This window comes from Belnapia sp. F-4-1 (assembly GCF_000802185.1).
Lineage (GTDB): Bacteria > Pseudomonadota > Alphaproteobacteria > Acetobacterales > Acetobacteraceae > Belnapia.
This window is the reverse complement of the sequence record NZ_KN676113.1, coordinates 2,372,818-2,429,958: the sequence shown is the minus strand read 5'-3', so window position 1 is coordinate 2,429,958 and position 57,141 is coordinate 2,372,818. Positions and strand designations below refer to the sequence as shown.

Sequence of the window (57,141 nt, the reverse complement as noted above, 5' to 3'; positions counted from 1 at the left end):
ATCCAGCGCGCCACGATCGGTGACATGTAGTGCAGGTCGAAATGGAAACGGTAGAAGAACTCGCCGCCGCGGGTCGCCCGCGCGGTCAGCACCTCGCCGGTCACGGGATGCAGGGCAGCATCGCGGGAGCCGCGGCGGTTCGGTGCCTGCGGGTCGCGCCAGAACACCCGTGCCACCGGGTCCCGCGCCGTCGGCATGCCGATCGTCCAGCTTTGCGAGCTGGGAGCGAGGCGCGCCATCGCCTCCATCAGCCGGGGCGCGATGTCGGGTCCGGGCCGCGTCACCTCGAGCTCCGGCCGCATCCAGAGCGAGATCTCCGGCCGGAGATAGGCGGCCGTTCCGGTCAGGAAGACGGCGAAGAGTACCCAGCCGACCAGCAGGCCGGACCAGGTGTGCAGCCAGGCCATGCTCTGGCGGAAGCCGGGCTTCATGCGGCACCCCCAAATTGCAACAGCCAGAGCAGCCCACCGAGCAACGCCGCCGGCAGCGCCAGCCCGGCCCAGGCCCGCCAGACGCTGCGGACGGCGAAGACATAGACGACGGCGCCGGCCTGCACGGCGAAGGCCAGCATGGCGCCGGTCATCACCGCCTCCGCCCGCGGCAGTGCGAGGCCGAGCGCGCAACAGGCGGCAACCAGCGAGGCGAGCAGGTAGCCGCCGAGGATTGCGGCGACGCTGCGTGACAGAATGCCGGTCCAGGGCGGCAGGCGCATCAGAAGCGGTGCCTCACCGTGGCGATGACGCTGCGGCGGAAGCCGTACCAGCACCAGGCATAGGTGTTGCAGGTCGAGACGTAGTCGGTGTCGAAGAGGTTGGTGATGTTCACCTGCAGGCTGGTATTGCCGAGGGTGGGGGCGATCTTGCCGAGGTCATAGCGCCCGACCAAATCGACCAGCGTGTAGTCCGGCACCTTCAGCGTGTTCGCCGTGTCGCCCCAGCTTGCCCCGACATAGCGGACGCCGGCGCCGAGGCCAGCGCCTTCCAGGCGGTGGCCGGGCTGGAAGGTGTAGTTGGCCCAGACCGAGGCCAGGATGTCCGGCACGCCGACTGGTGTCGTGCCCTTCTCCGCCCGCGTCGCGGTTCGGTTGCCGGCGATGCCGCGGTTCTCGACCACGGTGGTGTTGCTCTGCGTCACCTCGGCATCGAGGTAGGTAAAGGCGCCAGTGATGTCGAGGCCGCTCGCCAGGCTGGCCTTGGCCTCGAGTTCCACGCCGCGCGAGCGGACCTCGCCGGTCTGGACCGAGTAGCGGCTGTCGTTTGGGTCCGTCGTCAGCACGTTCTGCCGCGTCAGGTCGAAGGCGGCGACGGAGACCAGCGCATTGGTGCCGGGCGGCTGGTAGCGCAGGCCGACCTCGTATTGCCGGCCGGTGGTGGGGTCGAAGGGCCGGGCGCCGCGGGCCGGCGCGAAGCTGCCGGATTGCGGCTCGAAGCTCTCGGCATAGGAGAAGTAGGGCGCGAAGCCGCTGTCGAAGAGGTAGACGATGCCGGCGCGGCCGGTGAAGGCGCCGACATCCTGGGTGCTGCGCGTCGCCGAGCGGCTGGCGAAGGTCTCGGTCACCGTGTCGCTGTCGTAGCTGTCGTAGCGGCCGCCGAGCTGGATGGCGACGCGCCCGACGCGGATCTGGTCCTGCGCGTAGACGCCGAGGCTGTTCTGGTCCTGCACCGCCCGCGTCTGGTAGCTGAGTGGGCGAATGGCGACGCCATCATAGATCGGATTGAACAGGTCGTAGGAGGGTGCGACCTGCTCGAAGCCACTGAAGGTCCGACTGCGCACGTTGTAGTAATCGAGGCCCGTCAGCAGCGTATGCGCCACAGGGCCGGTCGCGAAGCGCGACTCCAGATGCGTGTCGAGGGTTATGGTGTCGAAGGACACGTTGGAGCCCGTCGTCGAACGCTGGACTGTGCGGAGATCCGGCAGAATGTTGGCGGTGAAGCCGCCATAGAGCTGGCGGTAGTAGCCGTCCGAATGCGCGTAGCGGAAATTCTGCCGCAGCGTGAAGGTGTCGTTGAAGCGGTGCTCGGCCAAGTAGCCGATCTGGTACTGGGTGCGGTTCAGCCGGTCGAAATTCGGGTTGCCGTCCCACCGCCCGGTCGGGATGCGGCCATTCGGGTTCGGCAGGACCGACCCATAGGCCGGCACCGAGCCGTAGGAGCCGCCCTGCGGGTCGCGCTGGTAGAGGCCGAGCAGGGTGATGGTGGTGTCGCTGGTCGGCTTCAGGGTGAGGGAGGGCGCGATGAAGTAGCGTTCCTCCTCCACCCGGTCGATCTGCGTGTCGGACCGGGTGTAGGAGCCGGTGACCCGCCCGAGAACGGTGCGGTTCTCGTTCAGCGCGCCGCTCAGGTCCAGCCCGCCGCGGAAGGTGCCGTAGCTGCCGCCCTGCAGCAGCAACTCGCGATAAGGGGTGTCGGTCGGGCGCTTGCTGACGAAATTCACCAGCCCGCCCGGGCTCGACTGGCCATAGAGCACCGAGGGCGGCCCGCGCAGCACGTCCACCCGCTCCATCCGGTAGATATCGACGCTGGGGTTGGCGTCGCGTCCGCCGAAGAGGCGCATGCCGTCGAGGAATTGGGGCACGGTGAAGCCGCGGATGAAATACTGGTCGAGCCGCAGCGCCACGGCGCCGCGCGTATCGGTGGCGACGCCTGGAGTGTAGCGGAGAACGCCATTGGCATTCTGTGCCGCCTGCGCCTCGATCTGGTCGCGCGTGACGGTTGAGATGGACTGGGGCGTCTCCAGCACCGGCGTGTCGGTCTTGGTCGCGGTGCTGCTGACGGGCGCGAGGTAACCCTGAACCGGCCCATGCCCCCGGTTCCGGTCGGCGGCGATATTGAGTTCCGGTATCGCAACGAGCTCGCCGGAGGGAGCGGGCGCCGCGGTTTGCGCCCAGGCCGGTTGCGACACGGCCAGCGCGAAAACAAGGGCCGTCCCAACCCCTAGCCTACCAGTGACGGGCGCTGTTGCATCCGGCATCGAAAATCTGGTCCCCAGCTTCAGGCTGGGCGGATTAGCAAACTGTCACGCTTTATGCAAATGATAATCAATCTCATCAAGCCACGGATCTTGGCAGGACGCAGGCGGCACGGCTCCTGGCCCAGTTCGCCAACGGCCGGCGAAACCTCGCGGCATCCTCCAGGCCGACGCATGTCCGGGGATCAAGGCCCTCCATGAAGGCGGCCAATAGAGACCATTACTGAAGCTTCTGTGCCGGCACGCCCGATGCGCTGCGGCGGATGGCATGGCGGGGTTAGGGCTCGACAACCCGACCCTACGGAGGGCCAGCACGATGGCCGCCACCATTACTGTGGCGGCGTCCTGCACCACGTCCGGGGGCAGGGCCCGAACGCCGAGCATCCTCCGCTGCCTGCAAGGATGACCGCGCTCCCCCGGGGACGGACGGGTGCCGGCCATCGCTGTGCTTCTCGGCACCCGGTGGATGTGAACGGTTCAGCGATAGGGTATGGCGTACATCAGCCCGCCGCCACTCCAAAGCCCGTTCAGGCCGCGCTGCAGCTTGAGCGGGCTTTGGGCCCCGACATTGCGTTCGAAGATCTCGCCGTAATTGCCGACCGCTCTGATGGCGTTCAGCATCCAGCGATTGTCGAGTCCCAGGCGAGAGCCGAATTCGCCACTGGTGCCGAGCAGCCGCTGCGCCACCGGATTTGGCCCCCTGGCCTGCTCCTCGACATTGGCCGCAGTCACGCCCTGTTCCTCAGCCTCGACCAAACCGTAATGTACCCAGGCGACGATGTTGGACCACTGGTCATCGCCGTTGCGGGTGAAGGGCCCGAGCGGCTCCTTCGAGATGGTCTCGGACACTACCATGTAGTCGGCCGGGTTGGGCGCGACGCTGACGGCGGCGGCGAGCGCCGAGGCATCCTGCGTCATCGCATCGCAGCGGCCGGCGAAGAAGGCAGCGTACATCGTATCCGGCCGTTCGAAGACCACAGGCTGGAAGCGGATGCCGCGCGCCCGCGCCGTATCCCCGAGCGTCACCTCATGCGTCGTACCCTGGGCAACGCAGACGGTCGCGCCATTAAGATCAGTGACTTTGGCGACGCCGGCATCGCGCCGCACAGCAAATCCTTGGCCATCGTAGAAATTCACCGGCCCGATATGCAGGCCGATCGAGGCATCGCGCAGAAAGGTTTGGGTGGAGTTACGCAGCAGCACGTCGATCTCGCCCGACTGCAAGGCGGTGAAGCGGTTCTGCGCCGTCAGCGGCACGAAGCGCACCTTGGCCGCATCGCCGAGCACGGCGGCAGAGATGGCGCGGCAATAATCCACGTCGAGGCCGCGGTAGTTGCCCTGGCTGTCCGGCGCCGAGAAGCCGGCGAAGCCGGTCGAGACGCCGCAGGAGAGAATGCCGCGTTGCCTTACCGTGTCGAGCGTCGCGGCCTCGGCGGCCAGGGCAAGGGCATGCATGCCAGCCAGGAAGGCGGCAACCAGGAGCAAGCGCTTCGTCACTGGGTAATCCTTCAGGTTCGGGGCTTCAACGCGGCAAGCCGATGATGGCAGCAACTCACGCTCGCCAGCCGCTTCACGCCCGGGTCGGTCTCCGCCGGCGTGACTACGCAGGACGACGCCAGTAACACAGGGGCGCCGCGCTGCCCATCCACCGTCCGCCCGCTGGCCAGCGGCGAGGCCGCGGATGTCGCCCGACACGGCGATCGTTGCTGACAGGTTTGCCCAAAGCGACGGCCTTGGCCGGCAGCCCATTCTCGGAGTTCAGCCGCACCTCGAGCGCAGTGGCACAGGTCGCGGCAAAGGCAATGCAGATATGCCTGTGCCGGAAGCTGGAGCCGCACCCGTTCGCTTCGACGATGCGGCCGGACACCAGCACGGCGCCGCTCGGCGGGTGGCCGTGGGCCCTTGGCGATGGCCGCCTTGGCTCCATGGCGGCCAGCGGTCTGCGAGCGGCATTCATCAGCGATGCGGCCGCCGCGAAAGATGGTCCAACCGTCGGCAGCGCTCCGTCCACGCCGCGCGAGACTGACGCCGGGAGCGGCAGGAGTGCTCGAAAAGCGGCATCGCGGCCTTGCCGCGATGCCTGGGCAGATCATCCGGCCATCGGCGGATCGAAGGCGCGGATGGGCGGCAGGTTGCCGTTGAACCGCTCCACCTCCACCACCGTCAGCTGCCCCGTGCAGCCCTGGGCGAGGGCCGAAGTCCCGGCATCCCGCGTCAGCACGTTCGGGTTGCCGTGCACGCAGAGCGGCCGGTCGTCTTCCGGGTTCTCGGGATCATACCAGGCGCCGGTGGCCAGCTGGATGACGCCGGGGCGGATATCGGCTGTCAGCCGCACCGCGGCCAGGCAGGCACCGCGGCCATTGAACAGGCGGATGATGTCGCCATCCGCGATGCCGCGCTCCACCGCGTCCGCCGGATGCATGGAGGCGACCTCACGGCCGCGGTGCTTGGCTGCAACGCTATGCGCGCCGAAATCGAGCTGGCTGTGCAGCCGCGTCGCAGGCTGGTTGGCGATGAGGTGGAGCCGGGTAGCGTCACCCGGCACCTCCTCGGGAGGAAGCCAGGCGGGATGGCCGGGACAGCTCGCCTCGCCATAGGCGGCGATCGTCTCGGAGGAAATCTCGATCCGGCCGCTGGGCGTTGGCAACGGGTTGGCCTCCGGGTTTTCGCGGAAGGCGCGCCAGGGGCCGCCATCGTCCGGCGCCTGCGGCAGGCGCAGGCTCCCGGCGGCCCAAAAGGCATCGAAGTCCGGCGCTGGCAGGCCGGCTTCCTGCAGCGCCTGCTGCGTGCGCGCATAGAGGTGGCGCAGCCAGTCGCGGCTGCTGCGGCCTTCGGTGAAGGCGTCCTCCACGCCGAGACGCCTGCTGAGGGCGGCGAAGATGTCGTAGTCGTCCCGTGCCTCGCCATGGGGGTCCGCGATGCGATGCATGGCCACCATCAGGGGGTCATGCGAGCTGTAGCCGATATCCTCCCGCTCCAGGGTCATCGTCGCGGGCAGGACGATGTCGGCGTGACGCGCCGTGGCAGTCCAGGCCAGTTCATGCACCACCAGCGTGTCGAGGCGCGCAAAGGCTTCCCGAAGCCGGTTGAGGTCCTGGTGGTGGTGGAAGGGGTTGCCGCCGGCCCAGTAGACCAGCCGGATATCGGGATAGGTCCGCGTTTGGCCCTTGTAGCGGTAGGCCGCGCCGGGGTTCAGCAGCATGTCGGCGATGCGCGCCACCGGGATGAAGTCCCCGTGCCGGTTGCGCCCTTGGGGCAGCGTCGGGCCGGGCACCGCGTTGGCGCGCCGGCCGTAATAGCCGATGGCACCCAGCGCATAGCCGTAGCCACCGCCCGGCAGGCCGATCTGCCCCAGGGCGGCGGCCAGCACGGCGCCCATCCAGACGGGCTGTTCGCCATGCTCCGCCCGTTGCAACGCGTGGGCCACGGTCACCAGCACGCGCCGGCCGTGCAGACGGCGTGCCAGGCTGCGGATCGCTTCCGCCGATACGCCGGTGACGGGCGCTGCCCAATCGGCGTCCTTCGGCTGGCCATCGGCCTCGCCGAGGAGGTAGCGCTCGAAGACCGGCCAGCCGACGGTGTAGCGGTCGAGGAAGGCCTGGTCGTGCAGTCCCTCGGCGACCAGAGTGTGCACCAGCGCGAGCATCAGGGCGGTGTCGGTGCCGGGGATATTGGCGACCCACTCGGCGCCGGCTTCCTCGGGCAGGTCGCTCCGCAGCGGCCCGACGAGGATGAAGTTGCAGCCACGCTCGCGGGCCGCCTGCATGGCGCCGCGTTCGACATGCTCACTGATCCCGCCGCCGGCGACCATGGCATTCTTCAGCGCCATCCCGCCGAAGGCCAGCACCACGTCGCTATGTGCGGCGACCTGATCCCAGGTCACGTTGTGCTTCGTGAGTTCCTCGTAGTTTCCCATGATGTAGGGGATGACGACCGAGGCGGCGCCGGAGCTGTAGCTATTGACCGAGGCGACGTATCCACCGAATGCGCAGTTCAGGAAGCGATGGATCTGGCTCTGTGCATGATGGAAGCGTCCGGCGCTCGACCAGCCGTAGGAGCCGCCGAAGACCCCGGCCGGCCCATGGCTGTCCCGGATGCGGTGAAGCTCCCCGCCCAGCAGGTCCAGCACCGCGTCCCAGGCCATCGGGATGAACTCGTCCCGGCCGCGACGGCGATCCGGGCCTGGGCCACGCTCGAGCCAGCCGCGGCGTACCATGGGTTGCGCGATGCGGGCAGGATGCCGGAGCGCGGAGGGGAAGTTCCGGATGATGTCGTTCGGGTCGGGATCGCCCGGATGCGGGCGGACCAGGAGTTCGCCATCGCGCATCGCCGCCGTGAAGACGCCCCAATGCGAGCTGTGAGGACGGAATTCGGTCGTCGCCTCAACCTTGGCGCTCATGCTGTCCCTCCGGACGTTTCAAGGTGGGTGCGCTGGCCGGTTGCCACAGCGCGCCTCTGATCCGGTTATACGTGTTTCACCAGGCCATGACACCGCCATCGGCATCCAAGATCGTACCCGTGGCCCAGCCCCCACGGTGGAAGGAGGTCACCATGGCCCCGGTGCTGGCCGCCGGGGGCGACAGGTCAAATGCCTGCGGCATATCTTCCGCGAAGCCGAGCCGACAACCCGGTCGGATCTTACAGACCCGGTGGGTGCACCAGGCCGAGTGCGAAGAACGCCGGCCGCAAGGACGGAAGCATAGCCAGCCCCGCGCGGAACGAGTCGGCAACGCGCCGGCGTATGGCCTATCGCATCCGCCGGAAGTACCTCGACCCTGCAAGGGCAGCCGTTGGGCGCATGCGCTCAACCACGCGAGAGAGATTTCGACTGGATCTTCGATCTGACGAACACGCGCCAGACCCGGCATTCCGTTGCCGCCATGGCTCGCATACCGGCGCCCGATATACGACGGACACGTCCACCAGAGCCACGTTGCTTGATTTTCGGGAGACCGACTGGAGCAGCGGTGGGAACTGGGAGCGAACACTCTCTGAACTAGCAGCCTGCGGGCGGGTCGTTAGGCACTCCGATGGCGGTTGAGCGGCCACTGCGGCCTCTGCGTGGGGATGAAGCGGATTGCCGCCTGCAAACCGGCCGGTTCGAAGTGCAGCTCGACGCTGCTGCCGGGTCCGAGGTCCATTGCCAGGCCGCGCTCCAATAGTCGGGTGCCGAAGCCCCGCCGGTCCGGCGGCCCTACCACCGGCGGACCGTCCGCTTCTGCCCAGTGGATCGTCATAGCTCCGTCCGCTCCGACCTCGCATCGGGTCTCGACATGCCCCTCGGAAACGGAGAGCGCACCGTACTTGGTCGCATTGGTGGCGAGTTCGTGGAAGGCGAGTACCAGCGCCTGCGCCTGTCGTGGCGATACCATCACGCCGAGGCAACCGCCCGAGATGTTGAGCTGGATGGCCCGGCCCGTCCCCAGCCACGGCACCAGCGCAACCCGAGCGGTGTCCTCAATGCCGGCCGGCTCCCACCCGCCAGCCGCCAGCATGTCGTGCGCCCTCGCCAAGGTCCGCAGCCGCGCTCCGAAGTGCCGGGCGAAGCGCCGAGGATCACCACCGACTCCCTTCAGCGTCTGCGCGGCAAGTCCCTGCACGGTGGCAAGAATGTTCTTTACGCGGTGGTTCAGCTCGGCCAGTAGCAGGTCCCGATGCCGCTCGCTCTCCTCCAGTTCAGCGTTAGCTCGGCGAAGCTCCGTGTTCAGCGCCTCGGAACTCGCGAGATCAGTGCGCGCGTCGGCGAGCTCGTGCGTTCGCACATCAGCCTTCTTTGCAGCACGGCTCTCAGCGGCGGCAAGCTCGGTCCGCAGGCGTTCGTTCTCCGCTTCCAGCTCTGCCTCGCGCCGGCTTGATCTCGCCGTCATGCCTGCTCTAGGCCCTGGGGGGTGACGTTGGCACGGAACCTCATCCTGGCCCGCTATGAAGGTGCGTTCCCCCAACAGCCGGCACAGACGGGGTGATGCTCTGTGCCGTCGAGCCAGCGCATATGCCAGTGCGACTGGCCCTGTCCGGGATGCGCTCAGTCCAAAGCGGTCCGGTCAACGCGTCTTCCCTCGTCATCAATAACAGGCGCACCATTTTCTTTGCGGAAGGCGCTCTCTTGTGGAGCGGGCAGGATGTTCAAGACCGTCTCCGATGGCCGGCACAGCCGCACGCCAAGGGGACTGACCACGATCGGGCGGTTCATCAGAACGGGGTGCCGCAGCATCAGGTCGATCAGCGCGTCGTCAGCCCACTTGGCGTCATCGAGACCGAACTTCTCGTATGAGGGCACTTCCTGGCGCAGCAGGTCGCGCACGGGGATGTCCATGCGCCGGAGCAAGCCTACGAGCGTCTCACGCGAGGGCGGCGCCTTCAGGTACTCGATAGTCTCCGGCTCCTCGCCACTGTTGCGAATGAGCGCCAGGACATCGCGTGACGTGGCGCATTTCGGGTCATGGTATATTGTGATCGTCACGACGTTCCCCCGATCCGGACTGCATCAGGGCAAGGACCCTGGCCCCACCGCGCGTCATCATCGCGGCCGGTTTCACGTCGCGCTACTCCCATCGGCCACGCGGGTCTGCCTCGGAGCTGTCGGTGCGTCTGGCAGGGCGGTGCGGGCCTCGCCCAGCACTGGGCGGCCGTCGGAACCGGCCAGCGTGGAGGGCCGCCGAGGCTGCGCTTCGGCTGAGCAAGCCTGGCCCGCCGCGACACCATCAAGCCCTTTATTGGGCAGCGCCTCCTCGGCCTCCTTGAACGTCACCATGCGGCCGGCCTCCTCGTCCCACAGCAGGTGGTCGGGCGCCGAGAATGCCTCACGCAGCGTGACCACCCGCGCAGTAGCGAAGGCGGGATGCGCGTCGTGGCAGGCCTCCAGCAGGTAATTCGGAATGCGCGGCGCGAGGTGGTGCACGTGATGGAAGCCGAGACTCGCCGTCAACCACCGCAAAACCGCTGGCAGTTGCAGGTAGGAGCTCCCGGCGAGTGATGCGGCCACCCGATCCCAGGCCGAGTGGCGAGCCCAATGCACCCCGTCAAAGCGGTGCTGCACCGAGAAGAGCCAGACGCCGGCGATGCTGGCCGGCACCATCACCGCGAGGACGCCGGCTGTCACCGGCCAGATGCCGAGCAGCGCCGAGAAGCCGCCGTAAAAGGCGAGCAACGAAAGGTTCGTCAGGTGCACGCTGCGGTGCTCCCGGCTCCAGCCGGCCGGTGCGTCATACGGAACGCGGTAGAGCACGAGGAACACCAGAGGCGGGAATACCAGAAGCATGAGCAGCGGATGACGCAGGATGCGGTAGGCACGGCGGCGTCCGCGACCCATGGCCCGGTACTCGGCAACAGTCTCACAGGTCGAGTAGATGTCGGTGCCGCGGTCGCGGCGGTCGAGGTCATTCCAGACCGCGTGGTGCCCGGCGTGCTGCCGCCGCCAGTGCCCGTAGGGCGTGAAAGTGAACAGCGAGCAGAGCCGTCCAACAAGGTCGTTGGCACGCTGAGTGCGGAACAGCGAGCCGTGCCCGCAATCATGTTGCAGAGCGAAGACGCGCACCGTCAACCCTGCCGCCGGCAGGCCTAGCGCCAGCACCCACCACCAGCCCAAGGCGAGGCCGGCCTGCATCGCCGCGAGCAGCGCTAACAAGGGCAAGAAGGTGGTGGCGAGTTGCCACGCAGCGGTGCGCGGTACCGCTGTCTGGAAGCGCTGGGTGATCGCTCTCAGCTCTCGCATGCCAGAAGCGGGAGGCATGGCCTTTTGTGCGTTGCCCGCCTGGGTGATGGTGCTGGTCATCTGGGACATGGGGTCGGCGACTCTCGATCAGAACAGACACGGCGATTGCGCCGGGCCGGCGCCAAGGGGCGCCACAAGCGAAGGGTGTTGGAGAAGGAGCGGCACCTGCTGGCACCGCTTCCCTCCTATCCGGTCGCAGCCGACCGCGGCGATCAGCGACGCGGCGCGGAGTCCAGGCGACCCGATGATGATGCCGGCGCCGTGGCGTTGCCCTCGGCATCGGTCGCACGGGTGTCGTCCACCTCGACCTCGGTGTGCCGGAGCTTATCGTGCACCGTCTCGACCCGCTCCTCCACGTCCTTCCGCACGACTACCTCCTCGGTGACGCGGGCGTCCTTGGCGATGATCGCTTCCTCGCCGGTTTCGGTCGCCTCGATCACGCGTTCGGCGAACAGTGCCTCATCGGCCGCGGTCGGGGCGCGGTCCATCGGCCGACGCTCGATCTCGACATGCTCCTTGCGCAGGGACACCGATTCCTCGACCGGCGTCTCGACCACGTAGCTGCGCACACGCACCCGGCCGCCGCCGACCGCCCGTTTGTCGATACGCAGGCTTTCCTCGACTAGCTCGATCTTCTCGTCGCCGCTTGGAGAGCGGGATCCCACGAGCGCCGCGGCGGGCGCCGTAGCGGGCACTTGCTGCGGTGCAGCCACCGCAGCGGTAACCACAGTATCGTCAGCGAGGGCCGCCGCGCCGGCGGCCTGCTGGCTGCTCAACCCCTCCGTGCGCCAGGACTGCTGGCGATCATCGAGGTCGACCGCCCCGTGCTCCTCCAGGATGTCCATGGCCTGCTCGGCGCTGCGCTGCTCTACCCGCACGGTCATCAGGAAGCCGCCGCGGCTGACTGCCTCGACATAGGTCCTGCGGTCCTGTTCGGGCTCGAACAGGTTCTTCAGGGAGGCGAGAAAGCCGCCCCTCTCCGCCGCGTCCGGGTCCTGGCCCGCCTCCTGGGCGGTCACCGCGATGTCGGACTGGGCGAGGCCGGCTTCCGTCACCAGCCGCTCGGCCGCGGTGTCGGCATCGCCGCGCCTGTCGTAGAGGGCGGTCAGGGTCGTCTGGGTCATGTTGGGTCTCCGGTACCGCCCTCGGGACGGATTTGAGCTTCGAGGCTGCTTGCAGGGGCAGCGGTAGACAGGCGTTCCACGCTCGCCATCTGGCGGCGCAGAGGGATGGTTTCCTCGACCGTCCTGGTCGTGGCGATGCAGCGGATCCGGAGCTTCTCCTTGAAGACGAGACGGCGCCCCACCATCAGGATTCCCTCCAGCATGGGCACGACGAGGACCGCGCCGTCTTCCTCGTCCTGCGCAGCCGGTGCAGTAGCGACCTCGTGACCGAGGGCGACGCGCTTAACCTCCAAGCGCTCGCCGCGCAGCGTCTCCCGCACCAGCGCGTCCTCGGTGGCGGTCGAAAGATGGACGCGGACACGCCCGATCTCGACCAAGCGCCGCGCGATGGTCAGGTGCTCCTCGACCAACGGGACCACCACCTCGGCATCAGCCTTCACGTCACCCACCACGCTGGGACATCCCCGGTTCCGGCACGGAGCGCGCGACCCAGCCCGAGCCCGGATGGGCTGCTGGTCGGGCATCTACCTCTCAAGGTGGTGGCTGGCCGATGCCGCGGGCAGGCGGCAAAGGCGGTTAGTGCCTATGCGGAAATGCAGCGCCCCGCCCTCGGGCCGGGCAGCGTTGGGTCGCTGAGCGGTTTATCCCTGAAAGGCACACCCATGCCATTCGATATAACCAGCGCGGTCCGAGTCGCAGCTATCCTGCCCGAAGGCGGGCCGGCCCTGCCATCCCGCATCTCCTGGGGCGCCGTCATCGGTGGCAGCCTCATCGCCGCGGTGATCGCGGCGGTGCTCGGCGCCCGCCGCGGCACCCGCGACCGGACTGCCCTGCTGACGCCCGGCCTAGTCCGGCACCCGGCCTGACTCCTGTGCGGCTGTCGCCCCCTTCGCGGGACCATGGCCGATGCAGCCTGCACGTCCCCGAACCGAAGCGAAGAGAGTGACCGATGGACCCCAATAACCAAGACGCAGCCCTGGTCGCGCGCCTGACGCCCCGGCTGCGCACCTTGCACGAGACGAATGGCGGCGACTGGGCGGGCACCTTCCGAGATGCCCTGACCCTGATGCGGGAGACTCACAGGGTCGAGCCGCATGACGGCGCCGGCGCCGGTTATCCCGACACCCCTGACATTCCGCGCGAGGACGACTGAGGCGGCGGCCGAACCCGGCAGCGCTTCCGCTCGTTGCTTTCATGTCCTGCCGATGCCCGGCAGGAAGGGAGGCGTGGGCGAGCCGTTGCTGGACTGGGATGACCTCCGCTTCTTCCTGGCCATCGTCCGGACCGGCAGCCTCTCGGCTGCCGCCCGGGAACTGCGCGTCACCCAGTCGACCGTCGGCCGCCGCCTCGCTTCGCTCGAGCGCGGCCTTAGCGCCCGGCTGCTCCACCGCACGCCGGATGGCTATGTCCCGACGCTGGCGGGCGAGGCGATGCTCGGCCAGGCGGAACGCGTCGAGGCGGAAGCGCTCGCGGTGGAACGGACGGTTGGCGGCCGCGATGCCCTGCTGGTGGGGGTAGTGCGCGTCACGACGGTGGAGACGCTCGCCAGCCACGTCCTAGCGCCCGCCTTCTGCGCGCTGCAGCTCGGCAATCCGGAGATCGGCATCGAGCTGCTGGCCAATGTGCGGCACATGAGCCTCGCCATGCGGGAGGCGGATGTTGCTGTGCGTCTCACGCGCTTCGAGCAGCATGACCTCGTCGCGCGGCGGGTCGGCACTATGGCGCACGGCCTCTACGCCAGCCCTGCCTATCTGGAGCGCCATGGCCCACCGGATTTTGCGGCCGGCTGCCCGGGCCATCGGCTGGTGACCGGACTGGACGGGGCGGAGGTGCCGCAGCTTGCCCACTGGCTCGCCGAGCTCGCCCCCCGCGCGACCTCGGTATTGCGAACCGACAGTCCAGAGGCACAGTTGCAAGCCACGTTGTGCGGTCAGGGCATGGCGTGCCTGCCCCGATTGCGGGGGGATGCATTGCCGGATGGGCTGCAACACCTACGGCCGCCGGTGGCGCAAGCCGCGGTCGAGATCTGGCTCGCCGTGCACAAGGACAACCGCAGGATCCCGCGGATCCGGTTGGTGCTGGACGCAGTGGCCGCAGCCATCCGCGATCGGGCCGGCCAGCTGGACCCGCCGGAACGCCAGCAAACCAGGCAGCCCCGCGCTTAGCGTCCTTGTGCTTCGGCCAGACCAACCTTCAGCTCGGTCCCATCGTGCAGAGTATTGGCGACCGGCGACCGCAAGGTTGCCCGCGTCACCAGCGCCGCCAGTGCCTCCCGCGGGGCATCTGCCTCGATATGAACTGCGACGCGCACTGCCTCGAGACCGAGCGGCGCTGGTTGCACCATGTCCATCGGAGCGGCGGCGATGTCCGCCTCCAGATCGAGCGCGAGGCTCGAGAGCGCGATGCCCCGGGCGATCGCACCGGCCCGAATACCGATAGTGAGATCGGAGCCGAGCGCGGCCAGCAGAACCTCCAGCGGCTCCGGCGCCGGGTCAGGATCGGCAATGCCGCTCGGCTCATCCACGATCAGGACCGGCAGATCGCGGATCTGCGTGAACTGGCGGAAGCGGCTGCCCGCCACGGTCCGGGATCGGAGAGTGCGCAGCGCGTTCATGCCGGCATGCCGCGGGATCTTGGGGTCAGGATGCGCAGTACCGGTCTCCTCGCGCCTGCCGGCCGCTCTGATGAGGCCAGGGCCGACATGTAGCCGCCATATGGCGCGCTCATGGGTCTATGGCAGCCGTGCAAAGCCGCCGAGCGGGTGTGCGCGGATGCGCAAGGGCCGCTACAATGCGAGCGCCTCCGCCTCCCAGCCGCCGCGGACGAAGTCGCTGACCTCGAAAGCGCCGTCATCGGCCCAGAGCACGCTCAGCACCTTCACGCCGGCATGCCACACATCAAGCCCGTAGGGCAGGTCCGGCTCGGTGTGCTGCCGCTGCAGGGCACGGCGGTATCCGGGAGACGAGGCCTCTCCCGGCATGGGGTCGTTGAATGGGGTCCAGTGCTCGATGACCCAGGCGTCGGCCCTGAGCGTAACCCGTCGTACCGAATCGCGTTGAACTTCGAGGGCACCACGCTTTCGGACCAGTGGGATGAGATGGTCGCGGATCGCCAGCGCCGAACCATTACCGGAGGAGACCAGCCGAAGCGCCATGCGATCCTCCTCCGGGCGTAGCGCCGACATCAACGCGGCAGAGGATAGGTCGCTTCCTCGGCGAAGAAAGCGGCGTTCACAACCGATCGACGCATGTCTAGAACAGGCGCCAGCCTGATCCCACGCGAGTTGTGATAGGGGAATGGCATCCCTCGTCGCCATATAGAGTACGTAGACCAGTAGAAAGCCCGGGGTGCGGTTTCGACGCTGCATTCTCGGCTGGAGAGTTGCCGCGGTGCCCGGGGCGGGCCACTCCCCAAGCCGACCTTTCGGCGAGCGATGCCGACCTCGGCGCAGGAGCGCAATCATGCCCACCCGCACGCATACCAGTAGCCTCGTGTTCCGGCGTCCTTTCTCCATCAAGAGCGCCGGGGCCGTACAGCCGGCCGGCACCTACACCGTCGAGACTGAGGAAGAACTGGTCGAGGGCCTCTCCTTCCCGGCCTACCGGCGCGTCTTGACTACGATCACGCGCCAAGCCAACGGCGCCGGAGCGCTCGTCCAGGTGCTTGCCGTCGATCCAGGCGAACTGGAAAAGGCGCAGGCGGCAGACCGCCTCTGAGCCAGAGTTGCAGTTGCCCATACGGGATGGCGACGGACCACCGCCCAGGCTTTTCCCGTCGCACGGGAGGCGCGGATTATGACCGAACCGGCCACCACGCCGATCGCACTGCATCCATAGCGCGACGGTAGGCGCCTGTTGTTCGAGATCGTGGAGAACGGATGCGGCGTCATCTGTGCCATCTCGCTAATGGTTCCGGGCGATCTGAGCGAGCGTTGGTGCTACAAGCCGGCCGATCAGTTCAAGTCCTTCGCCCGGATACGCCGGCAAATCGAGGCTATCGCGCTGATCAAGATCAGAATAACGCTCATGATTGGCCCAACCTGCTGACCACCTGGTCCGACGACGCCAATGACATTTTTTCGAAGTCAGTATGATCCGCTCTGATATGTGCGCAGGAGGATGACTCCGAGGACGGGTGCGCTGGCAACTCACAGTCGGGCAGCACGTCTGCTTGGACTGGCACGGCCGCGAGACCGCCAGCCAAGAGGTCGTTTGTGAAGGAGCCGGATCGACATGGCGGGCCGGATTGCGAAGCTACTGGGCATAATCCGCTATCGGCGGCGCTGGCGCATCCTCGCCGCCGCAGCCGTGACTGCCGCCGACAAGGCGACCACGGAGCTCGATCACCATGTGCGGGACCGTGGCCGCCGGCGCGGCGCCGGCCAGCGGCCCCCGCCCGAGCGGCCATCCGCACCGCACATCCCTTCCTCAGCGGATAGGTGAGACCGACTACCCGCGCAAGGATGGTGGAGCCGTTCATGCGAGACCGGCGCCGCTACGGGGAGCAGCACCGTGACCATAATCGTTTCCGTGAAGATCAACGACGGCGTCGTCATGGCGGCCGACAGCGCCGGCACCATGAGCAGCGGGCAGATTTACGCCCACGCCAACAAGATTACAAACCTTTGCGAGGGCCTTCCGATCGGGGCAATGTCCACTGGGGCAGGCGGAATCGGCAACGAGTCTGTCGAGACCTTGCTCAAGGATTTGCGGCGGCGCTTCGCCGGGCGCGACCCGGGGCATCCTGACTGGCGCCTCGACCCCGAGCGCTACACGATGGAGCAGCTAGCTGGGCGGCTGCGCGCCTTTCTCTTCGAAGAGAAGGCTGCATCCTGCCCGGAGCCAACCAACCTTCAACTCCGGCTCTGCGGCTACTCTGCCGGCCGGCCGCTTGCTGAGGTTTGGGAGGTCAGTATGACCGGACAGGCTTGCCCACCGCCACGGCAGATCATGGACGAGACCAGCTTCGGCGTGATGTGGGATGGCCAGTACGAGGTGCTCAACCGACTCATCCTTGGCCTCGGCTTCGATGTTGGGGATGCGCTGGTGAAGCACGGCATGCCGGCAGAGAAGGCCGGCAGGCTGCAGGAGGAACTGGTCCGGGAGCTTTATGCGACGCTCTCCGTCCCCGCCATGCCGATCCAGGACGCGATCGACTTGGCGCGCTTCTTGGTCGAGACCACGATCGGCTTCGTCCGCTTCGCCGTCTTTCTGCCGAAAAGCGTCGGCGGCACGGTCGAGATCGCCGCCATCACCAAGCACGAGGGCTTCCGCTGGGTGCAGCGGAAGAGCTTCTACCCGCACGGCCTTCGCCAAGAAGGCTGAGGCTTGGCAGCAGCGTAGGCTTGGCGCCGCTGTTCATGAGGAAGGACCGCGCGAGCAACATGCATTCCGACCGAACACGCCTCTGCAGCATTCACGCGCATTGTGGTCGGGTGCCATGTGCGAGCGTGCAGTCAATCGGCGGCGCATCTACATCGCCGGCTGTCGCCCGGCAGGGCCGACGCGGCCATCGCGGAACAGACCTATCCTGAGTTCCACGCGGCGGTCGAAGGTTTGCCAAGGTAAGTAGCTTCCCAAGGTGCCGGCCCGGACGCCGCACGGTTGGAATATCTGGTTTTTGGTTGAAACAGTACCCCGCAGCCCATGGCATATATGCCAACCTCGTTTGGTTCGGCATGCTCTCCATGCTCATGATCAAGCGCCGAGCCTGGTATCCGTCTCCCGCGAAGTTCGATCCGTCCTGCAACCTCGCGAGGCGGCACCTCTTCTCGTGAACGGAACACTGCCATGGCTACCGGCACCGTGAAGTGGTTCAACGCAGCCAAGGGCTAGGGCTTTATTCAGCCCGATGTTGGCTCGCAGGACGTCTTCCTCCACATCTCCGATATCCAGCGCCCAAGCATTTAGGAGCCATGTGAAGGTGACAAGTTCGGGTTTGATCTGCAACGTGGTCAGCAGGGTAAGTGTCTGTCCGCGAACATCTTGAATCCGTTGAGCCACCTGTGATTCGCTTGGGTTGGGGCAGTTGGCGGAGGCGTTGCAGATGTGGACGGCGGAGAACCGGTCTCGGTACGATCGGCGCGGGTTACGCTACCCCAGTGACATGACGGATGCGGAGTGGGCACTGATCGCCGGTCTGATCCCGCCGGCGGAGCGCGGTGGCAACGCGCGGACGGTGGGCCTGCGAGAGGTGGTCAACGGTCTGCTCTACGTGCTTGGCACGGGCTGCCAGTGGCGGGCGATCCCGAAGGACCTGCCGCCGCGCAGCACGCTGTATGGCTACCTCATGCGCTGGGGCTGGGACGGCACGCTCGGGCGGATCCACCACGCGCTCCATGTGCAGTGCCGCGAGCAGGCCGGGCGCGAGGCCAGTCCGACGGCGGCGATCATCGACAGCCAGAGTGTAAAGGCCGCGGAAAAGGGGGGCCTTCGATCGATCCGCACGGCTATGATGGCGGCAAGAAGCGCCACATCCTGGTCGACACGCTTGGCCTGATGCCGCACGCGGTGGCGCATAGCGCTGGCCTTCAGGACCGCGATGGCGGCGTGCTGGTCATGGCATGGCAACGCCCTTCGGGATGTTCCCGTTCCTGCGCAAGCTCTACGCCGATGCCGGCTATCAGGGGCCGAAGTTCCAGGCCGCACTGAAGCGCGTGCTGCGCCAGGTGCAGCTTCAGATCGTCAGGTGCTCCGATACGGCGCAGGGCTTCGAGGTGCTGCCCCGGCGATGGGTCGCCGAACGCACCATCGCATGGCTCAACCGATGCCGCCGTCTCGCCAAGGACTGGGAGAACCTCAGTTGCACCGCACTCGCCTTCCTCCGCCTAGCATCCATTCGCATAATGATGCGAATGCTCTGCCAAACATGAGAATGTTCAAGGACAGACACTAAGGGCAACGTAGACACGCCAGCTCAAGTCTAGCTGCAAGCAGTACGCCCGCATAACTTCGGCGTCGCATCAAGATACATGGCAGCGTTTCGCCATATCAATCGTGTTTCCGCTGCCATACGCACCGCCTCACACCGGCCACAACTCCGCCAACTCATAGATGCTGGTGGACTGCTCCGGCTCGATCTCCACCGCCCGACCGCCATGATGAACGCCACAGCAGCATCGATCTTCTGCTTCGGCCGCGCCTTGTCGGATAGAGGTTGCCCCTGCGATCCGGCTTACCGACAAGGTTGTCGATGCACCACCCCAGCAGCGGGCTGCCGTCATGCTCCAGGCGGCCCGAGCGCATGGCAGCATCAAGCTCGATGACGCCGGCGAGAAGTTGGCCGTTGTCGAGCGGAACTCCACCATCTCGATCTCCTGCGGCCGTAGCCGTTGCGTCCGCTGCCAAGCTGGCAGCGGACGCTCAGGAGCCAAAAGCGGCGGCCGATTTGCAGAAAGCTGACGTTGGGTCAAGGTCCTGCAACGGGATGATGCAGCACTTCAGAGTAGCCCACTCTGGTCACGCTTCAGTTTCCGTGTTGAGAAGGCTCCACAGCTTCAGTGGTGTCGCTGGCATATCCACGTGAAGGATGCCGCACTCTGCGACAGCATCCACAACGGCATTCATGACAGAGGGTAGCGCGCCAGCACACCCCGCCTCACCGCATCCTTTGGCGCCCAAGGCATTGGTACGAGCGGGAACCGGGTGACTGGTAAAGCCGAACGACGGCGCATGCTCCGCGCGCGGCAAGCAGTAATCCATGTAGGATCCGCTGAGCGGCTGCCCCTCCTCGTTATAGGCCGTCAGCTCCGTCAGAGCCTGGCCTATACCCTGCATAATGCCGCCATGCGCCTGACCGGTCACCAGCATCGGGTTCACTAGCACTCCGAAATCATTGGCGGTGACATAACTCACTACTGTCGCCTCCCCCGTATCGGGATCGACCTCAACCTCAGCGACGTGGCAGCCGTTGGGAAAAGCAGAATCCTCGTATTGGTCAGTGTGCGACACATCGAGCGTGCGCGGCAATCTGTCTGGCAGTTGTGTCATCCCACGCAGTTGCGCCGCGAGTTCCAGGATGCCGATCCCCCGGTCCGTGCCCACAATGTTGAACCTTCCCGAGGAGAACTCGATATCGGCGGCTGAGGCTTCCAATACATGAGCCGCAGCCGCCCTTCCTTTCTCGATTACCAGTGCGCTGGCCGACGAGAGCGCAGTGCCAGTCGCCATGATGGAGCGGGAACCACCCGTGCCGCCGCCTGCGATTAGCAAGTCACTGTCACCCTGGCTCAAACGGATGCACTCAAAGGGAATGCCGAGCCGGTCCACCAGCACCTGCGCAAAGGGCGAGGCATGCCCCTGACCATAGTCTAGCGTGCCCGTTAGGATGGTCACGCCACCATCCTCGTCGAACCGAATGCCCCCCATCTCCTTAGAGGGCGGCGCCGTTACCTCGAGATACTGCCCGATCCCGATGCCGCGTAACTTGCCACGCGTGCGGCTTTCGGTCCGCCGGGCGGCGAAATTATCCCAATCGGCAGCGGCTAGCGCTTTGTCCAGAACGGCAGGAAAGTCGCCACTGTCATAAAGCATCCCCGATGGCGCTTTGTATGGAATCTGGTCTGGGCGGATCTGGTTGCGGCGGCGTAGCTCTACCCTGTCGATGCCCATCTCCCGCGCAGCAGTCTCGACCAATCGCTCCATGTAGTAGTTACCTTCGGGTCGTCCCGCGCCACGATAGGCGCCGACCGGCGTGGTATTGGTAAAGACGCAGCGCGTCGACACCTCCACGAGCGGCGTGCGGTAGACCCCGACCACGTTCTTCACGGTGTTGCCTGTAGAAGGCAGCGTGGTCGCATTACTCAAATACGCACCGAGGTTTCCAAAACCCGTCATCCGGACAGCGAGGAAGTGCCCTTGGGCATCCAGCGCCAGCTCCGCCACCATGTCATGGTCGCGTCCATGGCTGTCGGACAGAAAGCTTTCAGTGCGCCCATCCGTCCACTTCACTGGCCGGCCCAGCTGCTTTGCCGCATGCAGAAGCGCAGGATATTCGGGATAGACGCTGGCTTTCATCCCAAATGAGCCACCGACATTTCCCGTCAACACGTGCATTGCCGCAGGCTCTACCCCCATCACCTTGGACAGATTGCCACGCATGCCGAAGACACCCTGGCTGCCCAGTCGCAGGACATATCTCCCACTTTCATAGGTCGCCAGCGCCGAGCGCGGCTCCATCGGCGAGACGACTACGCGGCTGTTCCGGATGTGCAGTCGGGTGACATGTGCAGCCCGCTCGAAAGCGCCAGCCACGGCATCGGCATCGCCGTAGTGGAAGTCCACAACTTGGTTGCCTGGGACATCCTCGTAGAGCAACGGCGCATCAGGGGCGACGGCGGCTTGCGCCTCGGTCACAGCAGGCAGCGGCTCGATGTCCAACACCACAGCCTCCGCTGCGTCGCGTGCCTGCTTCGCAGTCTCTGCCACAACGATGGCTACCGGGTCGCCAACGAAGCGTACCTTGTCGGTCGTCATCACCGGCTGCTTCGGCAGACGGGCGGGGCTGCCGTCGCGGTTCTTCTGTCCCACCGACACCGGCATAGGACCGAGCCCGGCTGCCTCCAGATCGCGGCCTGTATAAATAGCCAACACGCCGGGCATGGTGGCAGCCTCGGTCGTGTCGATCCCGTTCAATATCCCATGCCCATAAGGACTCCGAACCATCACTCCATAGGCTTGCCCAGGCAGGGACAGATCATCCGTGTAGCGTCCCTCTCCCCGCAGCAATACCGGGTCCTCCTTGCGGGAGACGGGCTGGCCGATGCCAAATTTAAGCAGCGATGAATGGAGGGGGGCGTTCATTCAGGCGTCCTCACAAAGCAGGAAATCGCCAGGGCATCCCCCAGCCTCCCTACATAGTTGGTCGGAGGTGCCGCCTCTGCAAAGCCCCTGGCCGCGCAGCATGCCTCCTTAAGTGCACACAACCGGCCTTTGGCCTTACACAGCCATCGACCAACGAGGGCCATATTTTATTCGGAATCGAACCGACTTGACCGCGGCACTTGGACCAAAGTCTTCAAACATCGCGTCACACCTGCCACAACTCCGCCCGCTCGAAGATGCTGGTGAACTGCTTCGGCTCCGTCATCGAGCGTCCAACCGACATAATGAGCGCCACGGCAGCGTCGATCTGCTGCTCCGGCCGGGCTTTGGTTGGGCGGAGGTTACCCCGGCGATCAGGCTTGCCAAGCACATTGCCGATGCACCACTCGAGCACCGGGTTGCTGGCATGCTGGAGCCGGCCAGAGCGCATCGCAGCGTCAAGCTCGATGATCGCCGGCGAAAAGTTCGCGGTGGTCGAGCGGAACTCCACCATCTCGACGTCCTGCGCCCGAAGCCGCTGCGCCAGCTGCGTCGATTGCCAAGGGTCGTAGCCGACGCTCACGATGCGAAAGCGGCGGCTGAACTCCAGGATGTCGTCCTCGATGGCCTGGAAGTCGGTCTCGTTACCAGGCGTCAGTACGAGGTGCTCGGCTGCGGCCCAGCCCGGGTATGCCGCATTCCGTGCCTCCAGCACTGCCTCCTCGTTCAGGTAGCAGCGGGCAAAGGCGGCATAGGTCGTCTTGCCCGTCTCGCGGCAGGTCTGCGGGAAGACCAGCGCCAAGGCCGCCAGGTCGGTGCGGCTGGCGAGATCCAGGCCGAGATGGCACTCCTGTCCCTCGAAGTCCTCCAGTCGGAGGTCGGGGCTGCGGCACCGCAGCGGCTGGCCGGCCTCCGGCCCCTTGATGTTCGGCATCTGGCCAGCGAACAGCAACGCCGCCTCGACTAAATCGGGGCGAAAGGCCCAGGGCCCCCGCCCTGCCTCGGCGGCTATCCTGTCACGCAGGAAGCGCGCACAGGCGAGGCCAGCCAGCCGCCCCACCGGGATGGCGCCAACCCCCACCACCGCCTCGGCATAGGCGACGGCCTCAGCGACACCCTGCGGGGCAGCTACGGCCTGGTCAGCCTGCGCTCTTGCCGCCATGGATCGCCTTCAGCTGGCTCTAGGGGGATTGGTCCTCGGCCGGCTCCTGGGCGCCAGCCGCCAACCTAGGCCGGGCTGCCGGTGAGAAGCCTACCGAACAGTGCACTGGGCGGAGAAACTCGAGCGGGGGCTACCTGGGCAGCCTGCTGCGACTGCCTCTGCTGGCGCCCGACGTGGCCGAGCTGATCCTAAATGGTCCGGTGGCAGATCGCGTCGCGCTTCTCGCGCTGCTGCAGCCGGTGCCTCTGGTTCGAGCACATCAGCAAGAAGACCTGATGTCTGGTAAACCGGTCCAGCGCGCCAAACTCGAGGTCGCCTGCCAAGCCCAAGATTGAGATTCAGCGTCCAGTCCTACCGCTTCGAGAGCCAGCGCTTGGCAATGCGGCAGGCGACCGTGAATGCGGGGTTGAAGACATTGCCGACATCGTAGCGGACGACCTGTCCCATCAGGTGGCTGGCGGCGCGGGCGCCCAAGCCGAAGTCCTCGCCGAGCCAGCGCGACATCTCTGTCGTGGCGTGCTGCAGCGCTTGGTCAAGCGGCCTGGCATTGCCGACAGTGAAAATGTCGTCGGCCGTCTCACCGCGCGGCCAGGTGATCGTCCGCTTCAGGACGCTGAAGGTCACCTCCATCTCGAAGGATGTCTCGATCCCAGTGCCCGTGATCTCCCCGTCACCTTGGCAGGCATGGCCATCGCCGAGATAGAAGAGCGCGCCCGGCACCGACACGGGAAACCAGGCTGTCGTGCCGGGTGCGAACAGGCGGTAGTCCATGTTGCCGCCATTCTGCGCGCTGGTCGCGGTGGACAGCGCCTGCCCACCCGCCGGCGCGACCCCGAAGCAGCCGATCATAGGCTGGATCGGCGGCGCGAAATCCTCTAGCCCCGACACTGTGTCCTGCAACCGCACCGTCCCGGCCACGCGGTCGATGGTCCAGACGGCGCGCTGCTGCGATGGCCGGTCAGGGATCGCCGCCGGATCCAGCACGGTCAGAGCGAGCGGCGAGTAGGTCCATCCGGTCGCACGGCTCGGGGTCAGCCGATCGATCCGTACGGCGAGCGTGTCCCCGGGCTCGGCCCCCTCCACGAAGAATGGACCGGTCATCGGGTTCGGCCGGCTGGCGACGGCCACCTCCCGCGCATCAAATCCGGACGCATCAATCGTGTCGGTGACCACCGTGTCGCCATCCGCGACACGTAGGCAGGGTTCGGCTACGCCGATTGCGTTGAAGTATTGTGTGGGATGGAAGCGGTGCATGGCCATGGGGCTCTCCGGGACATTTCGCTGGCATGGGCCGACCGGTCCGCGCCAAGGCTGATCCAGGCACGCTAGGAATGGGCTCGCGCCGCGGTCAAGGCGCGACGCGTGTCAGGGCTCTGGCGCTGACATCCGCTTCTGTGTGGAGGAGCTGGCCAGCTTCGTCCGAGACCTCTCCCCAGCGTGTCTGGTGCGGGGCGTGAGGCAGCATGAGCGCGGCGACCAGCGTCACGGTCCAAGTGCCGCTTGCCCTTCGGCGACGGTCGGGGCGGAAGACGGTGTTGACGCCAGTGCAGGAGGGTGTGCCGGCTATGGCCACGCGTGCTCATCCGACACTGGTGAGGGCGTTGACCCGGGCGTTCCGATACCAGTGGCGGCTAGACGAAGAACGCTATGCCTCATCGGCGAGGTGGCAGCAGCCGAGCGGATTACGCGCGGCTATCTCGGGTAGATCCTGCAACTGACGCTGCTCGCACCAGACATCGTCGAAGTAATAAAGCTTGGGGGCACTGAGGCAGGCAAGTTTTGCGTGCCTCGCCCCCAGCGGAATGAACCGCTGTTCGTTCGGGTCGCTGCCGCGGAACGCAGCGATGCGGTGATCTCCCGTCGACCGATAGAGTGCATCGTCCAACTCGCGCCGGCCCGCCGGCCGTTTTCCCGGGCGTGGACAACGCGCTCTGCGCTCCGGAACCGGGGCAGAGTTCCGCCGTTGCGGCCGGCAGAGGGCGCTCCAACAGCACTTCCGGGGAGGAAAGAGCAATGGCGGGGCAGAGCGGGCATCCCTTGCTCGGCGGAGGCCAGATCACCCGGCGGGACAAGATCGTCACAGCCGAGGAAGCGGTCCGGCTCGTCCGCGACGGCGCGACCATAGCCACCGGCGGCTTCGTCGGCATCGGCTTCGCCGAAGCCATTGCGGAACAACTAGAACGGCGCTTTCTCGAAGGAGGCCGGCCACGCGACCTGACGTTGGTCTACGCCGCCGGCCAGGGCGACGGAAAGGACCGCGGACTCAATCATCTCGGCCATGAGGGGCTGGTGCAGCGGGTGATCGGCGGGCACTGGGGGCTTTGCCCGAAGCTCCAGCGCCTCGCGCTCGAGAACAAGATCGAGGCCTATAACCTGCCCCAGGGGGTAATCTCTCACCTCTTCCGCGACATCGCTGCCGGCAAACCCGGCACCGTCACGCGCGTGGGCCTCGACACCTTCGTGGACCCGCGTCACGGCGGCGGCAAGATCAACGCCCGCACCACCGAGGACCTGATCGAGCCCATCACGCTGCGCGGCGAGGAATACCTCTTCTACCGCGCCCTGCCGATTGACGTGGCCATTCTGCGCGGTACCACCGCGGACCCGGACGGCAACGTCACCATGGAGCGTGAGGCGCTTGTCCTCGAGGCGCTGGCCATCGCCACGGCGGCGCGCAACTCTGGCGGCGTGGTGATCGTGCAGGTGGAGCGCCTAGCCGAAGCAGGCAGCCTCGACTCCCGCCTAGTGCGGATCCCCGGCGCCCTAGTGGACTGCGTCGTGGTGGCCTCGCAGGAAAACCACTGGCAGACCTTCGCCACGCCCTACAACCCGGCCTTTAGCGGCGAAACGCGGGTGCCCATGCGCTCCCTGCCGCCGATGGGGATGGGGGCGCGCAAGATCATCGCCCGCCGCGCCGCCTTCGAGCTGCGGCCCAACAGCGTCGTCAACCTCGGCATCGGAATGCCCGAGGGCGTGGCCAGCGTCGCCAACGAAGAGCGGATGCTGGAGTACCTGACGCTGACCACCGAGCCCGGCACGATCGGCGGGCTGCCGGCCGGCGGGCTCGACTTCGGCGCCGCGAGCAACATCCAGGCCCTGGTGGACCAGCCCGCACAGTTCGACTTCTACGACGGCGGCGGTCTCGACGCGGCCTTCCTCGGCATGGCGCAAGTCGACAGCGAGGGGAACGTCAACGTCAGTAAGTTCGGGTCTCGGCTGGCGGGTGCGGGCGGCTTCATCAACATCAGCCAAAATGCCAAGAGGGTGGTCTTCCTCGGCACATTTGCGGCGCGCGGTGACCCGAAGTTTGTGGAGCAGGTCGAGCACCGCACCTTCAGCGGCCACTTGGCGTCGCGGCGTGGTCAGCCCGTCCTCTACGTCACAGACCGTTGCGTCTTCCGTTTGGGCCCGGAGGGGCTGGAGCTCGTCGAAGTCGCCCCTGGCCTGGACGTCGAACGCGACATCCTGGCCGAGATGGCCTTCCGGCCGCTGGTCCCGAAAGATCCGGCCCCGATGGACTCTCGCATCTTCGCCGAAGGCCCGATGGGCTACCGCGAGGAATGGCTGAGCCTGCCGCTGGAGGCGCGCCTGACCTACGACCCGGCCGAGGCGGTGTTCTTCATCAACTTCGAGGGCTTCGGCATTCGACGACAGGAGGACATAGACTGCGTCCGACGGGCAGTGGAGGAGCGTTTGGCGCCACTGGGCCGCAAGGTGCCGGCTATCGTGAACTACGACCACTTCACCATCGCGCCCGAGCTGCTGGATGCCTACACCGACATGGTGGGTGGCTTGATGCGGCAGTTCTATTCCGGCGTCACTCGCTACACCACGAGCGCCTTCCTGCACCTGAAGCTCGGCGACGCGCTGCGCCGGCGCGACGTGGCGCCGCACATCTACGAGGCGCGCGAGGAGGCGGAAGGTCATCTGCGCGACCTCGAGCGCGACGGGGGATGCCGACCATGAAACGAACCTCGAAAACGGTGGCGGAGCTCCTCGGCCCACGCCGCGGCACCGTGCTCTCCATCCCCGCCGACGCCACCGTGCACGCAGCGCTCGAACGTTTAGCCAAGCACGACGTGGGCGTGCTGATCGTGCTGGACGACGGCAAGCCGATCGGGATCTTCTCCGAGCGCGACCTCGCGCGGAAAGTGGAGCTGCGCGGCCGGACGGCGAAGGGCACCATGGTGCGGGACGTCATGACCCCGCAGGTGATCTACGTCACGTCGGAGCACACGCTCGACCAGTGCATGGTCCTCATGAGGGCGGATCGCGTCCGCCATCTGGTTGTGGTGGAGGACGGGAGGGTCGCGGGCATGGTGTCGGCCCGCGACATCCTGGTGGACGCGGCCGCAGAGGCCGAGAAGCACATCCGGGGTCTCGAGGCCGACCGACTGGTTATGACGACCAACACCGGCGCCTATTGATCTTGCGGGAGGCTCAGCCTCCGGCGGCCTCGCCGCTCAGAAGCGACATCGCTGCCGGAGATCTTCTCCGGTGGTCTAACCCGACCAGCACTGGAGTGGCGGTATGGACTTCCTGATCGCGGTGGCCGCGCTGGCCTTCCTGATGTTCATCGCCTACCGCGGCTTCAGCGTGATCCTGTTCGCGCCGGTGGCGGCGATGGGCGCCGTGCTGCTCACCGACCCTTCGGCCGTGCCGCCTGTTTTCACCGGCGTCTTCATGGACAAGCTGGTCGGCTTCGTGAAGCTCTACTTCCCCGTATTCCTGCTCGGTGCCGTGTTCGGCAAGGTGATCGAGCTGTCGGGCTTCTCCAAGTCCATCGTCCGGGCGGTGATCGGGCTGGTCGGACGGCAGCGCGCCATGCTGGCCATCGTGCTGGTCTGCGCGGTGCTTACCTACGGTGGTGTGTCGCTGTTCGTTGTAGTATTCGCCGCCTACCCCTTCGCGGCGGAAATGTTCAGGCAGAGCGGCATCCCGAAGCGGCTGATCCCCGGCACCATTGCCCTCGGCGCCTTCACCTTCACCATGGACTCGCTGCCGGGCACCCCGCAAATTCAGAACATCATTCCCACCACCTTTTTCCGCACCGACACCTGGGCCGCGCCCGTTCTCGGCACGATCGGGTCGGCGTTTATCCTGGCCGTCGGCCTCACCTACTTGGAATGGCGCCGCCGGAGCGCCGCCGCGGCGGGCGAGGGCTACGGCGAGGGTCACACGAACGAGCCTGAGCCGGCTGACGAGGAGGCGCTGCCGCACCCTGCCATCGCCATCCTACCCCTGGTCGCGGTGGGCGTGCTGAACAAGCTTTTCACCTCCCTGATCGCCGCCCAGTATGGCGCGCGGCACGAGGTCGCGCTGGCTGGCATGGCGCAGCCATTGGTGACGCAGGTGCCCTCGGTCGCCGCGATCTGGGCGGTGCTGGGCGCGCTGCTCATCGGCATCCTCACCGTGCTCGCCTTCGCCTACGGGCGGGTGGCGCGGCGCTTCGCCGAGGGCTCCAAGGCGGCTGTAGGCGGCGCGCTGCTCGCCTCCATGAACACCGCCGCGGAGTACGGCTTCGGCGCGGTGATCGCGGCGCTGCCGGGCTTTCTGGTGATCCGCGAGGCGCTGCGAGCAGTCCCGAATCCGCTTGTCAACGAGGCGGTCAGCGTCACGGTCCTCGCGGGCATTACCGGCTCCGCCTCGGGGGGCATGAGCATCGCGCTCGCTGCGATGGCGGACCAGTTTATCGCTGGGGCGGAGACCGCCGGCATTCCACTGGAGGTGCTGCACCGCGTGGCCTCCATGGCGAGCGGGGGCATGGACACGCTGCCGCACAATGGCGCGGTGATCACGCTGCTCGCCGTCACCGGGCTTACCCACCGGCAGTCTTACGGCGACATCTTCGCCATCACCCTGACAAAGACCGCGGCGGTCTTCGTCGTCATCGCCGTCTACTACCTCACCGGCATCACCTGAGCCGCGGGGCGTGGCGCCCTCCGCGAAGCCCACGCTGCCGGCTTTCGGACACGTGAACGTCTGGGGCATTCCAGGGTGCCCCAGACGTTTCCCTCGCCACACTTTGGATCCTCGCTGTGGGACCCGCGGTGCCTGCAGGCCACGCTCTACGCGCTGCGCGGCCGCGGCGTTGGCGCCGATCTGGTCCGACACGTCGCTCCGCCCAGATGGAAGCACTCACCCTTGCGGGCGACCACGTCTGGGCCGCAGAGACGCAGCCTGCCGCTGGTGTCCTCAGGCCGGACAAATCCGACTGAGCCACTCAGCGTCTCGGACCATCGACCCAGCCGCATCTGGGCACTTCTCGTCATCAACGGGGTCGATCGGAGACGATGCGTTGGAGGACTTCTGGGCCGGATGAGCCTCGTACTTGATGCGACCAGCTTAGCCTGGTGGGCATCAGCGCGTCGCTTCCACATGCTTGCTGGTGCAGCCCTTCAGCATCTAACTTCCGCCACATCCAGCCAAGGTTGCACTCGGCGATTGGATCTCCAGCCGGTTGCTTAACTTACTCTGGCTTGGCCGCCGGCAGCAGGGAAAGTGCAACTTGATGAAGTCGAGCGGGCCACTCTCGCTGTTGAACAGCTCCGGTCGGTTCCGTCCCTTTACTCCCTTGAACGCCACATCGAGCCAGAAATTGGTGACCAGAAAGGCCATGCTAGGTTCAAGTGACCTGCACCCGGATCGGCGTTGGGTTGTAGCCGTTGCAGGGATTGTTCACCTGCGGACAGTTGGAGATCACGGCGAGCGCATCCACCTCTGCCCGCAGTGCTACCTCGCAACCTGCCGGCGAGACGCCATGCGCAATCGCGGCGCTGCCGGTAGTGTCTACTGGCACACGCATGAAGAAATTCACGTTAGGCACAACGTCCCGTCGTCCCAGGCCGTACCGAGCCAGGGCGTGTAGAAAGTTCTCGCGGCAGCCTGGACAGTCTTCCACCCTATAAAACATGCGGTTGGACGGCCCACTGCAACAGCCGCCAATCGTGTCGTGGCCGCCGAACTGATCCTCAACGATGGTGAAGATCGGGCGTGCGATGTCGGAGTAGAGAACGTGCCCGGTCGTCAGGAAAATCGTGCCCGCTGCTTTCATCGTGTTGGAGGCGTGGTACCGCTCCTCTGGTTCCGCTGCATTGTAGCAGAGGAAGTCGACAGCCTGATGTCCATGCAAATCGGTGATACGTAGAGTGCGACCACGGGACACGATGCCGGACCATGGTGCGCCGGCAGCGACTATCTCGCTTAGCATCGGTTACGCTCCCTCCGGTCCATAACGTTGGCGACCGATTTCAAACTCCAAGCGGTTTTAGTCACCCCTTACGATCGTCCGGCCCAGCCTTACCGTTCGAGTCTTCCTCCACTTGCGCCGCTGCGGCTTCCGTCGCTGCGCGTTCGTCGCCGCCGTAGCCTGCCTTGGGCACCGCATCGCCCGCTTCGCCTGCCGTGCCCGCCTTGTTGGAGGTCGGAGCTCCTTGGCCCTTTTCTTCCTTGGTCCAGCCGGGCTCCCCGATTCTCTTCTGCTTATTGTTCGACATCTTCGGCTCGCTAGGGTCCGTTATGGACCATTGGCTGGGTAACGATCAGGCTGCGGGGCATAACTGCCCGCAGGCCATACCCGTCTGATGTCTCCGATGATGAATGGGCTTTGGTTGCGCCCTACCTAACGGTCGTGCCCCTGGGCGTGGTGTAGGAGGGCGCCGCTGTAAGGGTGGCGGCCATCGTGATGGTCCTGGCTAGGGTTGGGTTGCTGAGACCGACAACTCCTGGACCAGCAACGATGACCGACGAGACGATGGCCCTTCAGGTCCTCTTGGAGAAGTCCGCCGACGCGTCCTTCCTGCTCGAGATGATCGGCTTCGCCGCCGAGCGACTGATGGAACTGGAGGTGGACGAGTTGACCGGCGCCGCCCATGGCGAGCGCAGCCCCGACCGGCTGGTGCAGCGCAACGGCTACCGGGACCGTGACTGGCAGACCCGGGCGGGGACGGTGGAACTGCGGATCCCCCGTCTCCGGCGCGGCTCCTACTTTCCGGCCTTCCTCGAGCCCCGGCGGACCGCCGAGAAGGCGCTCACGGCGGTGATCCAGGAAGCCTATGTCCAGGGCATCTCACACGCTCCGTGGACGACCTGGTGCGAGCCATGGGGATGGAGGGCGTCTCCAAGGGTCAGGTTTCGCGGCTCTGCACTGAGATTGACGAGCGGGTCCGCGGCTTCCTCGCCCGCCCCATCGAGGGCGACTGGCCCTACCTCTGGCTGGACACCACCTACGTGAAGGTCCGCGAGGCCGGGCGGATCGTGCCGGTCGCGGTCACCATTGCGGTCGGCGTCAATGCTGATGGCCGCCGCGAGGTTCCTCGGCATGGCGGTCGGCAGCTCGGAGGCAGAGCCTTTCTGGCTCGACTTCCTCCGCACCCTGGCCCGCCGCGGCCTGCGTGGTGTGAAGCTGGTCGTCTCCGACGCCCACGAGGGTCTGAAGGCAGCGGTAACGAAGGTGCTGCGGGCGACGTGGCAGCGATGCCGCGTCCACTTCGCCCGCAATGCCCTGGCCCATGCTGATAAGGCTCAGCGCCGCATCGTCTCGGCCTGGATTGGAACGGCTTATGCCGAGGCCGATGCCGAAGGCGCCAGGCGGCAGTGGCGCACCGTCGCCGACCAACTCCGCCCCAAGGTCCCCAAGCTCGCCGCGCTGATGGACAGCGCCGAGGAGGACGTGCTCGCCTACATGAGCTTTCCCACCGCGCACCGCGCCAAGCTGCACTCGACAAACTCCATCGAGCGCCTCAACGGCGAGATCAAGCGCAGGACGGATGTCGTCGGCATATTCCCGAACGAGGCGGCCGTCGTCAGGCTTGTCGGTGCCCTCCTCCTCGAACAGTCCGACGAGTGGGCCACCCAGCGCTCGCGCTACATGACCCTGGAGACCGTCGCCGCCCTCAGCGATACTGGCCAGGTCAGGCTCTCAGCCGTGCCAGCCTGACCAGGCGGCCCAACCCGCCAGGAGCCATCGCTCCTACACCATGCGTTGGGACACGACCGCCGAATGCCTACTTCGCTGCCTTCCCTCGAACCGGGGCCCCACTTTTGTGGGGCGCTTGCGAGCGAGGGCGCCGTGCTCGTTTTGTCGGAGCCGACGCGGGCTCTTCAGCGGGCGTCGCCTCGGCACCATTCTCGCGATGGCCACGTTCGGGCGCTGCCTGGTCCGAGGAGTGCTGCGTCGCTTCTCCCGCAGCGCGGAGCACCAGAGTGCCACCGTGTGCCAGTGCGTCGAAGTACTCACCAACAAAGCGCCGCTGCAGCTCTACTGCCGGGCCCGGCTCTGCGCGATCCAATAGCGCTTCGGCAAAGAGCTTGTTGGTCGCCATCACGCCATTGAAAAGCCGCGACGCAGCCTGCTGCGCCTCCCGCACCTGCGCACCGGCTGTGCCGGAACTAGGCGCGGAGGTCATCAGCTGGCGCATATTGGCTGCGGCTTCCTCCACCAGGCCGGCGAGGTCATGCTTGGTCTTATCCATGTTCCACTCTCCGTGTCTAACCGTGGCGCCAGACGTTGTCGTCAAAACATGAGGACAGGCTGGGCCCTCCCGGGCTGAGCGTGCAACGCCGGCGCACCGGGTGGTCGAGGGCAACATGACAACGGCTGGGGCATCCGTGGCGCCCCAGCCGCTCCCTTTTAGGCTCCGGATCCTTGCGAATCCCGCGCCTGTGTTACTCCGCTGCGGTCTGGACCGGCCGCTGGGCCTGGTCAGCCTGGCGGATCTTCTCCTCAAGCGGACGCAGCGTCTCGTCGGCGGTGCGACGCGTTGCACGAACCAGCGTGGCGCTGTTGCGCAGCAGGGTGTCCGTGTACTCGCGCATGAAGCGCTGCTGCAGCTCCATGATCGGTGCCGGGTTGGCGAGGCGGAACAGCTCCTGCGCCGCGCGCAGGTTGGTCTGAACGACGCCCTCGACCAAGCCCGCCATTCCCTGCTGCAGGTCGCGCAGCCCGCCTTCGGCGGCGTTGGGCAGCGCCATCAACTGGCGCACGTTCTCAGTCGTACCCCGGGCTGCCTCGGCCACCTTGCGGCTGACCTCCTCGAAGCGCTGCGCCGCGTCTTGGGCGATCTGGCGCTGGGCGTCGGCCATCGCCTGCGTGCTCCGGCGCGCTGTGTCGTTAGCAAGTTCGGCACCGCGACGGGCAGACTCAGCTCCAGCGTCGGTGCCGTGCCGCGCCACGTCAGCGCCGACCTCAGCATTCTGACGCAGAGCCTCACCCGTGGCGTGGCCGCCTTGCTGGACGGCGTCGGCGACGCGGCGAATTGCCGCATCATTGACGGCGGCTGCGCGTGCATCCTGAGGCTTATTGATGTCGACCATGTGAGTTCTCCACCCAATATATTCGCGGAACATTCAAGAATGCTGCACCGCACAATCGGGTTGTGGGCTAGTAGACGTCTGGACGCAAGAGACAATTTAGAGTCAAGAACGTTGAAACTATTTCAGGGCGCGGCGTCTTATTACGCCAAGCGCTCAGAATTCCTCTCGCGTCGCTGTGTAATTTGGGTTTGGAATGAACTCACAAACTGTCTAGTCCGTAAATGGAGCGGTATTCGTTCCACCTATTTGACTGCCCTGCTGATCGTCGGTGTGCCGCCAACATCGTCATCGATGCCAGTGGTTTCGATGGTTTATCCCGGCCGTCCCGCACCGACGGGCCCTGATGGGCTCGTTGCGGCCAAACATCATAGGAACACAGCATTGAAGCTCGTAGCAGTAGCTAGGACCCTTCTCGAGAGCCGCACGGCGCTTGCCTGCGGAGCGGCTGTCACTGCCCTCGGCGCACTTGCCCTGGTGAACCGCGCCGCCGCGCGCCGGGCGGAGTGCGAACATCCACCCCAGGGTACGTTCCTCAATGTGGACAGCATTCGGCTGCACTATACCGACCGGGGCGTCGGGCAACCGATCGTCCTCATCCACGGCAACGTGGTCTCTGGCGACGACTACGACACCAGCGGCGTCGCCGAGGGCCTGCTTGAAACCAACCGGGTGATCATCTTCGACCGTCCAGGTTTCGGCCACAGCGAGCGGCCACGCGGCCGTGTCTGGACGGCGACGCAGCAGGCGGAGCTGCTCCACAAGGCGCTCAAACAGCTGGGGATCGAGCGCCCAGTTGTGGTGGGCCACTCCTGGGGTGCCATTGTAGCGCTTTCGCTGGCGGTGCGGCACCAAGCCGATGCGGCAGGCCTTGTGCTGCTCTCAGGCTACTACTTCTGGACCCTGCGCCCGGACGTGTTGCTGGTCACGGCGGGGGCGATTCCGGTGGTCGGGGACATCCTGCGCTACACTATTTCACCATGGCTGGGGCGCCTCCTGATGCCCTTGCAGAAGCGCGCCATGTTCTCGCCGGCGTCGGTCACCAAGCGGTTCCAGCGTGAATACTCGGACGCGATGGCGCTGCGGCCGTCCCAGATCCGTGCTACCTCGGTCGACGGCACGCTGATGATCCCGGGCGCGCTGGGCTTGCGCCGGCACTACGCCGACCTCCGGATGCCTGTGCTCATCCTGGCGGGGAGCGGTGACAAGGTCGTCTGGAAACGCAATGCGGAGCGCCTGCACGCCGCCATCCCGGGCAGCACGCTGCGGATCATTGAGGGAGCGGGGCACATGGTTCACCATTCCGACCCAGGGCAAGTCGTCGAAGCTATCCAGTGGATCGCCGGGACGGCCGCCAAGCTGCCCGTGGCGGCGCTCCACGAGTCAGCCGTATCATCCCGAGCGGTTTCTGAAGCTTCAGCCCAAGCAGTGTAGCAACGCCGCCCTCCGGGTTGGAGGCGGAGAGCCCCAGGGCGACTGGCGCCGAGGCAAATGCCGGGGAATGTGGCCCCGTCGCCCTACTTCTCTAGCACGTAGGTGCCCGGCGCATCGGCGATCGGCGGATGTGCGGCGCTGCCCATTGCTGGTGGTTTGTCTCTCTCGCCTGAGCGCGCCGCGAGCCAAGCCGACCAGTCTGTCCACCAACTGCCGTCGTGCTTCGTGGCCGCCTCCCGCCACTCCTCTGGCGTTGCCGCTTGCGCCTCGTTGGTCCAGTAGGCGCCCTTGGCGCCCGGCGGGTTGATGATGCCCGCAATGTGGCCAGAGGAAGCGAGCACGTAGCGCACCTTGCCGCCGAACAGCTGCGTGATGCGCCAAGCCGCGTCCCAGGGAACGATGTGGTCCTTTTCGGCACCAACCGCATAAGCATCCAGTTCGATGCGCCCAAGGTCGATGGGCTCGCCCTTCAGCTCGATCTTACCTGGCACGACGAGGTTGTTCTCCTTGTAGGTATTCCGCAGGTACCAGGCATGTGCGGCGCGGCACATGCGGGTGCCGTCGCTGTTCCAATAAAGCAGGTCGAAGGCCGGCGGCTTCTCGCCCATGAGGTAGTTGTTCACCACGTTCGCCCAGATTAGGTCGTTGGAACGCAGCAGATTGAACATGTTGGACATCTCTCGGCTGTCCAGGTAGCCACGCTCCATCATCTGCTGCTCAACCAAGTCTATGGCCGGCTCATCCATGAAGACTGCGGTGTCGCCCACGCGTGTAAAATCCTGTAGCGAGACCATGAAGGTCGCTGCGTTGAAGCGCTTGTCACCCTTCCGAGCCAGCCAAGCGAGAGTCAGGGCGAGCAGCGTGCCACCGATGCAGTAGCCCATCACGTTGATGGACTTGGCGCCGGTGATCTCGCGCACGACATCGCTCGCCTCCAGCGGGCCGAGGTCCATGTAGTCCTCGAAGCTGATCTCCTCCATGGAGGCGTCGGGATTCTTCCATGACACCATGAACACGGTGAAGCCTTGGGAGACGAGGTGCCGCACCATGCTGTTCCTTGGCTGCATGTCCAGGATGTAGAACTTGTTGATCCAGGGCGGCATGACCAGCAGCGGTGTCCGGTGCGCTGTCTCGGTCGTCGGCTCATACTGGATTAGTTCAAGCAGGCGGTTGCGATGAACCACCTTGCCCGGCGACAGGGCCAAGTTGCGCCCAGGCGCAAAAGCGGTGGCGTCCACCATACTGAGGCGCCCTTCCCTCAGGTCAGCCAGCAGGTTGCGCGCGCCGTTGGCGAGGCTGGCGCCGCCGGTCTCCATCGCGCGGCGCAGCGCCGCCGGGTTCGAAGCGAGCAGCAGCGTCGGGCTCATCGCGTCCACAAACTGCCGGAGATGGAAGTCCAGCCGCCGGCGCTCCGCCTCGTCCATGCTCTCCGCCTGCTCGGCGCCTTGTTTCAGCAGCCAGTTGGAGGCAAGCAAGTAGGCCTCCTTCAACGTACGATATGCCGGGTTGGTATGCCACTCCGGGGCAGCGAACCTTTTGTCACCGCCGGCGGCAAGAGCGCCGCTGCCTGCCGCCTCCCCACCCCACCAGCGCTGACCCGCCTCGTTCCAGGCTTCCACAGCCGAGCGCACCAGATTGGCATTTAGCTCCATGGCCGCTACGGCCACGCCGGGCTGTTTCAAGGAGCGCATCCATAGCGTCCGGAGCGCCCTGACGACCTCCGCCCAATCAACGGGCACGACATCGCGCAGCGGGTTGGCGTTCCACATCTGGTCGACGGACCGTAGGAAGGGATCCTTAGTCAGTATATCGCCGAGCTGCCCCACTCCGCCGGTAATCGCGTTGCCACCGAACTGGTCGGTCATCATCTGCCACCAGGGCTTGGCGTGACCGGTCCGGTCCCAACCCGCCGATTTCGACATCGCCTCCACCCAAGAAACCCAAACGCCGAGCATCGTGTCGGGGCTGGGTGGAGACCCTTTACTGCCCTCGCCCAAATGCTCGTGTGCGCCATTCTCGCCGGTGTTGTGGCCTGCCATGGTATTTTCTCCTATGGCGCTCTCGTCCGCGCCGTTGCAGCGCTCAAGCCGACTTCGTGGCCCGCCATCCTCGGCGCTTCCAATCCGACTGATGGCTCAACCGTCACGTCCTTAGAGACATGCAAACGTCTCAGGGCTGGCCGGGTTGGAGATCGTGAGCAGATGTGCCGCTATAGTCACGCGGGTGCGGAGGGAAAAGCTCCAGCGCCGCCGACTGCGCCCAACCATCGCGTTGAGGTTATTCTCCGCCGGGCAGTAAGATGCCGCGCAATCTCTGCCGCTTCCGACAACGTCGGGGAGGGACGGCGAGCTTGAACCGCCTTGGACATGTTTACGCCATCCACAGCTCCGCCCACTCATAGATGCTGGTGAACTGCTCCGGCTCCGTCATCGAGCGTCCAACCGCCATGATGAGCGCCACGGCTACGTCGATCTTCTGCTCCGGCCGCGCCTTGGTCGGGTAGAGGTTGTCACGTCGGTCGGGCTTGCCGACGACGTTGCCGAGGCACCACTCGGGCACCGGGTTGCCGTCATGCCGGAGCGGCCGGAACGCGTGGCGGCGTCAAGCTCGATGATCGCCGGCGAGAAGTTGGCGGAGATCGATCGGAACTCCACCATCTCGATCTCCTACGCCCGTAGCCTTTGCGCCAGCCCCAACGGTCGTAACCAATACTCAAGTCGAACGCGGGGGCTGAGCTCCAAGAAGTCGCACCCTATGGTCTGAAACCGGAATCCTCTGGACGCACCCACTCCTATGTCCCTGCCCCGCTGCGCGGATGCTGCTATTACGAACCAGCTAAGGGTTTGCTCCGATAGCGGCGGCAGGCACGGCATGGCCGCTGGCGACTGTCGCGTCCGCAATGGTGCTGACTGCAACTCCAACGACACCCCAACCACTTCCGTCAGGACGACGAGCAAGCATCGGAGCTCCGCTCGCGCCGCGGGTGGCAGCACAGTCATGGGCGAGCAGAACGTGCCCCGAAGGCCTTCGCGTGAGGGATCCAAGACGGCACCCGGTATCAGCAGACAGCGTTTCAGGCCGATCTTGCTGGTATCCTCCCAACATCACCGGCGATCCCGGCTGCGGCGTACCACGCAGCAAGGGCAATATATGCCCCGGCGCGCCGATCGGCCGCTCGAGGGTTAGCAGCGCCCAGTCCGCACCGGCTGGTCCCATAGCTGCCACTCCGGGGGTGAAGCCCGGCCCGACCGTATAGGAGACAACTCGCGCATGCCCCGTGTACTGACCAAGATTGTAGCCGAGCAGGAAATGGACCGAACGCGCTTGGACAAACTGGCCCGAGCGCGATGCCACCAGACAGTGCGCGGCGGTAAGTACCGTGCGCGAATCGACCAACGTGCCAGTGCAGCGCCCACCGACCTCCGTTTGCACGCGCCCGAGCGAGCGCCATGGTTCGGCGGTAGGGTCGACCCGTTGCCGCGGGTCGGTGGCCCCAATGCCAGGAAGCAAATTGCCTCGTGGCGCTCTGCGCAACTCGTCCTGACCGCTTTGCGCCGAGGCAGTCCCGGCGGCGACTGCTAATGCAGCGAAAAGTAGTGCTGCTGCCGGGGCAGTGGTAGGTGCGATGCAGCGAGTTCCGCGGTGAAAACAGCTGCGATATGGCCGTGGCTCGGCGCGGGGCACGCTCAAACGCATCAGGTGTCTCCGCACACCGGCAAGCGGATGAAAGACGATAGTCATCGATTCCTCCGAATTGGCGACTGTGCGGTACTCAAGAGCGGATGAAGTTTGTCGCGCTCCAACTCTAGGCGAAGCTGCTGCGAGTTCCGGGTACGAACTGACGGCGCAGCAACACCGCAGAGTGATTTAGAATATTTAGGATGGCGAAATAAGATCCTCGTGATCTAAGACGATGGTGATGCCGGTGCAGGAGGGCGTGCCAGCCGTCGGCACTCGGGCTGATCCGACGCTGGTGAAAGCTCTAGCTCGGGCGTTCCGGTACCAGCGGCTGCTGGACGAAGGACGGTACGCCTCAATTAGTGAGATGGCAGCGGCGGAACGGATTGAGCGTGGTTACCTCGGTACGCTGCTAGCGCCAGCGATCGTGGAGGCGATCTTGGACGGGCGGCGTTATGAAATGCTGACACTGCCACGGTTGATGGACCCATTTCCCTTTGAGCGATCCGACCAGCGTGCGGCCATAGCCGCGTCAGATGTCATGCCTAAGGGGCCAGAAGAAGTCTGCCGCTGAGAAACGCAAATAGCTCGGCATCATCACATCCATACATGCCGGTGAGGTTCGCCATTGCCGACACCGGCAACCCGGTAACCATCCGAACAGTTATCAGCTCGGGAAGCGAACGGAGCAGCTGTCGTGGGCGGCGATCATGCGCGGCTAGGTACGAGACCCAGTGTCGCCGTGGGCGCGTTCCAACCATGCCAAGGACCCTTGGTGTCCAGCTTGCCTTGGCTGCCCGCATTCGCTCTTCTTGCCATGTTGTCGACAGCCGGGTGCGGCGCCCGCGTTGCACCACCGCAGGTCAACCCGGCTGAGCTTGAGGCGGCACGGCTGGCCGTTGCGGAGGGCAGCCCACCAGCTAGCGGGATGCAATCGGCCGAGCAGGCAACAGTGGTCCTCACCGCTGTCTCGCAGCGCCTTGCTGCGGCCGCGCAGCCGCTCTGCACGACTTACCTTGGGCAGCCCTGCAGCTTCCGTATCTATTTGGATCAATCCGCGACGCCGCGGGCGGCATTGACCGGACAAGGAGAGGTAACAATCACGCTCGGCATGATGTCGCTGCTTGGATCGGAGGCCGAGGTGGCGGCCGTAGTGGGACATGAGTTTGGCCACCACGTTGCCGGCCACGTCGGCAAGCGACGTGTCCGGAGTTTCGCCGCCGGCACTGTCGCCGGGACATTACTGGGGGCGGTGGTGCCCTTTGGCGGAATCGCCGGTTGGGCACTCGGCCAGGGCGCGGCCCAGATCGGTTCAAGCACGACGCAGCTCGCGTTCTCCAAGGACGAGGAACGCGAGGCCGATTACCTCAGCGGCTATCTTGTCGCCCGCGCCAGGTACGACCTCGACCGCGCCGGTCTCGTCTGGGTGAGGCTGTCTCGTGGTGGACCGAACGAAACCGCTAGTTGGCTCGACAGCCACCCTGCGGGGCCGGAGCGACTGGCAGCTTGGCGGAAGACGATCAGCGAGGTGCGCGCATCTTCCGACCTCGTGCCACGGCGACCAGGGCGGTAGCCGCTCCGCCTGCCGCGAGACGGTACTCTGAGCCGAATAGCTGCGCATCGCTGGGCGCTCGTGGAGCAGATGGTGGTCGGGCCCGCCGGCGCTGACATCCGGCTCCGGAAGGAGGGACCGGCCGGCCTCGTCCGAGATCTCACCATCGTCGCGCCCGAGGCACCGATGGCGGCGGCACAATCCCAGGCGACCAGCATCAGGAGCGGGTGCCGCTGGCCATTCGCCGCGAGCCGGGGCAAAAGACGGTCGTGACGCCGGCGCAGGAAAGTGCGCCGACTGTGGTCACACGAGCTGATCCGGCGCTGGTGAAGGCGCTGGACAGGGCGTTCTGGTACCAGCGGCGGCTGGACGAGGGGCGGTACGCCTCGATTAGCAAGATAGCGGCGGCGGAGCGGATCGAGCGCGGATCCGGCAAGGTCGTGGCGGTACCGCGGTGCGCCGCCGAGGACGGCTTGTCCTGGGGAGGGGCGGATGAAGGATCTTGGGGTGCTACGCCGGCTGATGTTGGGCGTTTGTGCCTTTCGGTTCTGCCGCAAACCTGCAGGAAAGTGACCGTGGTTCCTTCAGCCCGTGCTGAATGGGATTTCCACGTAAGCTCCGACGTGACCGTCTCGCCGCGCTGCCTTCGAATTCGCACCGTACATTTTCCTCGACGTCACGGCTTGGATTGGGCGGCATGCCCGAGGGCGGTTGTGTGCCGCAACCAAGCGGCCAAACACTGATCGCCGAGAACATAATCAGGAGTTGATTTTCGACGTAAATATTCACGGCTTCTCGAGGGGCAGGCAGAAGCGGTATACAGCCCTCACGGGAACGCGAGAATCGTTTGATGTTGGTAGAAACCGGCGTGTTCGGCGGCGAGCTGCTACCCGATAATTCTGTTTCGGAAGTTTTCGCAGCCAGAGTCGTCATCCCCGACACAGCCTTCGCAGGCCTCGGCATTGGTCGCCACGAGCGTCCGCGTTGCCTGCCCGCCTGCTTCCGCTGGTGCTTCAACCACCTCGGCACCGGCGGTACCCGATGGAGCGTGATGCTGCGCGACGAGGAACACGCCGAGCTCTACTTCGCCCGGGTCCCGGACGCCTTTGCCTTCGTCGCCCGGTGGTCCGTGGAAGCGGCCCCCGCCGGGCAACCGGCACCTGTCGTCTGAGCGGGACGCCCACTGGCAAATTCGGTCTACCACGAGAACAGCGCATAGTTGCCGCAGGAGCATGCCATGACGATCCAGTCGCAACAGCTTGCAGACGAGAGCTTCCGGACTCACGACATCGCCGGCCACGTCGATAGCCTTTACCGGGACGGCATCACCGGCTTGCAGGGCGCCTTCTCCCGCGACTGGGCAGAGCGGATGCGTGAGGACATGATGACTGCGTTCTGGGCTGCGATCCAGCGCCCCGGCGGTGCCGTCGGGCGCGGCCCTCGACGCTGGTATGTCGAGATCCACCCGCAGGACCTGCACGGCTTCGTCGACCTCGTAACGCACCCATGGGTCGTGGGTCTGTGCGAGGCGGTGCTTGGCCCGAAGTACCAGATCGTCGAGGTCGGCTTCGACGTCCCCGTCCAGGGCGCCCGCAACCAGCCCTGGCACCGCGACTTCCCCTCGCCACCCGAAACCTGGGGCGACCAGCGCCGCCTCACGTCGCTTGCTTTCAACCTTACTGGTGTTGATGTAACCCCAGACATGGGTCCCTTCGAGGTCGCGCCCGGCACACAGTGGTTGGACGGGCGCGGGTGGAAGCACGAGATGTTCCCGCCAGCGGAAATCTGGCCGCGGTTCGCTGACAAAGGCGTGCGCAAGTACCCGCGGATGGGTGACATCTCCTGCCGCTCGGCGGTGACGATCCACCGCGGCACGGCACACCCTTCGCCGATCGCCCGCCCGGTGTTGGTACTCGGCGTCGATGCCCCCGGCGCCGGCCATGCCGCCCTGCATGACATGATGGTCACGCCAGACTACCACGACGCCCTGCCGCAGTCCGTGCGTGACCACCTCATCTGCCGGGTCGCCGAAAAACTCGTTCCCGTCGTCCAGAAGCACGACATTGAGGGCCTCGTGATGGGCGTTGAGTGACGTCCCATACGGCGCCGACGAGCGAGGCGTGGTGACGCCGCACGATAGCCTCGGTGCGCAGCGCGAGGCGGTCGAGCCTAGTTGAACTCCAGCCCGCTTTGGTCTTGACTGACCGTAAGGGGTGGGACCGCATTTACGTCCGTTTTAGCCTGATGGGCGGAGGTAAATGCGTTCGCTCTGCACTCCTGCTTGATGACATGGTTTGGCCGGAAGCAGACTGACTGCATTTGGACGGCTCCTGGGCGATGCCGACCTCATAAACCGCCAAGCATTTTAGCCTCTGCCGACCTAAAGCTGCCCTTGGCGCGTTCTGCGCGACGCTCACGCGCCTTCGGATCCAAGGATTACTGCTGATATGCCAAGCCCGACACCGATCGCGCTAGCACCCAAGCCGGACAGCCTCAGCACCTCCCTCAAGCGTACCATTCAGGCTCTGAAGAAGCGACGCCGCGACGAAGCTGCCGCCGCGACCCAAGAGGAGCAGATCGCCGAAGCCATCACCCGCTTCACCGGCAGCTTGATCTTCGTCTACATCCATCTCGTTCAGCCGCGTTCCGCCTACGTTGAAGACGTCCTTGGTCAATAGCGCCGCCCGAACAGCCGCCGCCACCACGAGGGGCCGGGTTCATCCTCGACCCAGGCGTAACCAGCCTTCTTGTCCCATCGACGTGGCGCCTCCTCCGGGGAACCCGATACTCTGCCTGCTCTGGGTTGCGGGATGCGGGGCATGTCCTGATCGCGTTCGAAGCGGTACTGATCTTCTGGTCGCCCTACGGAGTAGCGGTCCAGCCTAGCCATGGACTGGGCTGCCGCCGTCGCCGCCTGTGCCGCTGATACCGCCTCTTGGATAGTAGTCAGCAACTCTCGGTGTAGATGTTCGATGCGCTCTCTTTCCGCAGTCTCGGCAGTTTCTGCGCGTTGGATCGCGTCTCGTGCTGCCTGCTCTGCGACAGCGGCTCGGGTCTCGGCAGCATGTCGTGCTTCCGCTTCAGCCTCCCGAGCCTGCTGATCCACCTCGGATCGCTGTTCTGCCTCTTGAGCCCGCCTCTCGGCTTCCTCCGCACGCTGGCGCAATTCACCAGTAAGCCGTTCCAGGGCAGCGAGAACGGTATCGATTGCGGGCGTGGGCGGGTTGCTCATGGGGATATCCAGCCCTGGTTCGCTCGGGAGCGGCCCCGGGCATTCAGCCGCAACCCAAAGACCGGCTGCGGACCCGGACGTGCCCTAAGCGGACTTCCCCCACAAAGGTTCGCGCATTCAGCCTCCGCCTCTACCGGAGCGGAGGAGCATGGCGCACCCCACCTCCCATGCTTCCTCGGCGCTTGAGTAGGACTGCGTGGCTATCTTCCGCGCATAAAGACGGCCGTCCTCGTAGATCGCCCAGATCCAGGGCTTGGGCGGCCTGCCCTGGCGGTGAACTTTGACATACAGCGTGCCCTTGGCGCCGTCTGCCAAGGGTGGCTCCATCTTCAGTTTACTGGCCGGCGACACCTAGCGTTCCCTTTGTCGGTTGCTGGATTATAAATAAACCGTAACAGACACATCAACGCAAAATCAGGGGAGTACGCACGCGCCTTGGGCATGGTGATCAAGCAATCCATATAAGCCACGACGAAGCGAGGACGCCGCGTGACCTCGGACGCAGCAGCGCCGCACGCTGGCTTGGCAAGAACTCGGCGGTGGTCGGGACACATCCGGCGACTGAACTATGGGCCGTAGATGCCGGCAGGCTCCGGCCTGGGTGAGGCCGGGCCCGCGCTGCGGTCAGATTGCCGGCGACCCACCCAGAGTTGGCCGTTGCTCCTCGGACGCGGTTGATGCCTTGGAGCTCCCGGCCACCCCGAGGATGGTAGTGACGACCTCATCGATGGCGACGTGGTGGACCATGTGCCCGGCGCCCGGAATGACTCGCAAGGTGCTGCCAGGGATCACCGCGCGCAGGCGTTCGGCAAGGTGGTAGCTGACGATCTTGTCGCCGTCGCCCGCCAGGATGGCGACCGGCATCGCCAGCTCGCCGTAATGGGCCTGCAGGCTCGCCGCGCTCGGCACCATGAGGGCGCCATCGACGCAAGTCGCCCGGATCTGCCACGGCCGCAGCGCCATGGCGTTGGAATACTCGGCCTTGAAGCGCGCCGTGACCGGCGCAGGGGCGAACATGGCGAGCTTGGTAAGCGGCATGGTGAGCCAGCCGAAGACGGGCGAGATGGTGTAGCGCAGGATGTCGCCCAGCACCGGGGTCGCCCCCGGCGCCACCATTAGCGCGTCCAGCCGGAAGGTCGGGAAGTAGTAGCCCGAGAGCAGCACGAGCCCGGCAGTATCGGCCGGGTGCCGGATGGCGAGCGCAAGGGCCACCAACGTCCCCCAGGAATGGCCGACGACGACCGGCCGCTCCACCCGCAACTGCTTCAGGGCATTGTGCAGCAGCTCGGCCTGCTCAAAGGCCGCCCAGGGGCGCCAGCGCGGTCGTTCGCTGTAGCCGTAGCCGGGTCGGTCGAAGATGATGACGCGGCAAGTCCCGTGCAGGCGCTCGGCGACGCCGCTGGTGTTGTAGTCGTCCCCGGTCACGGCGTTGCCATGCACCAGGACGACGGGCCGCCCGCTACCGCGGTCGCTGTAGTGCAGCCGCACGCCGTCCACCTCGAGGAAGGCGCCCTTGGGCGGGTTGCGCCGCTCCGCCCATCGCGCGGCGGCGTAGTTCAGTGCCGCCAGGACGGCGAGAATGATGGCAACGGCGAGCAGGACGCCCTGCCAGGTCCAGGGGTCCTGCATGTTTCCGAAGAGGTTCATGTCCTTGTCTCACCTGCTGGAGGCCGAATGGGCCACCTCCACAGCCGCGCACGGCTTGCGCGCAGCATAACGGAACGGGACGCTGCCACTGAAGGGTTGCCGTCCGGCGGCCGGGCACGGGAGGCGCACCGCGTGACTGACCGGCGCCTGCCAGGCGGCTGCAGCAACAGCCTCCACGGCGTTGGCCACCACACCAGCGGCGCCGTGATGCACCATGTGGCCTTGCCCCGGGACGACCCGCAGCGTGGTACCTGGCAGCTCGCGGTGCAGCCGGACGGAGTGCAGCCCGGGATCCACGATGCGGTCCTCGGCGCCTGCCACGATCGCCACTGGTAGCCGCAACTCACCGTAGCGGTGCTCGAACCCCGCGGCCGACGGCATAAGCAAGCCGCTGTCCTCCGCGCTGGCCCGGATGTGCCCGGGGCCGAGGGTCAGCCAAACCGGAAATCCCGCGGCGAAGCGCGGCGGCACCGGCGCCGGGTCGAATGCCTTGGCGATCAGGCCGGGCGAGAGCAGCGCGCTGAGCACGGGCGCGACCGTGTAGCGCATCGCATCCCCCAGCACCGGGACCGCGGGAAGCGCCGCGAGGGCGGCGGCCGGGCGGGGAACCGGGTAGTAGTAGCCGGACACCAGCACGAGACCCGACACCGCGGCGGGGTGGTCAAGCGCCAGGGCGAGCGCGACGAGGGTACCCCAGGAGTGCCCGACCACGACCGGCCGCTCAACTCCGAGCCGCGCGAGCGCCGCCGCGAGCACCTCTGCCTGGGCCTCCGGCGTCCATTCCCGATCGCGCGGCCGCTCGCTACGGCAGTAGCCGGGCCGGTCGAACGCCAGAACCCGATGGGGCCCGGCGGTGAGGTCGAGCAAGCCGCTGGTGGCGAAGTCCTCGATCATGGACCCGTCACCGTGCAGCAGCACAACGGGCGGGTCCCCCGACTCTCGCTCGACAAAGCGCAGCTTGACGCCGTTCGCCTCCACGAAGTGCTGGGGGAGCAGCGCTGAACCCCGCTGCCCATGCAGCTGCACCTCGGCGCCTGCCGCAGTGGGGCGCACCTCCGGGGCGGTGCATGCCTGCAGGGTCAAGACGGCCAAGGCCGTGGCAAGGACCACGCCGATCCCGGCCAGTCCCGGCGTGGATCGAGGACGCATCCGACATGGTGTGCCAACCCGAGTGACATCGGCGGCGATCAGGGCGTCACCTGGAGCGTACTCGGGGCCGAGGCTCCCGCGGCCTGGGTTGGGCCATAGGATGTGAGCTCCTCAATGGTTAAGTAGGACAACCGGTCGCATCCATCGCAGTTCCGGGCATCGCACTTGGTGACCAAGTGCGCGCCCCAGAGTTCTGCCACCGGAGGTGCCGATGTCGGATGGCTGGCTGGGCACGTCCGCTTTCGGGAACGCCGCTATGGTAAGCTGATGACCGATATGGGCGCACAGCCGTCAGACCATAGAAGCGGCGGCATACGGCCGCTTCGCTCAACCAAAGCTCCGGATCGTTCGGAACCGGACCGGACCGCTCCCGTTTCGGCTTCGCATATTTATAGATGGATCAGGATCGATGTTGAGCGCCCATCGCAGCCGTCTAGAGCTACTTGCTCGCCTCGGGTACGCGGCCCGGGGTGTTGTGAATCTGCTGATCGGTCTTCTGGCTGTGCTCGCGACGTTTGGACGGGGCGGCGGGGCAACGGGGTCAAAAGGCGCGCTGCAGACGCTCCTTCTTCAACCCATGGGCAGTCTTCTTCTTGCGGTTGTGGGACTTGGATTGTTCGGCTTTGCCCTCTGGCGCGTCTTTCAGTCGCTCTTGGACGCCGACGGGCTCGGCCGTGCTCCGCGCGCCATAATCGTCCGCCTCGGGCAGATGGTGTCCGCCTTCGTCTATACTGGGCTCGGCGTGTTCGCAGTGAGCCTTCTTTTTGGTTTTGCGACCAGTGGCGGTGAGGAGCAGTCGGCACGCGACTGGACGCGATGGTTGCTCGCACAACCCTTCGGCCGGTGGCTCGTCGGCGCCGTCGGCCTAGCGATCGTTGGCGCAGGTCTCGGCATGGCATACAAGGCATGGTCTGCCTCCTTCGCGCGGCACCTCGCCTGCAACGGAGCTACGGCGACCTGGGTGATGCCCCTTGGCCGGCTGGGCTACGCTGCCCGCGGCATCGTGTTTCTGATCATCGGCGGCTTCCTCATGCTCGCCGCATACCATACCAATCCTAGCACGACGCATGGCCTTGGTGGCGCACTGTTGGCCTTGCAGGAGCAGCCTTTCGGCCGACTGCTTTTCGGACTGGTGGCGTTTGGCCTCGTGGCCTTTGGAACTTTCGAATTTGCTGAGGCGCGGTACCGGCGTATCGACATGTCCGACGGGCGCAGCATACTCGACGCGGCGAGGGCCCGCATGGCGTGAGGCGCCGCTGAAGCGAGGAGACAAGCAGCAGGTGCCTCGCTGGCAACCAGCCCAGGCGCCGCGACTTCCCTCGCCTCCCAAGGCTTGGGCCGACCGGCGCCGCCTCACCTCGCTTGCTTTCAACCTTAGCAGTATCGACGTAACCCCGGACATGGGCATGATCGGCAGGGCTAAATCGGAATCAGTGACCTGAGCTCCTCGGTTCGTCGGTGATAGGGCCTTGCTTGGGGATGGTCAGGAGCGTCCTTGGCCCGCATCATGTCGCAGCAGAGCCAACGTCCCTGGGAGAGGAAAAGTCCCCAATGCTCCGCCGCCATGCGCTTACACTCGGTGCCGCGGTCGCGGCCCGTCCCCTTGCTGCACAGACGCAGCAGGACGGGGCCGAAGCCTGGCCCAGCCGCCCCGTCACCATCCTTGTTCCTTTTGTCGCCGGTGGCCCGTCGGACGTCGTCGCTCGCGTCATCGCCCAGTACAGCGGCCAGTCGCTTAGCCAGCCGGTCGTGGTCGAGAACCGGGCTGGCGCGAACGGCGAGGTCGCGTCACGCCTGCTTGCCCGGGCGCAGGCGGACGGACACACCCTGCTCGTAGGATCGATTGGCGTCTTCGCCATCAACGCCGCACTGCGCCCAAACCTCGGCTACGGCCCGCTGGCCTTCACCCCCATCACGCTGGCGGTCACCACGCCGAATGTGCTGGTGGTGAACCCGGACAAGGTGCCCGCGACCGACTTGCGCGGCGTCATCGACTGGCTGCGGCGCAATCGTGGCCGTACCAGCTACTCAACCAGCGGCGTCGGGTCCTCGGACCAAATGACCATGGAGCTTTTCAAGCAGCTCACAGAGACCGAACCGACTCACGTGCCTTATGCAGGCGGAGCGGCGGCAGCCACTGACCTGATTGCCGGCAACGTGGAGCTAAGCTTCCAGAACCTCGGCACGGTGGCCGGCCACATCCAGGGCGGACGGCTGCGCCCAATTGTGGTCACCAGCGCCGAGCGCCACCCGGTGCTGCCCGATGTGCCCACCGCCAGCGAGGCAGGGTTGAAAGAATTCGTGGTTACCTCCTGGCAGGCCCTCATGGCTCCTCCGGGCATGCCGGCGCCGCTGGTCAGGCGCGTGCACGCAGCCGCGACGGAGGCGCTGCGCCACCCCGAGGGACGGCAGCGACTCGAGCAGATCGGTTTCACGGTGGTGGCGGGCTCGCCCGAGGCGTACGCCGCCTTCCAGCGCGAGGAGGTGGAGCGCTGGCGCGGCGTAGTGCGGACCGCGGGCATCAAGGCGGAGTGACCGGCCGCAAGGATGGTGCGCCACGCACTGCCTGGTGGTCAGTTTGCCCGACCTGGGTGCTTTCCGAACTGCAGCGCAAATAAATGCTGCTGCCACCGGAGCTCAGTCGCCAAGGGCGCATGGACGGGGCGGCGGCCACTCCCGTTCGGCTCCAGCTCGAACAGGCCATTGGCGCAGTAGCGGTCATCGTCCCACCCGGGATGGCCAAGAATGGGATAGAGGCAGACGCCCTCGACCGGAACGCCTCGCCGAACGGCCTCACGCACCTCGCCGCCGACGTGGCGCAGCCAAGGCGCACGGAGGTCGTCCTCAATGCTGGTCTCGGCCAGGAAGAGTGGGCAGCCATAGCGCGTGTGGACGGCCGCCAGGAGCGCATGCAGCGGGCGGGTGCGCGGGTCGAAAGGTGACAGCGGCTCGCCCTCGCATAGCCAACGTCCCTGAGGCAGCCATTCCCCCGCGCAACTCCACTGATTGTTCCAGTAGTAGTTGACGCCCACCGCGTCGAACGTCTCGGGTCCGCCACCAAGTGCAGGCTCCACCCGCCCAGCAAGCATGTCCCAGGCTTGGAACTGCGCCCTGTTGTACCAAGCGTCAGCGAGCTCTGTATCCTCGCTCCGTTGCGGCACGACATGGATGATCGGCTCAATCGCGAGAATCCGAGCCCCTGGCGTCGCTTCGCGCACAGCCCGTGCCGCGGCCGCCGCGGCCCGCACGAGCTGGCGCTTAAGCTCGAGGCCACGTCCGCGCGCGGCGGGGTTCATCCTTGCCATGTCACCGCCGGCCCAGGCCAGGAAGGAGATCTCGTTCACCGGGCAGATTACGGGCGGGCTGCCGGTTTCCTGGAGATGCAAGCGGGCGAAGGCCGCGGCATAATGAGCTAAGCGGTCCACGAAACTGACTGAAAATACGTCTAGCCCGTCCGGCCAGCCATAATGGCACAAGTCCCAGGACACCTGCACGCCCGCGGCTTCTGCCGCGCGGAGTAGCGGCAGCACGGGTGACCAGTCGTACCATCCCGGCGTGCCGCCCTCCACGAGGTGCCAGCGCACGCCGTCGCGGGCGGCCGTGATGCCGTGTTCGGTCAGCTGGAGGTAGTCAGAAGCCGCCAGCTGGTCGTGCCGCGTGGCCGCGATCAGGTCTAGCCGCCGCCCGTCGGCACGACGCTGCGTTGAGCACTCAAAGCCACCGAGGAAGAAACTCCGGAACAGCCCCGGTCGGAATGGCGCGCGCAGCTCTGGTGCCGCAGCGGCACCAGGCGTCTCTCCGAACATCGCTGCCCCCGCCTTGATGGCCACCCCGGCCAGCAGCTGACGGCGGGCAACAAGAGTCAACGGTGGGTGGGGGTGTCTATCGACATCGGCCTCCTCGGAGAGCTTCGGATTGCTGGCTGCTGCATTATGGCGGCAGCCTCTACATGTTTCCACTCTGGCGGCGCCACTCGGCAAACACGGTGCGAAAAGCCGGGCGAGAAACCCATCCAGGTCCGCCAAGGTGCCCATCCCGTTCCCGAAGCCTCGCCGTTAGAACGGGCGCACGCCCCAGGGATAAGGCATGCTGCCTTTCATCAATCCGGTGATGGATTTTCGGTAGGCAGTGCGGATGAAGAACTGCCCGAGAGGGATGGTCGCCACGTCGTCCTGCGCCAGCTTGTTGATCTCACTGCCCAGTGACTTCTGGCGCTCCGCGTCGGGCGCATCCATCCAGGCCTGGACCAACTCCTGCATGCGGGGGTTCTCGTACCAGCCGAACCATCCGGACCGGCCTGGTCCTTTCACCAGAGAAGACACCGCCGGATTCAAGTACGCCAGGGACGAGCCGTAGGTGTGGAAGATGCTCCAACCACCCTGCTCGACTGGCTCTTGGCGTACACGGCGCTGAACGACTGTGCCCCAGTCGCTCTCGGCAAGGTCGACGTTCATGCCCAACCGGCGCAGCACGTCAGCCGTGACCTGGCCGTGGGGACCGATCAACGGAAAGTCCGTTGGGTTGATAATGGTCACCTTATCGCCGCGATAGCCGGAGGCAGCGAGCGCGGCCTTGGCCCGATCCAGGCTGCGCGGCGGACTGGTGAGTTCTGAAAGATCTTCCGCTCCGAGCGGCGTGCCGCAGGGGAACAGGCTCCGGCACTCGCGCCAGACCGACTGATCATCACCGAGGATCGCACGCATGTAGTCGGCCTGGTTGACGGCGAGCGCCACGGCCTGCCGCGTTTTCAGATTGTTGAACGGTCCCTGTAGGTGATTAAGCCGCATGAGGCTCATGAATCCGGCAGGATTGAGCACTTCGAGCGTGATACTGCGGCTGCGGGCGAGCGTAGGGATGAGATCCGAAAGCGGCTGCTCTACCCAGTCGACCTCGCCGCTCTGGAGCGCGGCCGCGGCGGTCGCAGGGTCGGGCAGGATGTGCCACTCGATGCGCGGGAAATGCGCGACCTTGCCGCCCGAAGCCCAGTCAGACGGCTCCTGCCGCGGTACGTAGCCCTCGAACTTTGTATAGGTTACGCGACTTCCCGAGACGAACTCATCTTTCAGGAAGCGGTACGGACCGGACCCAACAACCTCGCTGACTTGAACGTTTGCATCAGTCGCGGCCAAGCGCTCGGGTATGATGAAGGCCACGTTGGCGTCGGGCTTGGCGAGAGCGTCAAGCAAAAGCGGGAACGGTCTGGTCAGCCGGATTTCCAGCGTGCGATCATCGGCGGCGCGCCAGGCTTCTACAGCTGGCGCCAAGAGCTGGCCGAACGGGTCGCGCTTTGACCAACGTGCTAGGCTCGCGGCACAATCCTGGGCGCGCACGGGCTCCCCGTCGTGGAAGCGGAGCCCTTCCCGCAGCCGGATGCGCCACACACGACCATTATCGGAAACCGTGTGACCCTCTGCCATCTGCGGTCGAGGCCTGAGTTGTCCATCTACGGCGTAGAGCGTGTCATAGACATGGTACCCGTGCATTTGGGTCACGATCGCACTCGTCCAGATCGGATCGAGCGCGGTGAGGTTCGCCTGCGGCACGAAACGCAGCGTGGCAGCTTTTGCCGGTTGCGCGACGGAGGGCGAAGCGAGCATGGCACCACCCAGCGCGGCAATGCCCCGGATCAGCGTCCGGCGTTCCATAGCGCCCATTTCTTCCTCCCTGAGCAGTCGCCGAGGCTAGGAGGGGCTCCATTGAACGGTCAATCGGACATAGCTGCCACTGCGGGCGGCCGTCTATTCCAAGTAGACTCGTTGCGGTCGCCGTGTATCGAGTTACTAATTTTGCTCGGTTTTTTCCGAGTTAGTATTGGTTGCCCTTCCACAGACTCACGAAACTGTAATTCTGAACGCCCAGATTGCAGGCCCAGTCCCGGGTTCACCTGTGTAGCCTGATTTTTGTTCAGGAAAGCGACGTCGGCTGGAATGCTGCGAGTTCTAACGTGCGTGACAGTTGAGCATGACCACCGGCTGGTCGTTCTTGCCGTCGTGGTCTGCGCCGTCGCCTGCCTGGCGGCCCTCAACATGTTGTCACGGCGCGAGGCAACCTTGGGGTGGCCACGAACTGCTTGGCTAGCGGGAGCCGGAGCTGTTTTCGGATGCGGTGTTTGGGCCACTCATTTCGTCAGCATGCTGGCTTTTCAACCCAGGCTGCCCAGTAGCTACGAGGTCACGACCACACTGCTGTCAGCCGCCGTGGCCTCCCTCGGCGCCTGGGCTGCTTTCGCAGCTGCCGACGCCCTGCAACAACGCCAAGGTCAACTCGCAGGAATGATGGCAGGCGGGATGCTGCTCGGCGGGTCAATCGCCGCCATGCATTTCATCGGCATGGCAGCGATGCACCTCCCGGGCACAATCCTCATTGATCCCGATTTGGCCGTCACGGCGGTGGCCATCGCACCGCCACTCGCTGCGCTCGGCCTTGGGCTCGGCGCCTGGGGCGCCCGCCTGCCTCGCCGTCTCGGCGGCGCCGCACTTCTTTCGCTTACCGTCCTTGGCATGCACTACACGGCCATGGCAGCAGTCGAGATCATCCCCGCTCCAGGCGACACAAGCGTTCCAGAGCCCGGACTAGCGCATGGTGTCCTGATCGCGGGGCTGCCAAGCAACGGCAGTCTTATCCATACAGGAACGCTCGCCATTGCGGTTGTCGGGGCCAGCGCCGTGATCCTCGCGTTGAGCCTATCGGGCGCGCTCGTCGACCAAATTCTGACCACGCGTGCGGCGAGAGAGGCGACGCGACTGCGCCAACTCGCTGGGGCCGCGCTAGAGGGTATTGTGATCCACCGCGACGGGATCATCCTGGACGCCAATGCGGCCTTCTGCCGCATGGTTGGGCTTGCCCATGGACAGGTGGTCGGTCGCGACGCGGTCGGCCTCGTGGACGCGGCCGACACGGAGTTGGTACGCCAACGTCTTCGTTACGGGGCGACCGAGATGGCGGAGATCCGCTTACGCGCGGCCGACGGTGCAGTTCTACCGGTCGAGGTACTGACCCGACCGATCGAGCATGATGGTCGCCCAGCCACCGTAACGGCCCTGCGCGACATTTCTGAACGGAAGCGCGCCGAGGAGCGCATCGATTTCCTCGCCCACCACGACCATCTGACTGGCCTGCCCAATCGCGTCCTCCTGGACGAGCGGCTGCGGCAGGCGCTGGAAGCCGCCGTTGCGACGGACGGCTCGTACGCTGTCCACTGCATGGACCTTGACCGCTTCAAATCGATCAATGACGTCTTCGGACACCCAGCTGGCGACCGGCTGCTCGTCTTCGCGGCAGAGCGGCTCCGCGCGGCTGTGCGTGCGTCGGACACGCTGGCGCGCACCGGCGGAGACGAGTTCGTGGTCGTGCAACCCGGTGCCGGGCGCGCCGAGGCCGCCTCGCTCGCGCGCCGGCTCGTCTCGGTCCTCTCGCAAGGCATCCAGCTCGAAGGTCGAAGCGTCTCTGTCGGGACCAGTGTCGGCGTGGCCCTGTACCCTGCGGATGGCACGACTGGGGAAAGGCTGCTGCGCCACGCGGATACGGCACTCTACCGCGCAAAGCGCGAGGGGCGCGGTACCTTCCGCTTCTTCGAGGAAGCCACAGACGGGCGGATGCAGGAGCGCCATGCGCTGGAGCACGACCTTGGCGAGGCGCTCGCGCTCGGACAGCTCGACCTGCACTACCAACCGATCATGGATTGCCCGACGGGCCGCCTCGTTGGCTTCGAGGCCCTCGCCCGGTGGCACCACCCCGTACGCGGTCCTGTCTCTCCCGCCGAGTTCGTGCCTGTCGCGGAGGAGTGCGGCCTCATTCTGCCGCTTGGCCGCTGGGCGCTAGAGACCGCCTGCGCAGAGGCCGCCACATGGCCGTCCGAAGCCTGCATTGCGGTTAACCTCTCTCCTGCGCAGTTCCGCCAGCCCGGGCTGCCGCAGCTCGTCGCCGATGTGCTGCGCAGTACCGGCCTTCCCGCGGACCGACTCGAACTCGAAGTGACAGAGGGATTGCTGGTGGATGACACTGACCGTGCCCTCGCCGCGCTCGCCGCCATCAAGCGCCTGGGTGTCCGCCTGGCGCTTGACGACTTCGGCACGGGCTACGCCAGCCTGAGCTATCTGCGCCGCTTCCCCTTCGATCGAATCAAGATCGACCGCTCCTTCGTGAAGGGACTGGGCTGCGACGCCGACGCGACCGCCATTGTGACGGCGGTCCTGGCTCTAGCGCGCAGCCTTCAGCTCGGCGTCACGGCGGAGGGCGTCGAGACGGAGAGGCACCTGGCGTTGCTACGTGCCGAGGGATGCCAACGCGCCCAAGGCTTCCTCCTCGGCCGCCCGGTGCCGGCCACGCGCATTCGGGAACTTCTCACCGTGGCACCGCATGGCGCCGCACCGCCGAGAGCTGGTGCTGCACCTACTGGGCGAGCAGACGTAGGGCTTGGTGCCTTGGAGAGCGTTAGCGACGCCCATTGGGTGAGCAATCGCTCCGCTGAATCCTGATCAGCCAAGCTGCACCAGGATCAAGGAAAAACAACGCTCTAGCAGCCTGTCGGATTTGCACTTGGTGTCAGGCCGAGGGTTGAGGCGCGATCAGGCTGCGAGCCGCAGGTTGTGGAGCCTGCGGCAGTTGTAGGCGAGGGCGACGAGGGTCCACTCGCTGGTGACCTTGGCGAGGCCGCGGAGGTGGAAGCGGGTGAAGCCGAGGGCTGACTTGATGGTGCCGAAGACGGGCTCGACGGTCTGCTTGCGACGGGCGTAGCGGGCTTTGGCATTAGGGGTTTCGAGCTTGGCCACCATGGCGAGGCGCCAGGGCTCGGTGATGCGGCGTGGCGTCCTGGGCTGGGGTGGCGGCCGGAAGTCGTAGGCGCGGTGCGGCTGGGTCCGGCCGATGGCGACCAGCGGCTCGATCCCGTGCGCCTCGAGGGCGGCAACTGCCTCGCCTGAGGCGAAGCCGGTGTCGGCGAGGACGGTCTGTGGCAGGCCGAGCCGTAAGCGTCAGCCGTCAGCGGCCTTGAGATGACGGGGCGTGCCTGCCGAGATGGTGGGCATGACGGACGCAGCTGAAGTGGCGGAACCGCTCGGAGCGGGTTCTTACGACGGTCGGAATGGCACGATGCGAGCGCGCCCGGAGCGGGGCGTTCGGGTCGAGGTCCACTCGGTGCGGCGGCGAGAGTGGCCGGACGAGGACAAGCTGCGAGTAGTGCGCGAGAGCCTGCAGCCGGGTGCGGTGGTGCAGGCGGTGGCGGACCGGAACGGGGTGAGCACGGGGCAGATCTATACCTGGCGCAAGGAGATACTAGCGGCGGCGGTGTCGGGGTTCATGCCGGTGGCGGTGGTGCCGGAGGCGCCGCGTGTGGAAGGACCGAGGCCGGCGCGGGAGGGTGTGGTTGAGGCGCCTGGCGTGATTGAGATTGGCTTTGCCTCCGGTGTGACGGTGCGTGCCAGCGGCCGGGTGGACATGGTGGTACTGCGGGGCGTGCTGGCCGAACTGGGTGGCCGGTGATGTTTGGCCCGCCGCCTGGCACGCGCGTCTACTTGGCTTGCGGCGCGACGGATATGCGGAAGGGCTTCGATGGTTTGGCAGCCCAGGTGCAGACGGTGCTGGCGCAGGATCCGTACAGCGGCGCGGTATTTTGCTTTCGTGGGCGCCGCGGTGACCTGCTGAAGATTTTGGTTTGGGACGGCCAAGGCCTGGTTCTCGTGGCCAAGAGGTTAGAGAAAGGTCGCTTCGTGTGGCCGCAGGCGACGAGCGGTGTTGTTTCACTCACGCCAGCCATGCTCTCGATGCTTTTGGAGGGGATTGACTGGCGCATGCCGGCCTGGACGGCTCGGCCCGAGGTTGTGGGGTAACGCTCCTCTTATTTGCGGCGACGCGCTGCGGTCAGCGACGCTGTACGCGTGACCTCCGACCTCGACACCGCGGCATTCCCGGACGATGTGGAGACGCTGCGCGCCCTGCTGGCGCAGCGCGATACGCTCCTTGCCGAGCGCGACGCTGCCCTGGCTGAACGTGACGCCGAGCTGCGCAATGCAGGCTTTGAGATCGAGAAGCTGAAGGTCCAGCTGGCGGCATTGCGGCACGATCGTTATGGCCGGTCCTCCGAGAAGCTGGCGGCCGAGGCCGACCAGCTTGAGATGCTGATCGGCGACCTCGAGGAGAACCAGGCTGAGCGCGAGGCTGCGGCGGAGAAGGAGCGCCAAACCAAAGGCAGGTCCGGCAATCAGCGCAAGCCTGCCACGCGCCGGCCACTGCCCGAGCACCTGCCGCGCGAAATAGTAGTGCACGAGCCCGTCCTGGCCTGCCGCTGCGGCTGCACCGATCCCGCCCGCCTGACGCGGCTCGGCGAGAGTATCACGGAGGTGCTGGAGAAGCTTCCGGCCAGGCTGAAGGTGATCCGGCATATCCGGCCGCGCTATGCCTGCCGGGCCTGCGAGGCCATGCTGCAGGCACCTGCGCCAGCCCTGCCCATTGAACGGGGCCGGCCCGGGCCCGGCTTGGTGGCCCATGTGCTGGTCTCGAAGTATCTCGACGGCCTGCCCCTCTACCGTCTCTCAGGCATCCTGGCGCGCGAGGGGGTGGAGGTCGAGCGCCAAACCTTGGCCGACTGGGTGGGCCACGGCGCCTGGTGGCTGCGGCCGCTGGCCGAGGCGATCGGCACCTATGCTCTGGCGCAGGGCGTGATCTGGACCGATGACACCACCATTCGCGTCCTCGCCCCGGGGCGCGGCCGAACCCGCATCGGTCGGTTTTGGGTCTATGCCTTTGACCCCAGACCCTGGGGCGGCACTGGCCCGCCGGCGGCGATCTACTACTACTCGCCGGACCGCAAGGGCGAGCGGCCCCGCGAACACCTGGCCGGCTATCAGGGCTGGCTACATGCCGATGCGTACGCCGGCTACGACGCGCTGACCGGGGCCAAGGGCGGCAGGCCGCCGCAGATCACGCATGTCGCCTGCATGGCCCATGCGCGGCGCGAGCTGTTCAAGGTCTACGAGAGCACCAGGTCACCGATCGCCGAGGAGGCCTTGCGTCGGATCGGCGAGCTCTACGCCATCGAGGCGGCGCTCAACGGCCAGTCGCCCGAGCAGCGCCGCGCGGCGCGCCAGATACAATGCAAGCCGCTGCTGGATACCCTACATGCCTGGATGCTGGAGCAGCGGCGCCGGCTGTCGGGCAAGTCAACGATCGGCAAGGCGCTGCAGTATGCGCTGAACCGTTGGGATGCGCTGTCGCGCTATGTCGAAGATGGCAAGCTCTCGATCGATAACAACCTCGCCGAGCGGCAGCTGAGAGGCATTGCCGTGACGCGGAAAAACTATCTATTCGTCGGTAGCGACGCAGGTGGGCAACGCGCCGCGATTATCTACACCATCGCCGAAACCGCAAAGCTGAACGG

51 protein-coding genes and 5 pseudogenes (1 of these 56 only partly in view) are annotated in these 57,141 nt (G+C 66.1%); 26 read left to right on the top strand and 30 right to left on the bottom strand.

What is annotated here, in order from left to right:
• From LH62_RS11610 to LH62_RS11565, 10 genes are all read right to left on the bottom strand, one after another.
• Positions 1-431: the beginning of a PepSY domain-containing protein gene (locus LH62_RS11610; RefSeq protein WP_043361420.1), read on the bottom strand. It extends 1,147 nt beyond the left edge of the window; the window shows 431 of its 1,578 coding nt (coding positions 1-431); the start codon lies at positions 429-431; its stop codon lies off the left edge, out of view.
• Entirely contained in the window at positions 428-712 is a 285-nt protein-coding gene (locus tag LH62_RS11605) for a DUF3649 domain-containing protein (RefSeq protein ID WP_043361419.1), read from the bottom strand. The genes LH62_RS11610 and LH62_RS11605 overlap by 4 nt, the downstream gene beginning before the upstream one ends.
• Positions 712-2,901, bottom strand: coding sequence for a TonB-dependent siderophore receptor (locus LH62_RS11600; protein ID WP_236552539.1), 2,190 nt, complete (start codon positions 2,899-2,901; stop codon positions 712-714). Before LH62_RS11600 ends, LH62_RS11605 begins: the two co-directional genes overlap by 1 nt.
• A gap of 543 nt (positions 2,902-3,444) precedes the next feature.
• Positions 3,445-4,464, bottom strand: coding sequence for an amino acid ABC transporter substrate-binding protein (locus LH62_RS11595; RefSeq protein WP_043361416.1), 1,020 nt, complete (start codon positions 4,462-4,464; stop codon positions 3,445-3,447).
• Between the two features lie 592 nt (positions 4,465-5,056).
• The gene (locus LH62_RS11590) at positions 5,057-7,366 is read right to left on the bottom strand and encodes a molybdopterin guanine dinucleotide-containing S/N-oxide reductase (protein ID WP_043361415.1); all 2,310 of its coding nucleotides are present in this window, start codon (positions 7,364-7,366) and stop codon (positions 5,057-5,059) included.
• 619 nt (positions 7,367-7,985) lie between these two features.
• Positions 7,986-8,834: a sensor histidine kinase gene (locus tag LH62_RS11585; RefSeq protein WP_052214236.1), complete on the bottom strand. Its 849-nt coding sequence runs from the start codon at positions 8,832-8,834 to the stop codon at positions 7,986-7,988.
• Positions 8,835-8,989: 155 nt separating this feature from the next.
• Entirely contained in the window at positions 8,990-9,427 is a 438-nt protein-coding gene (gene arsC, locus LH62_RS11580; RefSeq protein WP_043361413.1) for an arsenate reductase (glutaredoxin), read from the bottom strand.
• Positions 9,428-9,499: 72 nt separating this feature from the next.
• Entirely contained in the window at positions 9,500-10,747 is a 1,248-nt protein-coding gene (locus LH62_RS11575) for a fatty acid desaturase (protein ID WP_052214234.1), read from the bottom strand.
• Between the two features lie 143 nt (positions 10,748-10,890).
• Positions 10,891-11,802 (bottom strand): YsnF/AvaK domain-containing protein, encoded by a 912-nt coding sequence (locus LH62_RS11570; protein ID WP_082012512.1) that lies wholly within the window; start codon positions 11,800-11,802, stop codon positions 10,891-10,893.
• On the bottom strand, positions 11,799-12,254 hold the full coding sequence (locus tag LH62_RS11565) for a YsnF/AvaK domain-containing protein (protein ID WP_052214231.1): 456 nt from the start codon (positions 12,252-12,254) through the stop codon (positions 11,799-11,801). The genes LH62_RS11570 and LH62_RS11565 overlap by 4 nt, the downstream gene beginning before the upstream one ends.
• Positions 12,255-12,464: 210 nt before the next feature.
• Between LH62_RS11565 and LH62_RS11560 the strand changes: the two genes are divergently transcribed.
• The 3 genes from LH62_RS11560 to LH62_RS11550 all read left to right on the top strand — a co-directional run bounded on the left by LH62_RS11560 (position 12,465) and on the right by LH62_RS11550 (position 13,967).
• Positions 12,465-12,668 (top strand): hypothetical protein, encoded by a 204-nt coding sequence (locus LH62_RS11560; protein ID WP_043361411.1) that lies wholly within the window; start codon positions 12,465-12,467, stop codon positions 12,666-12,668.
• Between the two features lie 83 nt (positions 12,669-12,751).
• On the top strand, positions 12,752-12,955 hold the full coding sequence (locus LH62_RS31130) for a hypothetical protein (RefSeq protein ID WP_043361409.1): 204 nt from the start codon (positions 12,752-12,754) through the stop codon (positions 12,953-12,955).
• 73 nt (positions 12,956-13,028) lie between these two features.
• Positions 13,029-13,967 carry a LysR family transcriptional regulator gene (locus LH62_RS11550; RefSeq protein ID WP_052214228.1) on the top strand — a complete coding sequence of 313 codons (939 nt, stop codon included), beginning with the start codon at positions 13,029-13,031 and terminating at the stop codon, positions 13,965-13,967.
• Here LH62_RS11550 and LH62_RS11545 read toward each other — a convergent pair.
• Entirely contained in the window at positions 13,964-14,416 is a 453-nt protein-coding gene (locus tag LH62_RS11545; RefSeq protein ID WP_052214226.1) for an OsmC family protein, read from the bottom strand. The genes LH62_RS11550 and LH62_RS11545 overlap by 4 nt on opposite strands.
• A gap of 171 nt (positions 14,417-14,587) precedes the next feature.
• Positions 14,588-14,956 carry a hypothetical protein gene (locus LH62_RS11540; protein ID WP_144404457.1) on the bottom strand — a complete coding sequence of 123 codons (369 nt, stop codon included), beginning with the start codon at positions 14,954-14,956 and terminating at the stop codon, positions 14,588-14,590.
• A gap of 307 nt (positions 14,957-15,263) precedes the next feature.
• On the opposite strand from LH62_RS11540, the gene LH62_RS11535 reads away from it, so the two are divergent.
• The 5 genes and pseudogenes from LH62_RS11535 to LH62_RS29300 all read left to right on the top strand — a co-directional run bounded on the left by LH62_RS11535 (position 15,264) and on the right by LH62_RS29300 (position 18,673).
• Entirely contained in the window at positions 15,264-15,518 is a 255-nt protein-coding gene (locus LH62_RS11535; RefSeq protein ID WP_043361405.1) for a hypothetical protein, read from the top strand.
• A gap of 138 nt (positions 15,519-15,656) precedes the next feature.
• Positions 15,657-15,848, top strand: coding sequence for a hypothetical protein (locus LH62_RS30300; RefSeq protein ID WP_144404456.1), 192 nt, complete (start codon positions 15,657-15,659; stop codon positions 15,846-15,848).
• A 465-nt stretch (positions 15,849-16,313) separates the two neighbouring features.
• Positions 16,314-17,126 carry a hypothetical protein gene (locus LH62_RS11530; protein ID WP_043361404.1) on the top strand — a complete coding sequence of 271 codons (813 nt, stop codon included), beginning with the start codon at positions 16,314-16,316 and terminating at the stop codon, positions 17,124-17,126.
• A gap of 516 nt (positions 17,127-17,642) precedes the next feature.
• Positions 17,643-17,810, top strand: a pseudogene (locus LH62_RS31965) (cold-shock protein).
• A gap of 37 nt (positions 17,811-17,847) precedes the next feature.
• A pseudogene (locus LH62_RS29300) lies at positions 17,848-18,673 on the top strand (IS5 family transposase).
• Between the two features lie 150 nt (positions 18,674-18,823).
• Here the strand turns inward: LH62_RS29300 and LH62_RS30290 are convergent.
• From LH62_RS30290 to LH62_RS11510, 3 genes are all read right to left on the bottom strand, one after another.
• Entirely contained in the window at positions 18,824-19,108 is a 285-nt protein-coding gene (locus tag LH62_RS30290) for a hypothetical protein (protein ID WP_144404455.1), read from the bottom strand.
• Positions 19,109-19,259: 151 nt separating this feature from the next.
• Complete coding sequence (locus LH62_RS11515; RefSeq protein ID WP_043361399.1) at positions 19,260-21,602, bottom strand: xanthine dehydrogenase family protein molybdopterin-binding subunit; 2,343 nt, start codon at positions 21,600-21,602, stop codon at positions 19,260-19,262.
• 226 nt (positions 21,603-21,828) lie between these two features.
• Positions 21,829-22,764, bottom strand: a complete 936-nt coding sequence (locus LH62_RS11510; protein ID WP_052214223.1) for a terminase TerL endonuclease subunit — start codon at positions 22,762-22,764, stop codon at positions 21,829-21,831.
• A gap of 173 nt (positions 22,765-22,937) precedes the next feature.
• Between LH62_RS11510 and LH62_RS31125 the strand changes: the two genes are divergently transcribed.
• Entirely contained in the window at positions 22,938-23,099 is a 162-nt protein-coding gene (locus LH62_RS31125; RefSeq protein WP_160299824.1) for a hypothetical protein, read from the top strand.
• A 16-nt stretch (positions 23,100-23,115) separates the two neighbouring features.
• On the opposite strand, the gene LH62_RS11505 is transcribed toward LH62_RS31125, so the two are convergent.
• The gene (locus tag LH62_RS11505; protein ID WP_043361397.1) at positions 23,116-24,024 is read right to left on the bottom strand and encodes an acetamidase/formamidase family protein; all 909 of its coding nucleotides are present in this window, start codon (positions 24,022-24,024) and stop codon (positions 23,116-23,118) included.
• A gap of 385 nt (positions 24,025-24,409) precedes the next feature.
• Entirely contained in the window at positions 24,410-24,649 is a 240-nt protein-coding gene (locus tag LH62_RS30285) for a hypothetical protein (RefSeq protein ID WP_144404454.1), read from the bottom strand.
• A gap of 128 nt (positions 24,650-24,777) precedes the next feature.
• Here LH62_RS30285 and LH62_RS11500 point away from each other — a divergent pair, with 128 nt between their 5' ends.
• The 3 genes from LH62_RS11500 (at position 24,778) to LH62_RS11490 (ending at position 28,686) form a co-directional block, all read left to right on the top strand.
• On the top strand, positions 24,778-26,730 hold the full coding sequence (locus LH62_RS11500) for an acyl CoA:acetate/3-ketoacid CoA transferase (RefSeq protein ID WP_043361395.1): 1,953 nt from the start codon (positions 24,778-24,780) through the stop codon (positions 26,728-26,730).
• Positions 26,727-27,191 (top strand): CBS domain-containing protein, encoded by a 465-nt coding sequence (locus LH62_RS11495; protein WP_043361392.1) that lies wholly within the window; start codon positions 26,727-26,729, stop codon positions 27,189-27,191. Before LH62_RS11500 ends, LH62_RS11495 begins: the two co-directional genes overlap by 4 nt.
• Positions 27,192-27,294: 103 nt before the next feature.
• A complete protein-coding gene (locus LH62_RS11490; RefSeq protein ID WP_043361389.1) occupies positions 27,295-28,686 on the top strand; it encodes a GntP family permease in 1,392 nt (463 codons plus the stop codon).
• Positions 28,687-29,389: 703 nt separating this feature from the next.
• Here the strand turns inward: LH62_RS11490 and LH62_RS29290 are convergent.
• Together LH62_RS29290 and LH62_RS30280 are read right to left on the bottom strand one after the other, a co-directional pair.
• Positions 29,390-29,974 (bottom strand): DUF1989 domain-containing protein, encoded by a 585-nt coding sequence (locus LH62_RS29290; RefSeq protein ID WP_082012508.1) that lies wholly within the window; start codon positions 29,972-29,974, stop codon positions 29,390-29,392.
• 61 nt (positions 29,975-30,035) lie between these two features.
• Positions 30,036-30,260 (bottom strand): hypothetical protein, encoded by a 225-nt coding sequence (locus LH62_RS30280; protein WP_144404453.1) that lies wholly within the window; start codon positions 30,258-30,260, stop codon positions 30,036-30,038.
• A 242-nt stretch (positions 30,261-30,502) separates the two neighbouring features.
• Between LH62_RS30280 and LH62_RS11485 the strand changes: the two are divergent.
• Positions 30,503-31,702: pseudogene (locus tag LH62_RS11485) on the top strand (IS256 family transposase).
• 67 nt (positions 31,703-31,769) lie between these two features.
• Here the strand turns inward: LH62_RS11485 and LH62_RS30275 are convergent.
• Both LH62_RS30275 and LH62_RS31485 read right to left on the bottom strand, forming a co-directional pair.
• Complete coding sequence (locus LH62_RS30275) at positions 31,770-32,237, bottom strand: hypothetical protein (RefSeq protein ID WP_144404452.1); 468 nt, start codon at positions 32,235-32,237, stop codon at positions 31,770-31,772.
• A gap of 193 nt (positions 32,238-32,430) precedes the next feature.
• The gene (locus LH62_RS31485; protein ID WP_201445474.1) at positions 32,431-33,078 is read right to left on the bottom strand and encodes a phasin family protein; all 648 of its coding nucleotides are present in this window, start codon (positions 33,076-33,078) and stop codon (positions 32,431-32,433) included.
• Positions 33,079-33,552: 474 nt separating this feature from the next.
• On the opposite strand from LH62_RS31485, the gene LH62_RS11475 reads away from it, so the two are divergent.
• Entirely contained in the window at positions 33,553-34,509 is a 957-nt protein-coding gene (locus LH62_RS11475; RefSeq protein WP_201445473.1) for an alpha/beta fold hydrolase, read from the top strand.
• Positions 34,510-34,592: 83 nt separating this feature from the next.
• On the opposite strand, the gene LH62_RS11470 is transcribed toward LH62_RS11475, so the two are convergent.
• From LH62_RS11470 to LH62_RS32700, 3 genes and pseudogenes are all read right to left on the bottom strand, one after another.
• On the bottom strand, positions 34,593-36,548 hold the full coding sequence (locus tag LH62_RS11470) for an alpha/beta hydrolase (RefSeq protein ID WP_201445472.1): 1,956 nt from the start codon (positions 36,546-36,548) through the stop codon (positions 34,593-34,595).
• A gap of 331 nt (positions 36,549-36,879) precedes the next feature.
• Positions 36,880-37,077, bottom strand: a pseudogene (locus tag LH62_RS11465) (terminase TerL endonuclease subunit); the annotation flags it as partial.
• 267 nt (positions 37,078-37,344) lie between these two features.
• Entirely contained in the window at positions 37,345-38,205 is an 861-nt protein-coding gene (locus LH62_RS32700; protein WP_369796824.1) for a serine protease, read from the bottom strand.
• A 217-nt stretch (positions 38,206-38,422) separates the two neighbouring features.
• Here LH62_RS32700 and LH62_RS29275 point away from each other — a divergent pair, with 217 nt between their 5' ends.
• The 6 genes from LH62_RS29275 to LH62_RS11445 all read left to right on the top strand — a co-directional run bounded on the left by LH62_RS29275 (position 38,423) and on the right by LH62_RS11445 (position 42,417).
• Positions 38,423-38,761 carry a hypothetical protein gene (locus LH62_RS29275; RefSeq protein ID WP_082012504.1) on the top strand — a complete coding sequence of 113 codons (339 nt, stop codon included), beginning with the start codon at positions 38,423-38,425 and terminating at the stop codon, positions 38,759-38,761.
• Positions 38,762-39,115: 354 nt separating this feature from the next.
• Positions 39,116-39,760, top strand: coding sequence for a M48 family metalloprotease (locus LH62_RS11460; protein WP_043361380.1), 645 nt, complete (start codon positions 39,116-39,118; stop codon positions 39,758-39,760).
• 206 nt (positions 39,761-39,966) lie between these two features.
• Positions 39,967-40,482, top strand: coding sequence for a hypothetical protein (locus LH62_RS30270; RefSeq protein WP_144404450.1), 516 nt, complete (start codon positions 39,967-39,969; stop codon positions 40,480-40,482).
• Between the two features lie 107 nt (positions 40,483-40,589).
• Positions 40,590-40,910 (top strand): hypothetical protein, encoded by a 321-nt coding sequence (locus LH62_RS11455; RefSeq protein WP_043361379.1) that lies wholly within the window; start codon positions 40,590-40,592, stop codon positions 40,908-40,910.
• 66 nt (positions 40,911-40,976) lie between these two features.
• Complete coding sequence (locus tag LH62_RS11450; RefSeq protein ID WP_043361377.1) at positions 40,977-41,831, top strand: phytanoyl-CoA dioxygenase family protein; 855 nt, start codon at positions 40,977-40,979, stop codon at positions 41,829-41,831.
• A gap of 355 nt (positions 41,832-42,186) precedes the next feature.
• Positions 42,187-42,417, top strand: a complete 231-nt coding sequence (locus tag LH62_RS11445) for a hypothetical protein (protein WP_043361374.1) — start codon at positions 42,187-42,189, stop codon at positions 42,415-42,417.
• Here the strand turns inward: LH62_RS11445 and LH62_RS30265 are convergent.
• The 3 genes from LH62_RS30265 to LH62_RS11430 form a co-directional block, all read right to left on the bottom strand.
• A complete protein-coding gene (locus LH62_RS30265) occupies positions 42,411-42,971 on the bottom strand; it encodes a hypothetical protein (protein WP_043361372.1) in 561 nt (186 codons plus the stop codon). The two genes, LH62_RS11445 and LH62_RS30265, sit on opposite strands and share 7 nt — an antisense overlap.
• Positions 42,972-43,595: 624 nt before the next feature.
• Positions 43,596-44,618 carry an alpha/beta fold hydrolase gene (locus LH62_RS11435; protein ID WP_082012502.1) on the bottom strand — a complete coding sequence of 341 codons (1,023 nt, stop codon included), beginning with the start codon at positions 44,616-44,618 and terminating at the stop codon, positions 43,596-43,598.
• Between the two features lie 9 nt (positions 44,619-44,627).
• A complete protein-coding gene (locus LH62_RS11430; RefSeq protein WP_160299822.1) occupies positions 44,628-45,728 on the bottom strand; it encodes an alpha/beta fold hydrolase in 1,101 nt (366 codons plus the stop codon).
• A 448-nt stretch (positions 45,729-46,176) separates the two neighbouring features.
• Here LH62_RS11430 and LH62_RS11425 point away from each other — a divergent pair, with 448 nt between their 5' ends.
• On the top strand, positions 46,177-47,016 hold the full coding sequence (locus tag LH62_RS11425; protein WP_043361371.1) for a DUF1206 domain-containing protein: 840 nt from the start codon (positions 46,177-46,179) through the stop codon (positions 47,014-47,016).
• 302 nt (positions 47,017-47,318) lie between these two features.
• Entirely contained in the window at positions 47,319-48,302 is a 984-nt protein-coding gene (locus LH62_RS11420) for a tripartite tricarboxylate transporter substrate binding protein (RefSeq protein ID WP_043361369.1), read from the top strand.
• A gap of 38 nt (positions 48,303-48,340) precedes the next feature.
• On the opposite strand, the gene LH62_RS11415 is transcribed toward LH62_RS11420, so the two are convergent.
• Together LH62_RS11415 and LH62_RS11410 are read right to left on the bottom strand one after the other, a co-directional pair.
• Entirely contained in the window at positions 48,341-49,792 is a 1,452-nt protein-coding gene (locus LH62_RS11415; RefSeq protein WP_236552538.1) for a beta-glucosidase, read from the bottom strand.
• Between the two features lie 30 nt (positions 49,793-49,822).
• A complete protein-coding gene (locus LH62_RS11410; RefSeq protein ID WP_043365608.1) occupies positions 49,823-51,412 on the bottom strand; it encodes an ABC transporter substrate-binding protein in 1,590 nt (529 codons plus the stop codon).
• A 282-nt stretch (positions 51,413-51,694) separates the two neighbouring features.
• On the opposite strand from LH62_RS11410, the gene LH62_RS11405 reads away from it, so the two are divergent.
• Positions 51,695-54,244, top strand: a complete 2,550-nt coding sequence (locus tag LH62_RS11405; protein ID WP_082012500.1) for an EAL domain-containing protein — start codon at positions 51,695-51,697, stop codon at positions 54,242-54,244.
• A 90-nt stretch (positions 54,245-54,334) separates the two neighbouring features.
• Here LH62_RS11405 and LH62_RS29270 read toward each other — a convergent pair.
• A pseudogene (locus LH62_RS29270) lies at positions 54,335-54,733 on the bottom strand (transposase); the annotation flags it as partial.
• A gap of 124 nt (positions 54,734-54,857) precedes the next feature.
• On the opposite strand from LH62_RS29270, the gene tnpA reads away from it, so the two are divergent.
• The 3 genes from tnpA to tnpC form a co-directional block, all read left to right on the top strand.
• A complete protein-coding gene (gene tnpA / locus LH62_RS11395; protein ID WP_043361366.1) occupies positions 54,858-55,247 on the top strand; it encodes an IS66-like element accessory protein TnpA in 390 nt (129 codons plus the stop codon).
• Positions 55,247-55,594, top strand: a complete 348-nt coding sequence (gene tnpB / locus LH62_RS29265; protein ID WP_043366699.1) for an IS66 family insertion sequence element accessory protein TnpB — start codon at positions 55,247-55,249, stop codon at positions 55,592-55,594. The genes tnpA and tnpB overlap by 1 nt, the downstream gene beginning before the upstream one ends.
• Before the next feature lie 48 nt (positions 55,595-55,642).
• A partial coding sequence (gene tnpC / locus LH62_RS29260) for an IS66 family transposase (protein ID WP_201445470.1) occupies positions 55,643-57,141 on the top strand: 1,499 nt, incomplete at its 3' end.

Bases quoted from the DNA above. Each gene is read 5' to 3' on its own strand.
- LH62_RS29290 (WP_082012508.1), bottom strand. From the start codon at position 29,974: ATGCTAAGCGAGATAGTCGCTGCCGGCGCACCATGGTCCGGCATCGTG.
- LH62_RS11445 (WP_043361374.1), top strand. From the start codon at position 42,187: ATGCCAAGCCCGACACCGATCGCGCTAGCACCCAAGCCGGACAGCCTC.
- LH62_RS11455 (WP_043361379.1), top strand. From the start codon at position 40,590: ATGTTGGTAGAAACCGGCGTGTTCGGCGGCGAGCTGCTACCCGATAAT.
- LH62_RS11505 (WP_043361397.1), bottom strand. From the start codon at position 24,024: ATGGCCATGCACCGCTTCCATCCCACACAATACTTCAACGCAATCGGC.
- LH62_RS11590 (WP_043361415.1), bottom strand. From the start codon at position 7,366: ATGAGCGCCAAGGTTGAGGCGACGACCGAATTCCGTCCTCACAGCTCG.
- LH62_RS32700 (WP_369796824.1), bottom strand. From the start codon at position 38,205: ATGCGTTTGAGCGTGCCCCGCGCCGAGCCACGGCCATATCGCAGCTGT.
- LH62_RS11435 (WP_082012502.1), bottom strand. From the start codon at position 44,618: ATGAACCTCTTCGGAAACATGCAGGACCCCTGGACCTGGCAGGGCGTC.
- LH62_RS11570 (WP_082012512.1), bottom strand. From the start codon at position 11,802: ATGACCCAGACGACCCTGACCGCCCTCTACGACAGGCGCGGCGATGCC.
- LH62_RS30290 (WP_144404455.1), bottom strand. From the start codon at position 19,108: ATGGTGGAGTTCCGCTCGACAACGGCCAACTTCTCGCCGGCGTCATCG.
- tnpB (WP_043366699.1), top strand. From the start codon at position 55,247: ATGTTTGGCCCGCCGCCTGGCACGCGCGTCTACTTGGCTTGCGGCGCG.
- LH62_RS11605 (WP_043361419.1), bottom strand. From the start codon at position 712: ATGCGCCTGCCGCCCTGGACCGGCATTCTGTCACGCAGCGTCGCCGCA.
- LH62_RS11540 (WP_144404457.1), bottom strand. From the start codon at position 14,956: ATGGCGCTTCGGCTGGTCTCCTCCGGTAATGGTTCGGCGCTGGCGATC.
- LH62_RS11585 (WP_052214236.1), bottom strand. From the start codon at position 8,834: ATGACGGCGAGATCAAGCCGGCGCGAGGCAGAGCTGGAAGCGGAGAAC.
- LH62_RS11410 (WP_043365608.1), bottom strand. From the start codon at position 51,412: ATGGAACGCCGGACGCTGATCCGGGGCATTGCCGCGCTGGGTGGTGCC.
- LH62_RS11535 (WP_043361405.1), top strand. From the start codon at position 15,264: ATGCCCACCCGCACGCATACCAGTAGCCTCGTGTTCCGGCGTCCTTTC.
- LH62_RS11500 (WP_043361395.1), top strand. From the start codon at position 24,778: ATGGCGGGGCAGAGCGGGCATCCCTTGCTCGGCGGAGGCCAGATCACC.
- LH62_RS11495 (WP_043361392.1), top strand. From the start codon at position 26,727: ATGAAACGAACCTCGAAAACGGTGGCGGAGCTCCTCGGCCCACGCCGC.
- LH62_RS31130 (WP_043361409.1), top strand. From the start codon at position 12,752: ATGGACCCCAATAACCAAGACGCAGCCCTGGTCGCGCGCCTGACGCCC.
- LH62_RS30280 (WP_144404453.1), bottom strand. From the start codon at position 30,260: ATGTCGAACAATAAGCAGAAGAGAATCGGGGAGCCCGGCTGGACCAAG.
- LH62_RS30265 (WP_043361372.1), bottom strand. From the start codon at position 42,971: ATGAGCAACCCGCCCACGCCCGCAATCGATACCGTTCTCGCTGCCCTG.
- LH62_RS30275 (WP_144404452.1), bottom strand. From the start codon at position 32,237: ATGGATAAGACCAAGCATGACCTCGCCGGCCTGGTGGAGGAAGCCGCA.
- LH62_RS11425 (WP_043361371.1), top strand. From the start codon at position 46,177: ATGTTGAGCGCCCATCGCAGCCGTCTAGAGCTACTTGCTCGCCTCGGG.
- LH62_RS11510 (WP_052214223.1), bottom strand. From the start codon at position 22,764: ATGGCGGCAAGAGCGCAGGCTGACCAGGCCGTAGCTGCCCCGCAGGGT.
- LH62_RS11405 (WP_082012500.1), top strand. From the start codon at position 51,695: ATGCTGCGAGTTCTAACGTGCGTGACAGTTGAGCATGACCACCGGCTG.
- LH62_RS11460 (WP_043361380.1), top strand. From the start codon at position 39,116: ATGCAATCGGCCGAGCAGGCAACAGTGGTCCTCACCGCTGTCTCGCAG.
- LH62_RS11470 (WP_201445472.1), bottom strand. From the start codon at position 36,548: ATGGCAGGCCACAACACCGGCGAGAATGGCGCACACGAGCATTTGGGC.
- LH62_RS29275 (WP_082012504.1), top strand. From the start codon at position 38,423: ATGGTGATGCCGGTGCAGGAGGGCGTGCCAGCCGTCGGCACTCGGGCT.
- LH62_RS11575 (WP_052214234.1), bottom strand. From the start codon at position 10,747: ATGTCCCAGATGACCAGCACCATCACCCAGGCGGGCAACGCACAAAAG.
- LH62_RS11420 (WP_043361369.1), top strand. From the start codon at position 47,319: ATGCTCCGCCGCCATGCGCTTACACTCGGTGCCGCGGTCGCGGCCCGT.
- LH62_RS11490 (WP_043361389.1), top strand. From the start codon at position 27,295: ATGGACTTCCTGATCGCGGTGGCCGCGCTGGCCTTCCTGATGTTCATC.
- LH62_RS31485 (WP_201445474.1), bottom strand. From the start codon at position 33,078: ATGGTCGACATCAATAAGCCTCAGGATGCACGCGCAGCCGCCGTCAAT.
- tnpA (WP_043361366.1), top strand. From the start codon at position 54,858: ATGCGAGCGCGCCCGGAGCGGGGCGTTCGGGTCGAGGTCCACTCGGTG.
- LH62_RS11560 (WP_043361411.1), top strand. From the start codon at position 12,465: ATGCCATTCGATATAACCAGCGCGGTCCGAGTCGCAGCTATCCTGCCC.
- LH62_RS11515 (WP_043361399.1), bottom strand. From the start codon at position 21,602: ATGAACGCCCCCCTCCATTCATCGCTGCTTAAATTTGGCATCGGCCAG.
- LH62_RS11545 (WP_052214226.1), bottom strand. From the start codon at position 14,416: ATGAACGCGCTGCGCACTCTCCGATCCCGGACCGTGGCGGGCAGCCGC.
- LH62_RS11450 (WP_043361377.1), top strand. From the start codon at position 40,977: ATGACGATCCAGTCGCAACAGCTTGCAGACGAGAGCTTCCGGACTCAC.